The organism is Geodermatophilus sp. SYSU D00691 (assembly GCF_054050275.1).
In genome coordinates, this window is sequence record NZ_JBJGYZ010000019.1 from 56,545 (window position 1) to 101,343 (window position 44,799).

41 protein-coding genes (1 of these 41 only partly in view) are annotated in these 44,799 nt (G+C 76.9%); 18 read left to right on the plus strand and 23 right to left on the minus strand.

All coding sequences use genetic code 11. The annotated features are described in order from the left end of the window. The 8 genes from ftsW to mraZ form a co-directional block, all read right to left on the minus strand. Window positions 1-886, minus strand: partial view of a putative lipid II flippase FtsW gene (ftsW, locus tag ACI797_RS15130; protein ID WP_456859521.1) — the 5' portion only. The gene continues 635 nt to the left of window position 1, outside the view; the window shows 886 of its 1,521 coding nt (coding positions 1-886); its start codon is at window positions 884-886; its stop codon lies beyond the left edge, outside the window. A gap of 7 nt (window positions 887-893) precedes the next feature. After that, window positions 894-2,303 (minus strand): UDP-N-acetylmuramoyl-L-alanine--D-glutamate ligase, encoded by a 1,410-nt coding sequence (gene murD, locus ACI797_RS15135; protein WP_456859522.1) that lies wholly within the window; start codon window positions 2,301-2,303, stop codon window positions 894-896. Continuing rightward, window positions 2,300-3,379 (minus strand): phospho-N-acetylmuramoyl-pentapeptide-transferase, encoded by a 1,080-nt coding sequence (gene mraY / locus ACI797_RS15140; protein WP_456539275.1) that lies wholly within the window; start codon window positions 3,377-3,379, stop codon window positions 2,300-2,302. Before mraY ends, murD begins: the two co-directional genes overlap by 4 nt. A 157-nt stretch (window positions 3,380-3,536) precedes the next feature. Beyond that, window positions 3,537-5,099 (minus strand): UDP-N-acetylmuramoyl-L-alanyl-D-glutamate--2,6-diaminopimelate ligase, encoded by a 1,563-nt coding sequence (locus tag ACI797_RS15145; RefSeq protein ID WP_456859523.1) that lies wholly within the window; start codon window positions 5,097-5,099, stop codon window positions 3,537-3,539. Window positions 5,100-5,160: 61 nt separating this feature from the next. Next, window positions 5,161-6,993, minus strand: a complete 1,833-nt coding sequence (locus ACI797_RS15150) for a peptidoglycan D,D-transpeptidase FtsI family protein (protein ID WP_456859524.1) — start codon at window positions 6,991-6,993, stop codon at window positions 5,161-5,163. 2 nt (window positions 6,994-6,995) lie between these two features. Beyond that, complete coding sequence (locus tag ACI797_RS15155; protein ID WP_456859526.1) at window positions 6,996-7,568, minus strand: hypothetical protein; 573 nt, start codon at window positions 7,566-7,568, stop codon at window positions 6,996-6,998. Beyond that, complete coding sequence (gene rsmH, locus ACI797_RS15160) at window positions 7,565-8,539, minus strand: 16S rRNA (cytosine(1402)-N(4))-methyltransferase RsmH (RefSeq protein ID WP_456859527.1); 975 nt, start codon at window positions 8,537-8,539, stop codon at window positions 7,565-7,567. The genes ACI797_RS15155 and rsmH overlap by 4 nt, the downstream gene beginning before the upstream one ends. 383 nt (window positions 8,540-8,922) lie before the next feature. Then, entirely contained in the window at window positions 8,923-9,357 is a 435-nt protein-coding gene (gene mraZ / locus ACI797_RS15165) for a division/cell wall cluster transcriptional repressor MraZ (protein ID WP_456539280.1), read from the minus strand. A gap of 246 nt (window positions 9,358-9,603) precedes the next feature. Here mraZ and ACI797_RS15170 point away from each other — a divergent pair, with 246 nt between their 5' ends. The 3 genes from ACI797_RS15170 to ACI797_RS15180 are packed head-to-tail and all read left to right on the plus strand — an operon-like array spanning window position 9,604 to window position 14,379. Continuing rightward, complete coding sequence (locus ACI797_RS15170; protein ID WP_456539281.1) at window positions 9,604-10,587, plus strand: AAA family ATPase; 984 nt, start codon at window positions 9,604-9,606, stop codon at window positions 10,585-10,587. Window positions 10,588-10,591: 4 nt separating this feature from the next. Beyond that, complete coding sequence (locus ACI797_RS15175) at window positions 10,592-11,983, plus strand: DUF58 domain-containing protein (protein ID WP_456859528.1); 1,392 nt, start codon at window positions 10,592-10,594, stop codon at window positions 11,981-11,983. After that, window positions 11,980-14,379, plus strand: coding sequence for a transglutaminaseTgpA domain-containing protein (locus ACI797_RS15180; protein WP_456859529.1), 2,400 nt, complete (start codon window positions 11,980-11,982; stop codon window positions 14,377-14,379). The genes ACI797_RS15175 and ACI797_RS15180 overlap by 4 nt, the downstream gene beginning before the upstream one ends. 293 nt (window positions 14,380-14,672) lie before the next feature. On the opposite strand, the gene ACI797_RS15185 is transcribed toward ACI797_RS15180, so the two are convergent. After that, window positions 14,673-15,071, minus strand: a complete 399-nt coding sequence (locus ACI797_RS15185; protein WP_456539284.1) for a DUF3040 domain-containing protein — start codon at window positions 15,069-15,071, stop codon at window positions 14,673-14,675. A 124-nt stretch (window positions 15,072-15,195) separates the two neighbouring features. Beyond that, complete coding sequence (dinB, locus tag ACI797_RS15190) at window positions 15,196-16,524, minus strand: DNA polymerase IV (protein ID WP_456859530.1); 1,329 nt, start codon at window positions 16,522-16,524, stop codon at window positions 15,196-15,198. A 198-nt stretch (window positions 16,525-16,722) separates the two neighbouring features. On the opposite strand from dinB, the gene ACI797_RS15195 reads away from it, so the two are divergent. From ACI797_RS15195 to ACI797_RS15205, 3 genes are read left to right on the plus strand one after another with little or no spacing between them, the layout of a single operon-like run. Next, the gene (locus ACI797_RS15195) at window positions 16,723-17,007 is read left to right on the plus strand and encodes a BatC protein (RefSeq protein ID WP_456859531.1); all 285 of its coding nucleotides are present in this window, start codon (window positions 16,723-16,725) and stop codon (window positions 17,005-17,007) included. Continuing rightward, complete coding sequence (locus ACI797_RS15200; RefSeq protein WP_456859533.1) at window positions 17,004-18,284, plus strand: cupin domain-containing protein; 1,281 nt, start codon at window positions 17,004-17,006, stop codon at window positions 18,282-18,284. The genes ACI797_RS15195 and ACI797_RS15200 overlap by 4 nt, the downstream gene beginning before the upstream one ends. After that, window positions 18,281-19,204, plus strand: a complete 924-nt coding sequence (locus ACI797_RS15205) for a sucrase ferredoxin (RefSeq protein ID WP_456859534.1) — start codon at window positions 18,281-18,283, stop codon at window positions 19,202-19,204. The genes ACI797_RS15200 and ACI797_RS15205 overlap by 4 nt, the downstream gene beginning before the upstream one ends. Here the strand turns inward: ACI797_RS15205 and ACI797_RS15210 are convergent. The 6 genes from ACI797_RS15210 to ACI797_RS15235 form a co-directional block, all read right to left on the minus strand. Next, window positions 19,201-20,370, minus strand: coding sequence for an alkaline phosphatase family protein (locus ACI797_RS15210; RefSeq protein WP_456859535.1), 1,170 nt, complete (start codon window positions 20,368-20,370; stop codon window positions 19,201-19,203). The genes ACI797_RS15205 and ACI797_RS15210 overlap by 4 nt on opposite strands. Beyond that, the gene (locus tag ACI797_RS15215; protein ID WP_456859536.1) at window positions 20,367-21,116 is read right to left on the minus strand and encodes a class I SAM-dependent methyltransferase; all 750 of its coding nucleotides are present in this window, start codon (window positions 21,114-21,116) and stop codon (window positions 20,367-20,369) included. The genes ACI797_RS15210 and ACI797_RS15215 overlap by 4 nt, the downstream gene beginning before the upstream one ends. Before the next feature lie 22 nt (window positions 21,117-21,138). Further along, window positions 21,139-21,621 (minus strand): VOC family protein, encoded by a 483-nt coding sequence (locus ACI797_RS15220; protein ID WP_456859537.1) that lies wholly within the window; start codon window positions 21,619-21,621, stop codon window positions 21,139-21,141. A gap of 91 nt (window positions 21,622-21,712) precedes the next feature. Beyond that, complete coding sequence (locus ACI797_RS15225) at window positions 21,713-25,423, minus strand: DNA polymerase III subunit alpha (RefSeq protein ID WP_456859538.1); 3,711 nt, start codon at window positions 25,421-25,423, stop codon at window positions 21,713-21,715. Then, a complete protein-coding gene (locus tag ACI797_RS15230; RefSeq protein WP_456859539.1) occupies window positions 25,420-25,917 on the minus strand; it encodes an SAV_6107 family HEPN domain-containing protein in 498 nt (165 codons plus the stop codon). The genes ACI797_RS15225 and ACI797_RS15230 overlap by 4 nt, the downstream gene beginning before the upstream one ends. Further along, entirely contained in the window at window positions 25,917-26,264 is a 348-nt protein-coding gene (locus ACI797_RS15235; RefSeq protein ID WP_456859540.1) for a DUF6504 family protein, read from the minus strand. Before ACI797_RS15235 ends, ACI797_RS15230 begins: the two co-directional genes overlap by 1 nt. Window positions 26,265-26,561: 297 nt before the next feature. On the opposite strand from ACI797_RS15235, the gene ACI797_RS15240 reads away from it, so the two are divergent. The 6 genes from ACI797_RS15240 to ACI797_RS15265 all read left to right on the plus strand — a co-directional run bounded on the left by ACI797_RS15240 (window position 26,562) and on the right by ACI797_RS15265 (window position 31,871). Further along, the gene (locus ACI797_RS15240) at window positions 26,562-27,092 is read left to right on the plus strand and encodes a YbaK/EbsC family protein (protein ID WP_456859541.1); all 531 of its coding nucleotides are present in this window, start codon (window positions 26,562-26,564) and stop codon (window positions 27,090-27,092) included. Next, a complete protein-coding gene (locus tag ACI797_RS15245) occupies window positions 27,089-27,661 on the plus strand; it encodes a GNAT family N-acetyltransferase (protein WP_456859542.1) in 573 nt (190 codons plus the stop codon). Before ACI797_RS15240 ends, ACI797_RS15245 begins: the two co-directional genes overlap by 4 nt. 5 nt (window positions 27,662-27,666) lie before the next feature. Then, entirely contained in the window at window positions 27,667-29,244 is a 1,578-nt protein-coding gene (locus tag ACI797_RS15250; protein ID WP_456859543.1) for a phytoene desaturase family protein, read from the plus strand. After that, entirely contained in the window at window positions 29,241-30,017 is a 777-nt protein-coding gene (locus ACI797_RS15255; RefSeq protein WP_456859544.1) for a carotenoid biosynthesis protein, read from the plus strand. The genes ACI797_RS15250 and ACI797_RS15255 overlap by 4 nt, the downstream gene beginning before the upstream one ends. Beyond that, entirely contained in the window at window positions 30,014-31,150 is a 1,137-nt protein-coding gene (locus ACI797_RS15260; protein WP_456859545.1) for a glycosyltransferase family 2 protein, read from the plus strand. The genes ACI797_RS15255 and ACI797_RS15260 overlap by 4 nt, the downstream gene beginning before the upstream one ends. A 73-nt stretch (window positions 31,151-31,223) precedes the next feature. Next, on the plus strand, window positions 31,224-31,871 hold the full coding sequence (locus tag ACI797_RS15265; RefSeq protein ID WP_456859546.1) for a flavin reductase family protein: 648 nt from the start codon (window positions 31,224-31,226) through the stop codon (window positions 31,869-31,871). A 24-nt stretch (window positions 31,872-31,895) separates the two neighbouring features. Here the strand turns inward: ACI797_RS15265 and ACI797_RS15270 are convergent, their stop codons facing one another. Next, the gene (locus tag ACI797_RS15270) at window positions 31,896-32,873 is read right to left on the minus strand and encodes a carbohydrate kinase family protein (protein ID WP_456859547.1); all 978 of its coding nucleotides are present in this window, start codon (window positions 32,871-32,873) and stop codon (window positions 31,896-31,898) included. Window positions 32,874-32,929: 56 nt separating this feature from the next. After that, window positions 32,930-33,622, minus strand: coding sequence for a CDP-alcohol phosphatidyltransferase family protein (locus tag ACI797_RS15275; RefSeq protein WP_456859548.1), 693 nt, complete (start codon window positions 33,620-33,622; stop codon window positions 32,930-32,932). A gap of 55 nt (window positions 33,623-33,677) precedes the next feature. Between ACI797_RS15275 and ACI797_RS15280 the strand changes: the two genes are divergently transcribed. From ACI797_RS15280 to bla, 6 genes are all read left to right on the plus strand, one after another. After that, window positions 33,678-34,484 carry a lipase family alpha/beta hydrolase gene (locus ACI797_RS15280; protein ID WP_456859549.1) on the plus strand — a complete coding sequence of 269 codons (807 nt, stop codon included), beginning with the start codon at window positions 33,678-33,680 and terminating at the stop codon, window positions 34,482-34,484. A 44-nt stretch (window positions 34,485-34,528) separates the two neighbouring features. Beyond that, entirely contained in the window at window positions 34,529-36,235 is a 1,707-nt protein-coding gene (locus ACI797_RS15285; protein WP_456859550.1) for a LuxR C-terminal-related transcriptional regulator, read from the plus strand. A 36-nt stretch (window positions 36,236-36,271) separates the two neighbouring features. Continuing rightward, window positions 36,272-37,372, plus strand: coding sequence for a class I SAM-dependent methyltransferase (locus tag ACI797_RS15290; RefSeq protein WP_456859551.1), 1,101 nt, complete (start codon window positions 36,272-36,274; stop codon window positions 37,370-37,372). Beyond that, the gene (locus ACI797_RS15295; RefSeq protein ID WP_456859552.1) at window positions 37,369-38,715 is read left to right on the plus strand and encodes an FAD-dependent oxidoreductase; all 1,347 of its coding nucleotides are present in this window, start codon (window positions 37,369-37,371) and stop codon (window positions 38,713-38,715) included. Before ACI797_RS15290 ends, ACI797_RS15295 begins: the two co-directional genes overlap by 4 nt. A gap of 52 nt (window positions 38,716-38,767) precedes the next feature. Then, on the plus strand, window positions 38,768-39,406 hold the full coding sequence (locus ACI797_RS15300; RefSeq protein WP_456859553.1) for a dihydrofolate reductase family protein: 639 nt from the start codon (window positions 38,768-38,770) through the stop codon (window positions 39,404-39,406). Between the two features lie 81 nt (window positions 39,407-39,487). Then, on the plus strand, window positions 39,488-40,417 hold the full coding sequence (gene bla / locus ACI797_RS15305; RefSeq protein WP_456859554.1) for a class A beta-lactamase: 930 nt from the start codon (window positions 39,488-39,490) through the stop codon (window positions 40,415-40,417). On the opposite strand, the gene ACI797_RS15310 is transcribed toward bla, so the two are convergent. The 5 genes from ACI797_RS15310 to ACI797_RS15330 all read right to left on the minus strand — a co-directional run. Then, a complete protein-coding gene (locus ACI797_RS15310; RefSeq protein WP_456859555.1) occupies window positions 40,410-40,988 on the minus strand; it encodes a GNAT family N-acetyltransferase in 579 nt (192 codons plus the stop codon). The genes bla and ACI797_RS15310 overlap by 8 nt on opposite strands. Before the next feature lie 14 nt (window positions 40,989-41,002). Continuing rightward, the gene (locus ACI797_RS15315; RefSeq protein ID WP_456859556.1) at window positions 41,003-41,812 is read right to left on the minus strand and encodes an ABC transporter permease; all 810 of its coding nucleotides are present in this window, start codon (window positions 41,810-41,812) and stop codon (window positions 41,003-41,005) included. Beyond that, the gene (locus ACI797_RS15320; protein WP_456859557.1) at window positions 41,809-42,738 is read right to left on the minus strand and encodes an ABC transporter ATP-binding protein; all 930 of its coding nucleotides are present in this window, start codon (window positions 42,736-42,738) and stop codon (window positions 41,809-41,811) included. The genes ACI797_RS15315 and ACI797_RS15320 overlap by 4 nt, the downstream gene beginning before the upstream one ends. After that, complete coding sequence (locus tag ACI797_RS15325) at window positions 42,735-43,844, minus strand: sigma-E factor regulatory protein RseB domain-containing protein (protein ID WP_456859558.1); 1,110 nt, start codon at window positions 43,842-43,844, stop codon at window positions 42,735-42,737. The genes ACI797_RS15320 and ACI797_RS15325 overlap by 4 nt, the downstream gene beginning before the upstream one ends. A gap of 47 nt (window positions 43,845-43,891) precedes the next feature. Next, window positions 43,892-44,799, minus strand: a 908-nt coding sequence (locus ACI797_RS15330; RefSeq protein ID WP_456859559.1) for a DUF222 domain-containing protein, incomplete at its 5' end; no start/stop codon positions are given.

Sequence of the window (44,799 nt, forward strand, 5' to 3'; positions counted from 1 at the left end):
AGATGTAGTCGGAGTCGCCGTAGGGCAGCAGGCCCCACTTCATCCGGCTGTTGCCGAGGCCGACCCCCCAGAAGCCGCCGGTGGCCAGCGCGTACAGGCCTCGGACCGCCTGGTAGCCGGAGTCGGTGGGGTCGGCGAACGGGTCGAGGAACGAGGTGACGCGCGCCCACCGGTACGGCTCGCTGACCAGGTAGGCGATGCCGGCCAGGCCGACGCCGGCCAGCCCCAGCCAGACCTTCAGCCGGGCGCCGCCGGCCCACAGCAGCGCCACCAGGATGATCGCGAAGGTGATCACGCCGCCGAAGTCCGGCTCGGCCAGCAGCAGCAGGGAGACCAGCCCGAAGGCCGGCACCAGCGGCATGAGCAGCGAGCGCGTCGTCAGGTAGCGGTCGCGCTTGGCGAGCACGTTCGCACCCCACAGCGCGAAGGCCAGCTTGGCCGGCTCGGACGGCTGCAGGTGGGCGAAGCCGAGGTCGAACCACTGCCGGGCGCCGTTGAGCTTCACGCCGACGACCAGCACGAGGACCAGGGCGAGCAGCGCCCCGACCATCGCCCAGCCGGACCAGCGCCGCAGGAAGCGCACCGGCAGCCGCAGGGCGACCAGCAGCGCCACCGAGCCGATCGCCGCCCAGGTGAGCTGCTCGACCCCCGGGGTCCAGGCCGGCTTCTCGTCGAGGGCCGCCGTCACCGACGCGGCGGAGAACACCATGACCAGGCCGATCGCCAGCAGCAGCCCGGCCGCGCCGAGGACCAGGTGGCAGCTGGTCATCGGCCCGTCGAGCCACTCCGGCGGCTGCAGCCGGCGGACGCGGTACCGGCGCGCGGTGGGCGCGGTGGGCGCGGTGGGCGGCGGGGCGGACCCGGGGCGGCGCACGGTGGCGGTCATCGTGGCCTCAGCCCAGCGCGCGCACCGCGTCGGCGAAGGCGCGGCCCCGGTGCGCGTAGTCGGTGAACACGTCCATGGAGGCCGCCGCCGGCGCCAGCAGCACGGTGTCGCCGGGCCGAGCCAGCCGCGCGGCCTCGGCCACGACCTGCCGCATCGTCGCCTCCGCGTCCATCCCCTCATCGTCGCCGCTGGGGACCTCGACGACGGGCAGCCCGGGGGCGTGTCGCGCCAGCGACCGGGCGTACGCGGCCCGGTCGCGGCCCAGCAGCACCGCCCCGGCCAGCCGCGGCGCCACCTCGGCGACCAGCGGGTCGACGTCGGCACCCTTGAGCAGCCCGCCGGCGATCCACACGACGCGCGGGTAGGCGGCCAGCGAGGCGGCCGCGGCGTGCGGGTTGGTGGCCTTGCTGTCGTCGACGTAGTCCACGCCGCCGACCGTGCCCACCCGGACGTTGCGGTGGGCGCCGCCGCGGAAGCCCGCGAGCCCCCGCCCGACGGCCTCGGCCGGCACGCCGGCCGCGCGGCCGAGCGCGGCGGCCACGAGCGCGTTGACGACGTTGTGCGGGCCGCTGACCTGCAGCGCGTCGCGGGCGAGGAGCTCCTCCCCCGCCGGGTCTGCGGCGAACGCCCGGTCGACCAGGACGCCGTCGCGGACCCCCAGCTGGCCCGGCGCCGGCGCACCGAGGGTGACCGTCACCGGGTGCGGGTGGGCGGCGACGAGCCCGGCCGCCACCGGGTCGGCGGCGTCGGCGACGGCGACCGGGGCCCCGCGCAGGATGCGGGCCTTGGCGTCGCGGTAGGCGGCGAACGACCCGTGCCAGTCGACGTGGTCGTCGGCGACGTTGAGGATCGCGGCCGCGGCCGGGGCCAGCGACGACGACCAGTGCAGCTGGAAGCTGGAGAGCTCCACGGCGACGGCGTCGTAGGCGGGGGCGCCGTCCGCCCCCGTCTCGGTGACCACCTCGACCAGCGGCCGGCCGACGTTGCCGGCCGCCACCGCGTGCCGGCCGCCGGCCAGCAGCACCGCCTCGAGCATGGTCACCGTCGTCGTCTTGCCGTTGGTGCCGGTGACCGCCAGCCACGGCGCCGGTTCTCCCCCACCCACCCCGCGCGCGCGGAGGCGCCACGCCAGCTCCGGCTCGCCGATCACCTCCACGCCGCGGCGGGCGGCGTCGGCCAGCAGCGGCGCGTCGGGCCGCCAGCCGGGCGAGGTGACCACCAGGTCGGTGCCCGGCGGCACCTCGGCGAGCGCGCCCAGCCACTCCGCCCCGCCCTCGAGCAGCGGGCCGACGGCGGCGGCGTGGGCGGCGTCGGCGAGCAGCACCCGCGCGCCGCGGGTCAGCAGCACCCGGGCCGCCGCGGCCCCGGAGACCCCGAGGCCGGCGACGAGCACCGTCCGGCCGGACAGCTCCGTCATAGCCCCACGAAGGCGAGCCAGTCGGCGTAGAAGAGGCCGATGCCGAACGCGACCGCCATGCCGGTGACCAGCCAGAACCGCACGATGACGGTGTTCTCGCTCCAGCCGGCGAGCTCGAAGTGGTGGTGCAGCGGCGCCATCCGGAACACCCGGCGCCGGGTGGCGCGGAAGAACGCCACCTGGATGACCACCGACAGGGTGACCGCCACGAACAGCCCGCCGAGGACGACGAGCAGCAGCTCGGTGCGGGTGACGACGGCCAGGCCGGACAGCAGGCCGCCGAGGGCCAGCGAGCCGGTGTCGCCCATGAAGATCCGGGCCGGGCTGGTGTTCCACCACAGGAAACCGAGGCACGCACCGAGCGCGGCGGCCGCGACGAGCGTGATGTCGAGCGGGTCGCGGACGGCGTAGCAGCCGTCGATGAGCTCGTTCGTGCAGTCGTGGGTGAACTGCCAGAAGGAGATGAAGACGTAGGCGGCGAAGACCATCGCCGCGCAGCCCGAGGCCAGGCCGTCGAGGCCGTCGGTGAGGTTGACCGCGTTGGAGAACCCGGCGATGAACAGGTAGGCCAGGATCACGAAGCCGACCGCGCCCAGCTCCAGCTGCAGGATGTCCCGGACGAAGGAGACGCTGGTCGACGCCGGGGTCAGCCCGTCGCCGTCCTCGAAGTTCAGCGCCAGGACCGCGAAGCTGACGCCCACGACGAGCTGGCCGACCAGCTTGGCGGTCTTGTTCAGCCCGAGGCTGCGCCGGTGCCGGATCTTGAGGTAGTCGTCGAGGAAGCCGACGGTGCCCAGCCCGACCATGAGGTAGAGCAGCAGCCAGCCGGTGGTGGTGATCCCGCGGCCGGGCTGGCCCATGAGGAACAGGTGGGCGACCAGGTAGCCGCCGACCGTCGCCGCCACGATGACGGTGCCGCCCATGGTGGGCGTGCCCTTCTTGGACAGGTGGGTCTCCGGGCCGTCGTCCCGGATCTCCTGGCCCAGCCCGTGCTTGCGGAAGGCGCGGATGGCGAGCGGGGTCAGCAGGATCGAGAAGATCAGCCCGAAGCCGCTCGCGAAGAGGACCGACCTCACGCGCCCGCCCCGGTCGACGACAGCACGGGCGCGGCTGGGTCGGGCACGTGCACTGACTCCTCTCCCGGCCGCACCCCGGCGGCTCGAGCCCATGACGACACGGCCCCGCGGGACATGCCTACACCGTGGGCGGGGGCGGCGCCCCGGCGGGTTCGGCTCACGCCGTGGTCCCGGCGGCCAGCGGGGCGAGCGCGTCGCGCAGCACCTGGCGGTCGTCGAACGGGGTGACGACCCCGGCGACCTCCTGGCCGCTCTCGTGCCCCTTGCCGGCGACCAGCACGGTGTCGCCGGGCCGGGCCAGCCCGACGGCGGTGGCGATGGCGGTGCGCCGGTCGCCGACCTCGAGCACCTCGGCCCGCTCGGCGTCGGGCACCTCCCGGGTGCCGGCCAGCATCGCGGCGCGGATCGCGGCGGGGTCCTCCGAGCGCGGGTTGTCGTCGGTGACGACGAGGACGTCGCTGCCGGCCGCCGCGGCGGCGCCCATGCCGGCGCGCTTGCCGGGGTCGCGGTCGCCGCCGCAGCCGAGCACGGTGATCACCCGGCCGGTCGTGGAGCCGCGCAGCGCGTCCAGCGCCGTCCGGACGGCGTCGGGGGTGTGCGCGTAGTCGACCACGGCGACGAACGGCTGCCCGGCGTCGACCGGCTCCATCCGGCCCGGGACGACGGTGGTCGCGATGCCGGCCAGCGCGGTGGCCGGGTCGACGCCCACCGCGTCCAGCAGCGCCACGGCGAGGACGGCGTTGGCCACGTTGAACCGCCCCGGCAGGCGGACCCGGCCCGGCCAGCTGCGCCCGCCGGGGCCGTGCAGGGTGAAGGTGGACCCGCCGTCGGGGGCCGCGGCGATGCCGGTCGCCGTCCAGTCGGCGTCGGCCCCGGAACTCGACACGGTGACCGGGCGGGGCCGGCCGGGCCGGTCGAGGAGGCGGCGGCCGTAGGCGTCGTCGACGTCGACCACCTCGGCGTCGGCGCGGCCGTCGAAGAGCAGCGCCTTGGCGCGGAAGTACTCCTCGAGGTCGCCGTGGAAGTCGAGGTGGTCCTGGCTGAGGTTGGTGAAGCCCGCGACGGCGAACCGCAGCCCGCCGACCCGGCCCTGCACCAGCGCGTGGCTGGAGACCTCCATGACGACGGCGTCGACGCCGGACTCGGCCATGCCGGCCAGCAGCGCGTGCAGCACCGGGGCCTCGGGGGTGGTGCGCGCGCTCGGCACCGCGACGGGGACGCCGTCCCGGCCGCGGGTGCGGGTCTGCACGGTGCCGATCAGGCCGGTGGCCCGCCCGGCGGCGGCGAACCCGGCCTCGACCAGGTAGCTCGTCGTCGTCTTGCCGTTGGTGCCGGTGATGCCGACGACGGTCAGCCGGCTGCCCGGGTCGCCGTAGACGCGGGCGGCGACGGCGCCGAGCACGGCGCGCGGGTCGTCGACCACGCACACGGGCAGCCCGCTCGCGGCGGCGTCGTCGCGGCCGGCGGGGTCGGTGAGGACGGCGACGGCCCCGCGGGCGACCGCGTCGGGCACGTAGCGGACGCCGTGGGTGCGGGCGCCGGGGAGGGCGGCGTAGAGGTCGCCGGGCTGCACGTCGGTGGAGGCGAGGGTGACCCCGGTGACCGCCGTCGCGGGGTCGGGTCCGGTGACGGGCCGGCCGACGAGATCGGCCAGCTCGGCGAGCGGCAGCGGCCGGGTACCCGCAGGTCGGGGCACCGACCCGGGGGCGGTCGGGATCACGGGGCTCCAATCTACCGGCGCGGGCGTCCACGGCCCGGCAACCGACCGGGGCGCGCGCGCCTCAGGGGCCGGTGAGCTGGAAGTCCGGCCGCGGCGTCCCCGACGGCACGATGCCGCCGGCGGTGAGCGCCTGCCGCATGATGTCGGCGAAGACCGGGGCGGCGACCTGGCCGCCCTCCTCGGAGCTGGTGGGGCGCTCGAGGTCGACGGCGACGACGTACTGGGGGTCGTCGGCCGGCGCGAAGCCGACGAACGTCGTCACGTACCCGCCGCCGGCGTAGCCGCCGGTGTCGGGGTTGGCGCGCTGGGCGGTGCCGGTCTTGCCGGCCACCCGGAAGCCCTCGACCGCCGCCAGGGGCGCGGTGCCGCCCTCGCCGACGACGGCCTCGAGCATGTAGGCCATGTCCTCGGCGGTGGCCTCGCTGATGACGCGGGTCCCCTCGGGCGCCGTCTCCCGGGTCACGGTGCCGTCGGCCGCGGTGACCGACTCGACGACCCGGGGCGGGATCCGCACGCCGCCGTTGGCGATGGCCTGGTACACCGACGCCATCTGCAGCGTGGTGACCGAGACGCCCTGCCCGATCGGCACGTTGGCCGCGCGGCTCGCCGTCCAGTCGGCGGAGTCCTGCAGGATGCCGTCGCTCTCGCCGGGGAGCTCGATGCCGGTGGCGCTGCCGACGCCGAAGGCCCGCAGGTAGCGCTCGAGGGTCTCGTCGCCCACCTCGCGGGCCAGCATGATCGTGCCGACGTTGCTGGACTTGGCCAGGATGCCGGTGACCGTCCAGTCGATCGGCTCGTGGTCGTGCGCGTCGGTGACCACCCGGTCGCCGGCCTGGATGTGGCCGTCGACGGTGAGCACCGTGTCCGGGGTGGCCACGCCCTCCTCCAGCGCCGCGGCGAGGGTCACCGCCTTCATCACCGAGCCGGGCTCGAAGACGTCGGACACCACGGGGTTGCCCAGCAGGTCCGGGTCGGTCTGCGAGTACTCGCCCGGGTCGTAGCCGGGGCAGGAGGCCATCGCGACCACCTGGCCGGTGTGCACGTCGAGGACGACGGCCGAGGCGCGGGTCGTGGCGCCGTCGGCGCACGCCTCGGCGAGCCGCTGCTCGGTCACGTACTGCAGGTCCTGGTCGAGGGTGAGGGTGACCGTGCTGCCGTCGACGGCCGCGGTGGACTCGTCGATCCCCGACGGGATCGGGTTGCCGCCGGTGCCCACCTCGACCCGGCGCTCGCCGTCGGTGCCGGCCAGGTCGTCCTGGTAGCGCCGCTCCACCCCGGCCAGCCCCTCGCCGTCGCGGCCGACGAAGCCGACCACCTGGCCGCCGACGAACCCGGCCGGGTACAGCCGCAGCGGGTCGTCCTCGAAGAAGATGCCGCCGAGCTCCAGCTCGGCGATCTCGTCGGTCACCTCGGGCAGGACCTGCCGGGCGAGGACGACGTAGCGGCTGTCCCCCGACAGCTCCTCGGTCAGCTCGGAGACCGGGACGTCGAGCAGCGTGGTCAGCGCCAGCGCGGTGCGCTCGGGGTCGGCGACCACCGTGGGGTCGGCGACCACCCGCGAGGCGTCGACGGTGTAGGCGAACGGGTTGCCGTGGCGGTCGACGATCTCGCCGCGCAGCGCGGCGATGGGATAGGTGCGCAGCCGGTCCTGCTGGGCGGCGGTGGCGTAGTCGCCGCCGTCGACGCCCTGGAGGAAGACCAGGCGGACCAGCACCAGCGTGAGCAGCAGGACGAGGGCGACCAGGCCCCACCGGTTACGGCGGCCGCGCTGCTCGATCGTCAGGCCGCCGGAGCTGCGCCGGCTGCCCGGCGCGCGGCGCGGGGTGAACGGGCTGGTCCCGCGCGGCGACGGCGGGCGGCCGGCCGGGCGCGGCGGCCGCAGGGTGCTCGACACGGTCAGTCCACCCCCGCCGCGTCGTCGTCCGAGGGGTCCGGCGCGGGTTCCGGCTCGCCGCGGACGGTGGAGCTGCCGTCGGGCTCGACCACCAGGTAGGCGGGCGGGCCGGCGGGCACCAGGCCCTCCTCCGCCGCCTCGCGGGCCAGCTCGGCGGGCGTGTTCCCCTGCACCACCTGCCGCTCGAGGCGCTGGACGTCCTCCTGCCGCTGCGCGTTCTCGGTGCGCAGCTGGGTGGCCTTGAGCGAGTCGACCGCGATCGCGGTGTTGAGGAACAGCAGGCCCAGCGTCGTGACGAGCAGCATGGCCACGACCAGCAGCACGAACGGCGCCCGCCGCCGAGGCGTCGTCCGGGGGCGGCGGGCGGCCTCGCCGGCCGGCACCAGCCAGAGGTCCGGCCGCGTCGGGGTGCTGCGGGTGGCGCGGCCGGCGGCCCCGGTGGCGCTGGAGGGGCGGAGGTTCCCGGTGCGGACCACGCCGGTGCGGTGGGTCCGGGTGCGCGGCGCCGTCGTCCTCGGGGTCGTCGTCCTCGGGGTGCCGGACGGCGTCGCCGGGCGGCGGGCGGGCGTGGTCACGCGGCCCGCCGGGTGCGCTCGGCCGCGCGGACGCGGGCGGAGGCGGCGCGCGGGTTGGCCGCGGCCTCGGCGTCGGACGGCGCCTCGCCGCCGCGGGTCAGCAGCCGCAGCACCGGGCGGTGCTCGGGCAGCGGCACCGGCATGCCCGGCGGGGTGGAGTCGGTGGCGCCGGCGGCGAGCGTCTGCTTGACGATCCGGTCCTCGAGGGAGTGGAACGTGATCACGGCGATCCGCCCGCCGACGGCCAGCGCGTCCAGCGCCGCCGGCAGGGCGCGGCGCAGGGCGCCCAGCTCGTCGTTGACCTCGATCCGCAGCGCCTGGAAGGTGCGCTTGGCCGGGTGCCCGCCGGTGCGGCGGGTGGCCGCCGGGATCGACTCGCGGACCAGCTCGGCCAGCCGCCCGGTGCCGGTGAACGGCTCGCGGTCCCGCTCGCGGACGATCGCGGCGGCGATCCGGGAGGCGAAGCGCTCCTCGCCGTACTCGCGCAGCACCCGCGCCAGCTCGCTGGCCGGGTAGGTGTTGACGACGTCGGCGGCCGAGCGGGGCGCGGTGGGGTCCATGCGCATGTCGAGGGGGGCGTCGGCGGCGTAGCTGAAGCCGCGCTCGGGGCGGTCCAGCTGCAGCGAGGAGACGCCGAGGTCGAACAGCACCGCCTGCACCTCGGTCAGGCCGAGCCGGTCGAGGACGTCGGGCAGCTCGTCGAAGACGGCGGGGACGACGGTGGCCCGGTCGGCGACGCCCGAGGCCGCCAGCCGGCGCCCGGCCTCCGCCCGCGCCTCGGGGTCGCGGTCGAGCCCCACCAGCCGCAGCCCGGGGTGGGCGGTGAGCAGGGCCAGCGAGTGACCGGCCAGGCCGAGGGTGGCGTCGACGAGCACGGCGCCGTCGGCGGCGCAGGCGGGGCCGAGCAGCTCGACGACCCGGTCGAGCAGGACGGGCACGTGCACCGGCGGCGCGTGCTCCTGGCTGCTCATCGTCGACTGCCTCTCGAACGGGTCGGACGGCGTCCCCCGATGGTGACGGAGGGACGCGGCGGACTGTGGGAGCCCGGCGGCGAGGCGCGCGGATCGGCGCAGGGGTGCGGCCGAGGTGGGGCGGAGTGGGGGAAGTGGAGCCGAGTGGGGTGGCGTCCCGAGCCGGAGGGGGGAGCCCGTCCCCCGCGGGGCCCGCCTGGCGCCGGGGAAGTGCGTCAGGTGGGGCCCCGCGGGGACGGGGTGGTCCGCCGTGCCCTGCGGGCTCCGGGCGCGTGGACCGAGCCGCGGGGAAGGCGGTTCGGGCCGGTCCTGATCGAGCGGCGGGGAAGGCGGCTCGAGCGGGTGCGTCGGGGTCCGGGCGGTGGCGGACGAGGTCTCGGGGGTCACGACAGCGTCGGCATCCCCTCGCTCTCCATGTCGGCGAAGGCGGCCTCCTGCTCGGCCACGTAGGCCTCCCAGGTGGCGGCGTCCCAGATCTCGAAGCGGGTGTCGACGCCGACCACGACCACGTCGCGGTCGAGGTGGGCGTACTCGCGCAGGTTGGCCGGGATGGTGATGCGGCCGGTCTTGTCCGGCTCGACCTCGACCATCGAGCCGAAGCTCATGCGGGCGCGCATGCGGGCGGCCGCGGTGTCGGCGGGGGCCATCTGCTGCAGCGCGGCGCTCTGCTCGGCGACGCGGGACATCGTGAGGCCGTAGAGGCAGTGCTCCTGGCCCTTCTTGATCACCATGCCCTCGGCCACCTGCTCGCGGAAGCGGACGGGAAGCGCGAGCCGGCCTTTCTCGTCGAGCCGCAGCGGATAGCTGCCGACGAACACCGGATCACCCCCGTCACTGGTCCTCCCCCGGTTGCGCGGCTCCCCCTGGACCGGGAACTGCTCCCCACCGGGCGACACAGTAACCCACTAGCCCCCACTGGACACCACTCGACGCCGTGTCGTGACCTTCTCCGCCCCGTCCTCCCGCCGCAGGTCAGTGCCGCCAGGAGGCCGGTGGGGGGCCGGTGGGGCGCGGTGGGGCGCTCGACCCCCTCCGGACGCCCCGGGCCACGTACCTTGGTGCGCGTGACGGAGGCGACACGGACCGCCGACGGAACGGCCGGGTCCTCGGTCGACGTCGCAGCGGAGGGCGCGCGGATCGCGGCCAACATCGGCCGGGTCATCGAGGGCAAGCCGGACGTCGTCCGTCTCGCGCTGGTGGTCCTGCTCGCCGAGGGGCACCTGCTCATCGAGGACGTGCCGGGCGTGGGCAAGACGACCCTGGCCAAGGCCCTCGCCGCGTCGATCGACGCCAGCGTCCGCCGCATCCAGTTCACCCCGGACCTGCTGCCGAGCGACGTGACCGGCGTCAGCGTCTACGACCAGGAGACGCGCGAGTTCGAGTTCAAGCCGGGCGCTATCTTCGCCAACCTGGTGGTCGCCGACGAGATCAACCGGGCCTCGCCCAAGACCCAGTCGGCGCTGCTCGAGTGCATGGAGGAGCGCCAGGTCACCGTCGACGGCGTCAGCTACGAGCTGGCCCGCCCGTTCCTGGTCATGGCCACCCAGAACCCGATCGAGATGGAGGGCACCTACCCCCTCCCCGAGGCGCAGCGCGACCGGTTCACCGCGCGGGTGTCCATGGGCTACCCCGACCGCGAGGCGGAGCTGGCCATGCTCGACGAGCGGGCCACCGCCGACCCGCTGGCCTCGCTGCCCCCCGTGGCCGACGCCGCGACGGTCCAGGCGCTCATCGGCGCCGTGGGCGGGCTGCACGTCTCCGAGGCGGTCCGTCGCTACGTCGTCGCCCTGGTCGACGCCTCCCGCCGCTCGCCCGACCTGCGCCTGGGCGCCTCGCCGCGCGCCGGGCTCCAGCTGCTGCGCGCCGCCCGCGCCGCCGCCGCGCTCTCCGGCCGCGACCACGTGCTGCCCGACGACGTCCAGGCGCTGGCCGCGCCGGTGCTGGCGCACCGGCTGCTGCTCACCGCCGACGCCACCCTGGCGCGCCGCAGCGCCGAGCAGGTCGTCGCCGACCTGCTGGCGACGGTGCCGGTCCCCCGCGGACGCTGACGCGGTGCGGGGGCGGGTCGGGACGGCGCTGTCGTCCCTGACGCTGCGCGGGCGGTGCCTCATCGCGGCCGGCGGCACCCTGCTCGCGCTCGGCGCGCTGCTCGGCGAGCGGGCGCTGGTGCAGCTGTCGGTCTTCGTGCTCACGCTGCCGTTGCTGTCGGCGGCCGCCGTGGCGCGCGAGCGGTTCCGGCTGGCCTCGCGGCGCACCGTCACCCCCGCGCGGGTGCCGCGCGGGGAGGACGCCGACGTGCTGCTGGAGGTCACCAACGCCGACAGCCGCACCGGCGGGCTGTGGCTGCTGTCCGAGCAGCTGCCCGCGGAGCTCGGCCCCTCCCCCGGGTTCGTGGTGGAGCGGCTGGCCGGTGGGGAGTCGGCGGCGCTGACCTACCGGGTGCGCGGCACCCGCCGCGGCCGGCACACGCTCGGCCCGCTGCGATTGCGGCTGGTCGACCCGTTCGGCCTGGTCCTGCGCACGGCCACCGGCGCGGACACGGTGCCCCTGGTCGTCGTGCCGCGGGTCCGGGCGCTCGGGCCGGGTGGTCCGGCCGGCGGGCACGGCGGGGGAGGCGAGGGCGACCGGCGGTCGATCGCCGTCCACGGCGACGACGACGTCAGCGTGCGCGAGTACCGGCACGGCGACGACCTGCGCAAGGTGCACTGGCGGACCACCGCCCGCACCGGCGAGCTCATGGTGCGCCTGGAGGAGCGGCCGTGGCGGGCGCAGGCCACGCTGCTGCTCGACACGCGCACCCGCGCCCACCTGGTGGCCAACCGCGACGCCGCCGCCCGCGGGGCCGCCGAGGTCGCCGGGCCGCCGGGTGACGACTGCCCGCCGCCGGACAGCCTCGAGTGGCTGGTCGAGGCAGCGGCCAGCATCGGCGTCACGCTGGGCCGGCGGGGCGCGACGCTGCGGCTGGTGACCGAGGCCGGGGAGCTGTCGACGACGGGCGGCCGGGGCGGGCTGGCGCCCGCGGAGCTGCTCGACGCGCTGGCCGGCCTGCGCCCGTCGAAGGTCTCGGGCCTGGCCACCGGGGTGGAGCAGCTGGCCCGGGCCGCCGGTGACGGCCCGGTGGTCTGCCTGCTCGGCGCGGTGGGGTCCGACGACGTCGCCGACCTGGTCCGCGCGCGCTCGGGGCCGTCCACCGACTTCGCCGTCCTCGCCGACATCGGCAGCTGGGCCGACGCCGGGCTCATGCGGGGCCGCCGCTCCCCCGCGGCCACCGCGCGGGCCGAGCTCGACCAGCAGCGCGACGACGCCGCCACGCTGCTGCGCGCCGCCGGCTGGCGGGTCGCGATCGCGCGGGCCGACGTCGCGGTCGAGCAGGTGTGGGCGGAGCTGACCGGCCCCGACGCCGGCGCCGTCCCGGTGGTCGGCGGCGTGGGGGTGCCGGCGTGAACCGGCGGGACGTCACCTCGGCAGTGGCCGCGGCCGCCGCGACGCTGCTCGGCGCCTTCGCGCTCACGCCGGTGTTCGCCGGCCGGGCCTGGCTCGGCCCGGTGCTGGCCACCGTCGTCGTCGTCCTCGCCGGTGGGCTGCTGCTGCGCAGCGCGGGACCGGCGCTGTGGGCGCGGGTCTCGGGCGACCGGCCGGTGCCGCCGCGCCTCGGTGCGCTGGCCGTGCCGCTGGTGCCGATCGGCCAGATCGCACTCATCGTCTGCCTGCTCGTCTCGCTCTACGCGCCGGCGGAGGCCCTGTTCGGCGTCGTCCCCACGCCGGCCGCCGTCGCCGACCTGCTGCGGGTGCTCGCCGACGGCTCCGCCGAGCTGCGCGAGCAGGCCACCCCGGCGCTGCCGCTGCGCGGCCTGCTGGCGCTGACCGTCGTCCTGGTCGGCCTGGTGGCGATCGCGGTCGACCTGGTCGCCGTCGCCGGGCGGCAGCCCGCGCTGGCCGGCCTCGGGCTGCTGGTCCTCTACTGCGTGCCGGTGGCCACGATCACCGGCGGGATCGGGCTCACCGCCGTCGCCGCCCCGGCCGCCGGTCTGGCGCTGCTGCTGTGGGCCGACCAGAGCCGGCGGCTGGCCCGCGGCGGACGATCGGGCCGCCGGGCGCCGCTGGGCACCGGCACGCTGCTGGCCCTGCGCACCGGGGTGCTCGCCCTGGTGGCGGGGCTGGTGCTCGGCGCCGTGGTGCCGACCCTCGCCGAGAACTCCTTCACCACCGGGCTGGGCGGCGGCGCCGGGGACAGCAGCGCCACGGGCACCTCGCTCGACCCGGTCGCCGCGATGCAGGGGCAGCTGACCCTGCCCGAGGCGATCGACCTGCTGCGGGTCGACGCCACCGTCGACGACCCCGGCTACCTGCGGGCGGTGTCGCTGGACTTCTACGACGGGCAGGACGGCTGGACGCTGTCCAACCTCGACGGCGAGACCTCCATCGCCGACGACGACCAGCTGGCCCCGGTGCCCGACCGCGAGCAGAGCCGGCCGGTCTCGGCGACGATCACCGCGCTCGGCCACGCCGACCGCTTCCTGCCGGTGCTCACCTCGCCGCAGGAGGTCGACGTCACCGGCGACGGCGACGACGACTGGCGCTTCGACCCCACCACCGGCACGGTCTTCGGCCGCGACGTGACCACCGCCGGCGTGACCTACGACGTGCGCGCCGCCCAGCCGCAGCCGGGCGTGGACGCGCTGGAGACCTCCCCGGCGCTGGCCGGCTCCTCGACGCTCCAGGCGCGCTACACCGAGCTGCCGCAGCTCGACCCGACGGTGGTGGACCTGGTCCGGGAGCTGACCGCCGACGCGGCGACGCCCTACGCGCGGGTGCGGGCGATCCACTCGTTCCTCACCGACCGGGCCAACGGCTTCGTCTACAGCCTGTCGACCGCGCCCGGGACGACCGGCGACGACCTCGCCGACTTCCTGCGGCTGCGGCGCGGCTACTGCGAGCAGTACGCCGGCGCGATGGCGGTCATGGTCCGCGCGGCCGGCGTGCCCGCCCGCGTGGCGCTGGGCTACACGCCGGGCGACCGGCAGCCCGACGGGACGCGGCTGGTCACCAGCGACGACGCGCACGCCTGGGTCGAGGTCTTCTTCGCCGACCTGGGCTGGGTGCCGTTCGACCCGACGCCGATCGCCACCGAGCGCCGGGTCGAGCTCCCGTGGGCACCGCGCGGCGACGCCCCCGAGGAGGGCGAGCCGGCCGCCGAGCCCTCGGCGCCGACCGCCTCGGCCACCGCCGGTGCCACCGTCGAGATCGACCGCGACGACCAGTTCGTGCCGCTCGACCTGCCGCAGGAGCAGACGGTGCCGTGGCTGCGCCCGGTCCTGCTCGGTGCGGGCGGGGCGGTGCTGGTCCTCGCGCTGCTGGCCGGTCCGGCGCTCGCGCGGGCCGTGCAGCGGCGCCGGCGGCTGGCCGACGGCAGCGCCGCCGCGCTGTGGGACGAGCTGGCCGCCTCCGCGCGCGACCTCGGGGTGGGCCTGCACGCCGCGCGCACGCCGCGGCAGACCGCCCGGCAGCTGGCCGCGGTGGTCACCGGGACCGCCGGAACGGGGGCCGCGGTGCGCCGGCCGGACTCCGCCGACGAGGCCGCCGCCGTCGACGCGCTGCGCCGGCTGGCGCTGGCCGAGGAGGCGGCGAGCTACGCGCGGCCGGGTGCGGCGGCCGATCCCGGGCTGGCCGGGGCGCTGCGCACCGCCCGGCGGGGGCTGGTGCGGGCGACGCCGCGCCGGGCCCGGCTGGTGGCCCTGCTGTGGCCGGCGTCGCTGATGACCGGCGCCGGGCGGCGGGCCGTCGAGACGCTGGGCCGCCGGCTCACGGCGCTGCTCCGCCGCCGACCCCGCCCCGCCTGAGGCCGCCCGCCGGTACCAGCGGCGGCGACCCGCGCGGTGGGGTCGCCACCCGCGCCGCGGGTGAGGCGAGGCTGGGATCAGCTGAGCTGATCGTGGCGCCTCCTCCCCCACGGTGGGATGTGAGGGAGGAGCCGTTGCGGTGAGGGAGGACGGCGCCCGTGACCCGCGCGGTGTGGTCGCGACCCGCGCCGCACACCGTGGGGGTGGCGAGCACACGCCGCGGATGAGCGGCTCGGGAGATGCGAACGGCCGCCGTCCCGGGGGGACGGCGGCCGGTCGGCGTCGTGCGGGGGCTACTGGTCGTAGCGGCGGCGGAAGCGCTCCTCGAGGCGGTTCTTCAACGGCTGCTTGCGCGGACGGCCCTTGCGGCCGGTCGCACCGCGCGGACCCGCGGCACCCGGAGCGCCGGCCTCGACGGCACCGGTGGCGGACTTGTAGTTGAGGACGCCGAGCGCGGCACCGCCGAACATCACGAGGAAGCCGGCGACCCCCAGCCACACCGAACCGGCGACGGCGCCGCCGATCAGGCCGGCCAGGCCGACGAGCACCAGCAGCGCACCCAGCTGCAGCTTGCGGCGCGCCTTGACGCGGCGGTCACCGCTGCGGACCGAGGAGGCGAACTTCGGATCGTCGTCGACGAGGGCGCGCTCGATCTGCTCCAGCAATCTCTGTTCGTGCTCGGAGAGCGGCACGTCGACCTCCAGTGGGCCCAAGCCAAGACCGCCGGCACGTCCGGCCGGCGTGCCCCCGAGGATACGAGCCGATCGCAGGGTGCGAAAGGCGAGTCTGCGGCGACCCGCCGGGTTCCTGCGGAGATCACTCCCCCGGGTGCCCCCCGGCCGTCGCCGGAGCGGCCGGCGGGCCCTGGTCGGTGGCCGCCGTCCCGCGCCGGGCCCGCTCGGGACGCGGGATCGCCCGGCTCGCGGCGAGGCCGCCCTCCCCCTCCCCGCGGGCCCACCGGTCGCGGTGCAGCAGCGTGGCGGGGCGCACCACCCCGGCCCCGAACCGGCGGGCGGCCCGGTCGGCGGCCAGCTCGGCCTCGCGCCGGCCGTGCTCGCGGGCCCCGAGCTCGAGCTGCCGCGGTGCGGAGTCGGCGTCGACCAGCCGCTCCGCGCGCACCCCCACCAGCCGGATGCGCGCGCGGTCCAGGCCGAGGGCGTCGAAGAGGGCGCGCGCGGTGTCGTAGAGCTCCTGCCCGACGTCGGTCGGGACGGCGAGGGTGCGGCTGCGGGTGATCGTGGCGAAGTCGGCGAAGCGCACCTTGATGCTCACCGTGCGGGCCAGCGCCCCGTGCGAGCGCAGCCGCCCGGCGGTGCGCTCGGCCAGCCGCAGCAGCTCCCGGTGGATCACCGCCGGGTCGTCGACGTCGGTGGCGAAGGTCTCCTCCGCCCCGGTGGAGCGCTCCGGCTCGTCGGGGACGACGCGGCGGGGGTCGCGGCCCCACGCCAGCTCGTGCAGGTGCGACCCGGCCGCCGGGCCGACCGCCCGCTGCAGGGTGCGCGCCGGCACGTGCGCGAGGTCGCCGACGGTGCGCAGCCCGAGCCGCAGCAGCTGCTCCTCGGTCTTCGGGCCCACGCCCCACAGCGCGCCGACCGGCAGCGGGTGCAGGAAGTCCATGACCTCGGCCGGGCGGACGACGAGCAGCCCGTCGGGCTTGGCGGAGGTGGAGGCCAGCTTGGCCACGAACTTCGTGGGCGCCACCCCGACCGAGCAGGTGATCCCCTGCTCGTCGTAGACGCGGGCGCGGATGTACTCGCCGATCTCGGCCGCGTCGCCCAGCCGCCGGCCGGCGCCGGCGACGTCGAGGAACGCCTCGTCCAGCGAGAGCGGCTCGACCAGCGGGGTGATCGACCGGAACAGCGCCATGACCGACCGCGACACCTCGGCGTAGAGGGCCATGTCACCGGGCAGGACGGTGGCCGTCGGGCACAGCCGCAGCGCCCGGGCCGTGGGCATGGCGGCGTGCACGCCGAAGCGCCGCGCCTCGTAGGTGGCCGAGGTGACCACCCCCCGGTTGCCCGCACCCCCGACGATGACCGGCGTGCCGGCGAGCTCCGGGTGCCGCCGCACCTCGACGCTGGCGAAGAAGGCGTCCATGTCGACGTGCAGGACGGTGCACCCCTCGGCGCGGCCCGGCGACGGCATGACGACCCCTCCTCCCAGCTCGAACACGTGTTCGATACCCGGGCAGCGTAGCGGGCAACCGGGGCACCGCCCGGACGGCGCGCGCGGGGCGTTCCGTGGTGCACGACCTTTCAGGTGTGCGCCGTGATCGACTGCGGTAGGAAGAGCGCCGGAGGGGTGCCCACCCGAGGTCGCCCCGAGTCAGGAGCGGAGGAGCCAGTGGCGCTCGACGACGACGACATGACCAGCACGGAGGGTCCGGCCGACGGCGGTGCCTCCGGCACCCCCGGGGTGCACGACGGCGGCGCTGACGGCGGTGCCGATGGCGGTGCCGATGGCGGGGCCGATGGCGGCGCCGACGGCGGGGCTGACGGCGGCGCCGACGGTGGGGCCGACGGTGGGGCCAACGGCGGTGCCGACGGCGGTGCCGACGGCGGGGCTGACGGCGGTGCCGACGGCGGTGCCGACGGCGGGGCCGACGGTGGGGCCGACGGCGGCGCGTGAGCGAGGACCTCACCACGCGGGGCCGGACGGGACCGTCGTCCCGTCCGGCCCTGTGGCGGTGCACGCACACCGATCCCGAGGACTTCGCCCGCGACCACTGGGCCCGCCGGCCGCTCCTGGCCCGCGCCGAAGAGACCGGTGAGTCCTTCGCCGACCTGCTGACCCTCGACGCGGTCGACGAGCTGCTCACCCGCCGCGGGTTGCGCACCCCGTTCCTCCGGATCGCCAAGGACGGCGCCGTCGTCGACCCCAAGCGGTTCACCGGCTCCGGCGGCGCCGGCGCCGAGGTGGCCGACCAGGTCACCTCCGACGCGGTGCTGCGGCTGTTCGCCGAGGGCAGCACCGTCGTCCTGCAGGGCCTGCACCGGCTGTGGCCGCCGCTGATCGAGTTCGCCGACCAGCTGGCCGCCGACCTCGGCCACCCCACGCAGGTCAACGCCTACGTCACGCCGCCGTCCTCGCGCGGCTTCAGCCCGCACTACGACGTCCACGACGTCTTCGTGCTGCAGTTCGCCGGCGAGAAGCACTGGCGCATCCACGAGCCGGTGCTCACCGACCCGCTGCGCACCCAGCCCTGGCAGGACCGCTCGGCCGCCGTGGCCGCCGCCGCCGAGCGCGAGCCCGTCGTCGACACCGTGCTGCGGCCGGGCGACGCCCTGTACCTGCCCCGCGGCTACCTCCACTCCGCCGAGGCGCTCGGCGCGATCAGCGGCCACCTCACCATCGGCGTGCACCCCGTGACCCGCTGGGCCGCCGCGGAGTCGACGCTCGACCTGGTCCGCACGCTCGCCGCCGACGACCCCGAGCTGCGCCGCTCGCTGCCGCTGGGGCTGGACCTGGCCGCACCGGCCTCCGTGGCCGACGACGTCGCCGCGGTGATCGCCGGCCTGCGCGACTGGCTCGGCCGGGTCGACCCCGAGGAGGTCGCCGACCGGCTGCGGGCGCGGACCTGGGCGCAGGTCCGGCCCGAACCGGTCGCCCCCCTGGCCCAGTCCGCGGCGGCCGCGGCGCTCGGCACCGACACCGTGCTGCGGTTGCGGCGCCGGCTGCGGGTGCAGCTGCGCCCCGTCACCGACGACCGCGTGACGCTGGTCGCCGGCCGGCGCACCCACGAGCTGCCCGCCGCCACCGCCCCCGCCCTGGCCGAGCTGCTGGCCGTCGGGGAGCTCAAGGTCGGCGACCTGCCCGGCCTCCCCGCCGACGACCAGGTGACGCTCGCCCGCCGCCTGGTCACCGAGGGGGTCGCCACCGTGCCGGACCCAGCCGGGACGGCGTGACCGCCTCCCCCGGCAGGACGCGCCCGGCGGGGCGGCTCGACCCGTCGCGCTGCTCGGTGCAGGCCCTGGCGCGCGGCGACCTCATGGTGGCCACCGCCTCGCTGGCCCAGCGCTGGGTGCTCGTCGAGCAGCCCGGGCCGTGGGGGCGCGACGCGCTGGCCCAGTCGCGGTTCGACCCGGCCGTGGCACCACTGCTGGCCCGCCGGTCCCGCGCGGAGAACGTGCGCCTGCTCCTGGTCCGCCGCCCCGGCGACCGGCTGACCGACTCCGGCCGGCGGTGGGCCTACGTCGACTCCCGCCCCGGCCGGGAGGGCCTGTGGTGGTCGGTCCGGTCCAGCGACGCCGACCTGCTCGAGGCGCCGTGGGACGGCTCGGTCGGCGAGCCGGCGCGCGGCCCGGTCTACCTGGTCTGCACCCACGGCGGGCACGACGCCTGCTGCGCCGTGCGCGGGCGGCCGCTGGCCCGCAGCCTGCCGGCGCCCGGCCCGGCCGACGTCTGGGAGTGCAGCCACCTCGGCGGCGACCGGTTCGCCGCGAACGTCGTCGTCCTCCCCCACGGCTACTACTACGGGCAGGTGCCCGGGGACGGCGCCGAGCTGGTCGCGGCGCACGCCGCCGGGCGGGTGGCGCTGCCCTGGCTGCGGGGCCGCGCCGGGTTCGCGGTCCCGGCGCAGGCGGCGCAGCACCTCGTGCGCGAGGAGCGGGGGCTGCTGGGCGTCGACGACCTGCGACCGCTGGGCGTCCGGCACCTCACGCCGGCCGGCGCGGAGGTCGAGCGGTTCACCGTGACGCTGGCCGGCCCCGACGGCCCGCTCGCGGCCACGGTGGAGAGCCGCCCGTCGGAGCACGCGGCGCTGCTGACCTGCTCGGCGCGGCACCCGGCGCACGTGCGCACCTGGCGGCTGGAGGCGCTGGTCTAGAGCGCGGCGCCGCGGGCGAGCAGCAGCGGGATCGCGAGCTCGGTCGCGGTGAGCGACCCGTGGTAGGCCGCCAGCCGGCTGGGCCCCGGCTCGAACCGGCTCGAGGTGATCGCCCAGCTGCCGCGGGCCAGGGCGACGACGTCGCCGACCCGCGCGGCCACGACCGCGTCGACCGGGCCGAAGACGCCGCTGGCGATGGCCTCGTCGCGGCCGGTCACCCAGGCGCGGGGGCCGAGGACGCCGCGCCAGCGGTCGAGCAGGTCGGCGTCCGCGCCGGGCAGGGCGTGCACGTAGCGGGCGCGCGGCTCACCGGCCAGCACGCGGACGCCGTCGAGCAGCTCGGGCTCGTCGTCGACGTCCAGGCGGGTGTCGGCCGGGACGTCGAGCATCCCGTGGTCGGCGGTGACCAGCAGCGCCGCGTCGTCGGGCAGGCCGGCGACCAGCTGCTCCACCACCCGGTCGACGATCGCCAGCTGCGCGCGCCAGCTGTCGGAGTCGACGCCGCGGACGTGGCCGGTGAGGTCGAGCTCGGGGATGTAGGCGTAGACCAGCGCCCGCGGCGCCGCGCGCAGGGCCTGCAGGGCGACCGCCGTGAGGTCGCCCGGGCTGACCACGCCCGCGTAGTCGGCGCCCCGGTAGGCGGCCTCGGACAACCCAGAGCCGCGGTAGGCGTAGGGGCCGACGGCGGTGACCGCGACACCGGCGTCCCAGGCCTGCTCGAACACCGTGCGCCGGGCCTGCCAGGCCAGCGGGTCGGGGTCGTCGGTCCACTGGGTGTGGTTGAGCAGCCGGTTCTCGCCGGGCACGTCGGTGACGAACCCCAGCACGCCGTGGCTGCCGGGCGGCAGGCCGGTGCCCAGGGTGGTGAGGCTGACCGGGGTCGTGCTCGGGCAGGGCGCCTGCAGGTCGCCGACCGGGGCGGCGAGCGCGGCCAGGGTCGGGGCGAGGCCCGCGTGCGCGCGCACCAGGTCGGCGCCGAGCCCGTCGACGAGCAGCACGAGGACCCGGCGGGCGCCGCCGAGCACCGCGGTGAGGCCGAGCGGGTCGGCGGGCAGGTCGCCGCGCTCGACCGGCACGCCGACCGCCACCGCGGCGCCGGGCAGGACGTCGGCGAGGGTGGCCGTGCCGTAGCGCGGGCGGACCAGGTCCTGCGGGAGAGCGCTCACGGCCGGGTGGCGAGCACGTGCAGGCCGGTGGCGACGTCGCGGTAGGGCGAGGTCTCGGCCAGCGCCAGCTCCAGCGCCCGCACGTTCGCCGGGTCGGCGCCGGAGGCCGCGTCGAGCAGGTCGGCGACCACCGAGACCCCGCGCCACGTCGTCGCCCGCAGCCCCGCCCCCTCGACCAGGGCGAGCAGCTCGTCGGGGCCGAACCGGCGCCGGGCCGGCCGGGCGCGGGTGGGGGCGGGATCGCGGTCCTCCACCAGGGCCAGGGCCTCGACCGGGTGCCCGGAGAGGGCGCGGGCCAGGACGGCGCCGGCGCGGTTGACCGTCGCCACGCTCACCTGGCCGCCGGGCCGCAGCACACCGGCGATCTCGCGCAGCGTGACCGCCGGATCGTCGACCACCTCGAGCACGGAGTGGCACAGCGCGAGGTCGAACCCGCCCGCGCCCCCGGCCGCCGGCAGCACCTCGTGCAGCAGGTCGCCGTCCCCCTGCATGGCCCGGACCCGGGCACCGACGCCGGCCGTGCCGGCGCGGCGGCCCAGGGTGGCCAGGGCGTCGGCGCTGGGGTCGACGACGGTGACCTCGTGGCCGAGCTGGGCCAGCGGGACGGCGAACATGCCGCTGCCGCCGCCGACGTCGAGGACGCGCAGCGGCGTGCCGGCGCGGACGACCGGGTCGAGGGCGGCCCAGACGGCCGCGGTGCGGGCGGACAGCTGCTCCGCGGCGGGCGAGGCAGGGGCAGGCGGCACCCGGCCGAGCCTAGTGGCGCCGCTACGCGCGCACCGCGTCGGCGGCACGCTCCAGCTCGGCGATGTCGATCTTCTTCATCGTGAACATCGCCTGGACGGCGCGCTGCCGGCGCTCGGGATCGGGGTCGTTCTGCAGCTCGATCAGGCGGATCGGCACGACCTGCCAGGAGACGCCGAAGCGGTCCTTGAGCCAGCCGCAGGGCGCCTCCTCGCCGCCGTCGGTCAGGCGGGTCCAGTAGTGGTCGACCTCGTCCTGGTCGGCGCACAGGATCTGGAAGGAGATGGACTCGTCGAAGGACCAGCCCTGGGGGCCGCCGTTGAGGCCCACGTACTCGGTGTCGCCGAGGCGGAAGCTCACGGTCAGGGCCTGGCCCTCGCGCTGGGGGTCCTCGGCGCCGTAGCGGACGGTGCCGAGCAGCTCGGCGTCGGGCCAGACCGACGTGTAGAACTGCGCCGCCTCCTCGGCCTCGGTGTCGAACCACAGGCAGATCACGGTCCTGGGCATGGTCGCGTCCTCTCGTGCGGGGTCCGTCCCCAGTGAGAACCGCCGGGCCGCCCGGAACTCATCGCTCGGCCGGCCCACCCCGCGGTGACGCTCAGTGGCCCGAGCTGCCGGGGCTGGAGTGCCAGAGCTTGCGCGGTGCGGCGGCGCGGCGGGCGGCGACCTTGGTGTCCTCACCGGCCGGCTTGATGTCGGCGTAGGGCGACATGCGGAAGCCGGTGGGGTGCACCAGCACCGGGCGCACCATGACCGGCCGCGACCCGTGGGACGCCGCGGCCCCGGCGATGGCCTGCTCGGTGTACCGGCCGGGAGCGGCCATCTGCTCGGCGACCGCCGCCAGCCCGCCGGCCTCCCAGGCCTCGTGCAGCGCCGGCAGCTCCCACGCCCCGGTGGCCCGCAGCGACACCCCGCGCGGTCCGGTGCGGCGGACCACGCCGCGGATGACCAGCAGCCACGAGTGGAACACCGTCGCGGCGTAGGGGCCCTGCACGTCCTCGAAGAAGGTGGAGTCGGTGCAGCCGGTGCCGTCGTCGAGGGTCACGAACACCACCCGCCGCGCGGAGCGGATCGGCGGCGTCTGGGTGGCCACCTTGACGCCGGCGACCAGCACCTCGGACTCGCTGCGGCAGGTGAGCACCTCGCTCGCCGGGACGGCGCCCAGCTCGGCCAGGAAGCGCCGGTAGAAGTCGACCACGTGCCGGCTGGCGTCCAGGCCCAGCACCTCGAGCTCGGCGCGCACCAGCTCGGCGTCGGTGAACTCGGGCAGCCCGCTGCTGTCGGCCCAGTCGGGGGTGGCCTCTTCCTCCGGCAGCTCCAGCCCCATGAGGTCGAGGCTGAGCTGCCCGCGGGCCGTGGCCCGGGCGCCGCTGCGGGTCCACCGGTCCAGCTCGCCGATCTGCAGCAGCAGGTCGCGCCGGTTGACCTGCCGACGGCGCCGGGTGGGCCGGCCGGCCTCGCGGTCGCGCAGCCCGAAGCCGTAGAGGGAGTCGAACCCGCCGGCCAGCACCAGCCGCTCCACCACCGGCCGGGACACCGCGGCCCGCTGCCAGAAGTCGGCCAGCGACCGGTACGGCTGACCGTCGACGATCCGCCCGACCTCCTCGTCGGAGATGCCCTTGACGTCGGCCAGCGCCAGCCGGAGGCCGTAGCGGGACGGGTCGGGCATCGACGCCGGCATCCACTCCGGCAGCGGCCGGGGCTCACCCTCGTCCTCAGGGTCGGGGTCCAGCCGTTCCACCCGGTAGGTGTCGGCGGAGGCGTTGACGTCGAGGCCCAGCACGCGGATGCCGAAGTTGCGGGCGTCGTCGAGGATGAGCCGCTTCGGGTACATGCCCGGGTCGTGGGTGAGCACCCCGGCGAGGAAGGCCGCCGGGTGGTGCGTCTTGAGCCACGCCGACTGGTAGGTGGGCAGGGCGAACGCCGCGGCGTGCGCCTTGCAGAAGCCGAACGAGCCGAAGGCGGCCAGCACCTCCCACACCCGCTCGGCGACCTCGACCGGGTAGCCGGCGTCGAGCACGGCGGGCATGAACCAGGCGCGCACCTCCGGGTGGGCGTCCTTCTCCCCCAGCGCCCGGCGCACCTCGTCGGCCTCGGCCAGGGTCACGCCGGTCATCCGGGAGACGATCTGCAGCACCTGCTCGTGGAAGACCACCACCCCGGCGGTCTCCTCGAGGCAGAACTCCAGGTCGGGGTGCGGGTACTCGGTCTCCCGCCAGCCGTTCCGGGCCATGAGGAACGGCGTCACCATGTCGCTCTTCACCGGCCCGGGCCGGAACAGCGAGATGTCGATGACGATGTCCTCGAAGGTCTGCGGCCCGAACTTGCCGACCAGCTCCCGCTGCCCCGGCGACTCGATCTGGAACATGCCGAGCGTGCGGGTGCTGCGGATCAGCTCGAACGTCGTCGGGTCGTCGCGCGGGATGGCGTCGATGTCCACGGTCTCGCCGTCGACCCGCTCGATCTCGTCGAGGGCGTGCGCGATCGCCGACTGCATGCGGATGCCCAGCAGGTCGAGCTTGAGCAGCCCGAGCTCCTCGACGTCGTCCTTGTCGAACTGGCTCATCGGGTAGCCGAGGAAGCTGTTCTCCACCGGCGTGCGGTCGAGCAGCGTGGCGTCGGAGAGCAGCACGCCGCACGGGTGCAGGGCGATGTGCCGGGGCAGGCCGTCGAGCCGGGCGACCAGGTCGAACATCAGGTCGAGGTCGCCGGTCCCGCCGCCCCGCTTCGACCCCATCCGGCTGGCCCGCAGCTCGGGCAGGTCGCGCAGCGCGGCGTGCACCTGGTTGGCCCGGATGTGCGGGAACGCCTTGGCGATCGCGTCGACCTCGGCGATCGGCATGCCCAGCGCGGCGCCGACGTCGCGGACGGCGTGCCGCACCCGGTAGGTGTCCATCATCGAGATGCAGCTGACCCGGTGGGCGCCGAAGCGGTCGATCACCGCGTCGTAGACCTCCATCCGGCGGGCCGACTCCACGTCGATGTCGATGTCGGGCAGCTGGTGGCGCAGCGGGGAGAGGAAGCGCTCCATCAGCAGGCCGTAGCGGATCGGGTCGACGTCGGAGATGCCGAGCAGGTAGGTGACCAGGCTGCCGGCGCCGGAGCCGCGGGCGGCCGCGCGGACCCTCAAGCTCTTGATGAGGTCGACCACGTCGGCGACGGTGAGGAAGTAGGAGGGGTAGCCGAGGGAGTCGATGACCGCCAGCTCCTCCTCCAGCCGCACGCGGACCCGCTCGGTCAGCGCCATCCCGCGGCGGCCCAGGCCGGCCTCGCACCGCGCGCGCAGCACCTGCGAGGGGCCCATCCCCCGCTCGGCGGCGGTGGTGACGACGTCGAGCTCGGGATAGCGCACGGTGCCGATGCCGAGGTCGTCGCGGACGTCGACGGCGCACTGCTCGGCCAGCCGCGCGGTGCCCTCGAGCAGCCGCAGCGCGGCGTCGCGGTCGGGGCCGACGAGGTCCTCGGCGACCTCGGCCATCTCCTTGCCCGACTTCAGGTAGCCCTCGGCGGTGCGCCGGTCGACGTGCCGCAGGTCCAGCGGCACCAGCCGCCGGGCGGCGTCGAGGACGTCGGCGGTGGGCGCGTCGAGGGCGTCGACGTAGCGGACGGCGTTGCTGAGCACCACCGGCACCTGCTGCTCGGCGGCGAACCGCAGCATCGCCCGCGCCCGCGCCCGGTCGCCGCGGCCGCGGTGGTGGACCAGCTCGACCGCCAGCCGCCCGGGCCCGAACACCGCGCGCCAGGCGGCCAGGACGGCGGCGGCCTCGTCGGCCCGGCCCTCGGCCAGCGCCCGCCCCACCGGCGACTGCGGCCCGAGCAGCGCGACCAGGCCCGGGGCGTGCTCGGCGGCGACCGCCAGCGAGCTCACCGGCTCGCCCCGGGTGCCGCGCAGGTGGGTGGCGCTGGTCAGCCGGCACAGCGAGCGCCACCCCTCGCCGTCGCGGGCGAGGAAGGTGACCCGCGGCAGCCGCGGGTCGACGCTGGACCCGCCGCGCGCGGGCACCCGGCGGGCGGCCGACGGCCCGCTCAGCCGCGACGCCTCCCCCAGCGGCCGGGCCAGGGGCCGCGGGACGGCGGAGTCGACGGCCGGCGCCATCGCGAGGTCCACCCCGAAGATCGGCCGCACGCCGGCCGACCGGCAGGCGAGCGCGAACTTCACCGCGCCGTAGAGGCCGTCGCGGTCGGTGAGCGCGAGCGCGCCCATGCCGTGCTCGGCGGCCCGGGCGACGAGGTCGGCGGGATGGTTCGCGCCGTACCGCATCGAGTAGCCCGAGGCGACGTGGAGGTGGACGAAGGGGTCGGCGTTCACTTCCTCGAGCCGGACCCGCCGACCACCCGGGGACGGGGGGCGGCCGGCCGGACCGGCTCGGGGACGAGGGTGCCGAGGGTGTGCTCGACCACGGTGAGGAAGGCGCCGACGTCGCGGACCAGGTCGTCGGCCTCGCGCTCGGTGACCGCCCGGGAGAGCCCGGCCTCGGCCGCGGCCCGCTTGGCGGCGCCGGCGGCGAAGAAGGTGGCCCACTCCCCCAGCTCGGGCGCGACCTGGCCGAGCAGCACCCAGGCGCTGCGCGGCCGGCGGCGGCCGGCCTCCGGGCGGGTGCGGGCGGCGAGCACGGCGGCGGCCCCGCGCAGCGCGCCCAGGTGCGCGGTGGCGTACCGACGGCGGGGGTCGTCGGTGCACTCCGCGGCCTCGGCCAGGGCGCGGCGCGCCTGGTCGAGCAGCCCTGCGGCCGCCGGGGGCAGGGGCGGTGGCAGGGGCAGCTGGTCGGCGGACTCGAACGACATGGCTCGTGCGGCGCCCATCAGTCGTGCACCCGCACGAGCCACCAGCGGTTGCCGGCGGCGTCCCAGGACAGGTCGTAGACGCCGGCGAAGCTCATCCGCGACCGGCCGGCCCGCACCGCCTCGACCCGCCACACCTCGCGGGAGGCGACCAGCTCGGCCGAGGCGCCGGAGGAGGACCCGGAGGCGGCGGCGTGCTGCCGCCACCACGGGGCGGTCTCCACCCAGGAGTCGAGCAGCTCGCCCACGACGTAGCGCGACTGCCCGCGCCAGAACTGCGCCGGGCCGAGCGGGCCGCGCTCGACCTGCACCTCCTCGCCGAGCCGGGTTCGATCCCCGACCCCGGCCCCGCCGAGCACCCGGCTCATCGCACACTCCCCTGCTCTGCCTCGCCGCCGGTCCACCGCCCGGGCGGGGAAGGACCCGAGAGCGGCGGATGCGGCTGCGCTCGGACCCACCTGGTGTTCGAACAACTGTTCGAACACCAGGAAGTACACCGGACGGGCACGGGCCCGTCAAGTCGAGCGCCTCCCGGCGCGCCGCCCCTCTCGACCCCGATGGAAGCAGCCACCACCGACGGTTTCCGCGGTCGGCGGGGACCCGGGAGGAGGACCCGGGGGCGGATCGGGGCGCGCGGGTTCCGGGGCCGGTGGCAGGATTCCCCCATGACCCGTCCCGCGCACCCACGGGTCGCCGAGATGGCCGAGCTGCTGGCCGCCTCCGGCGCCTCCGGCCGGGTGCGCGAGCTGCCGGGCAGCGCCCGCACCGCCGCCGAGGCCGCCGCGCAGCTGGGGGTGCCGGTCGGCGCCATCGCCAGCAGCCTCGTGTTCGACGTCGACGGGGCGCCGCTGCTGGTCCTCACCAGCGGCGGCCACCGCGTCGACGAGATCCAGGTGGCCGGCCTGCTCGGCGTCCCGAACGTGCGGCGGGCCTCGCCCGACTTCGTCCGCCGGCACACCGGCCAGCCGATCGGCGGCGTGGCCCCGATCGGCCACCCCGACCCGATCGGCACGCTGGTCGACGTCGAGCTCGCCCGCTACGACCAGGTGTGGGCCTCGGCCGGGCACCCGACGGCGGTCTTCCCCACCAGCTACGACGAGCTGCTCCGGCTCACCGCGGGCACCGCCGCCGAGGTCGGTGGCGCCCTCGAGCCGGGCACCGGCCCCGACGTCCAGGAGGCGGTGGAGGCACCGTGACCGGCACCCGGCCCGCCGTGCGGGTCACCGAGCTGCCCGTGCGGTGGATCCGCGACCACATGCACGAGGCGCTGACCATCTACGGGCTGGCGATGGGCTACGACCCCTCGGTCGTGGCCGGGCGCTACGGCTACGCCATGCAGCACACCGAGCGCGCGGGCTTCCGCGCGGTGGGCGCCTTCGCCGAGACGCCGGACGGCGAGGAGCTGGTCGGCTTCGGCTACGGCTACCTGGTCGCCCCCGGGCAGTGGTGGCACGACCAGGTGCGCGCGGCGCTGGACCGGCGGACGGCGAAGCGCTGGCTGCCCGGCGCGTTCGAGGTCTGCGAGCTGCACGTGCACCCCGACCACCAGAGCCGCGGCCTGGGCCGGCAGCTGCTGCACGCGCTGCTGGCCGACCTGTCCTACCCGGCCGCGCTGCTGTCGACCCCGGACGCCGACACCAAGGCCTTCCGGCTGTACCACGCCGACGGCTTCGTCGACCTCGCCCGGGGCCACCACTTCCCCGGCGACTCCCGCCCGTTCGCGATCCTCGGCGCCCGCCTGCCGCTGCGCCCCGCCGCGACCTGACCGGCGTGCCGCAGACCTCCACCGTCGACGCCGTCGTCGTCGGCTCGGGCCACAACGGCCTGGTCGCCGCCTGCTACCTCGCCCGCGCCGGCCTGTCGGTGGAGGTCGTCGAGCGCGACGACGTCCTCGGCGGGGCGGTCTCGACCGTCGAGCGCTGGCCCGGCGTGCGGGTGGACCGCGGCTCCAGCGCCCACGTGATCGTCCGGCACAGCGGGATCGTCGAGGAGCTCGACCTCGCCGCCCACGGCCTGGAGTACGTCGACTGCGACCCGTGGGGCTTCGCCCCCGGCGACCCGCCGCTGGTCTTCTCCCGGGACCTCGACGCCACCTGCGCCTCGATCGCGGCCGCCTGCGGGCCGGACGACGCCGCGGCCTACCGGCGCTTCGTCGAGGTCTGGGGCCCGCGCAGCCGGGCGGTGGTCGCCTCCTTCGGCCGCCGCCCGGCGGCGGGCAACCTGCTCCGCGCCTTCTGGCCGCTCGGCGCGCCCCGGGACGGCCGGCCCCGGACGCCCGGCGGCGACCTGGCCGTCGACTTCCTGGGCTCCGGCGACGCGCTGCTCGACCGGTGGTTCACCAGCGAGCGGCTCAAGGCGGCGCTGGCCTGGTTCGGCGCGCAGTCCGGCCCGGCGGTGTCGGAGCCGGGGACGGCGGCCATGGTCGGCTGGGTCGCGCTGCTGCACGACGTCCCGCCCGGGCACCCGGTGGGCGGGTCCGGGGGGCTGACGCAGGCGCTGCGGCGCCGGCTGGAGGCCGACGGCGGCCGGGTCTCGCTCGGCGACGCGGCCACCCGCCTGCTGGTCGCCGACGGCCGGGTCACCGGGGTGGAGACGGCGTCCGGACGGCGGATCGCGGCCGGCACCGTCGTCGCCGCGTGCCACGTCCTGGCCACCCGCGCGCTGGCCGGCGACGCCGCTCCCCCGGCGCTGGCCCACGCCGACCCGCCGCTGGGCAACGGCTTCGGCCTCGTCGTCCGCTGCCTCACCGACGCCCCGCCGTCCTACCCCGGGGCGGGACCCGAGGCGCTGGCCGGGCTGCAGCTGCTGTGCACCGACCGCGCCGAGCTCGCCGCCGCGCACGGCGACTGGCGGGCCGGCCGGCTGCCGCGCGTGCCCGTGCCGCTGGCCATGTCGTTCTCCGCGAGCGACCCGACGCTGGCCCCGGCCGGGCGGCACGTGGTCACGCTCTGGGGCCAGTGGTACCCGTACGACCTGGCCGACGGCGGCGACTGGACGGCGCTCGCCGACGCCGAGGCCGACCGCCTGATCGCCGCCGTCGACCGGTTCGCACCGGGTTTCGCCGCCTCGGTCCTCGACCGCTACGTGCAGACGCCGCTGCGGCTGGAACAGGAGCTGGGCCTGGTGCGTGGCAACGTCATGCACGTCGAGATGGGCCTGGCCAGCATGTTCGCCCTCCGGCCCACGCCGGCGCTGGCCGGCTACCGGGTGCCCGGGCTGGCCGGCCTGTACCTGGCCGGGGCGTCGACCCACCCCGGCGGCGGCGTCTCCGGCAACTCCGGGCGCACCGCCGCCCGCCTGGTGCTGGCCGACCGGCGCCGGCGCCGCCTGCCGCGGTGGCGCCGGTGACGACGGCGACCGCGCCCGGGGTGGCCGCGCGGCACCTGCCGCTCGCCCTGGCCGGCCTGCTGGTGCTCACGGCGATCGCCTACCCGCTCACCGACGGCGGCGCCCGCGACGCGGTGAGCTGGGCGATCGTGCTGCTCGGCTCGGCGGTGTCGGTGACCCACGCCGGGATCTCGCGCGGGTGGCGCACGGGGCTGGGCGTCGCGGCGCTCGTCGTCGCCACGGCGCTGGTCTTCGAGGCCGTCGGGCTGGCCACCGGCTTCCCCTACGGCAGCTACACCTACGGCGACGTGCTCGGGCCGCGGCTGCTCGGCGTGCCGTTCCTGGTACCGCTGGCCTGGCTGATGATGGCCTGGCCGAGCTGGGTGCTGGCGGCCCGCCTGGCGCGCCGGCCGGCGGTCCGCGTCCCGGTCGCGGCGGGCGTCTTCGCCGCCTGGGACGTCGTCCTGGACCCGCAGATGGTGCAGGCCGGCTACTGGACGTGGGCGCACCCCTCTCCCGGCCTGCCGGGCATCGACACCGTGCCGCTGACCAACCTGGGCGGCTGGCTGCTCGCCGGCCTGGTGCTCATGGCCCTGCTCGACGCGCTCGTGCGCCGCACCGCGACCCCACCGCGGATCGGGGACGCCGCCCCCCTGCTCTCGCTCGGCTGGATGACCCTCGGCGGCGCGCTGGCGCACGCCGGCTGGCTCGGCCTGCCGGGCTCGGCGGCGTGGGGTGCGGCGCTCGCCGTCCCGGTCCTGGTCGCGCTCGCCGTGCAGCGGCGCCGCGCGTGAGCGGCGCCGCCGTGCGGCTGCTGGCCGGCGCCTCGGTGGCCGGGGCGCTGCACGCCGCCGTCAACACCGCCCTGCTCCGCCGCCCGCCGGCGGCACCGCCCCCGGTGCGGCGGCCGGTGACCGTCGTCCTGCCGGTGCGCGACGAGGAGCGGCAGGTGGCCGCCTGCCTGGCCGGGGTGCTCGACCAGCGGGGCGTGCCCGACCTCCGCGTGGTGGTCGTCGACGACGGCTCCACCGACGGCACCGCCGCTGCGGTCCGGGCGGTCGGCGACCCGCGGGTGCGGCTGGTCGCGGCCGGCGAACCGCCGCCCGGCTGGCTCGGCAAGCCGCACGCCTGCGCCGTCGGCGCGGCCACCGCCGGGGTCGACGACGTCCTGGTGTTCCTCGACGCCGACGTGCGGCTGTGGCCCGACGCGGTCGCCGCCGCCGTGGCGGTGCTCGACGAGCACGACCTCGACCTGGTCTCGCCGTGGCCGCGGCCGCTGGCCGGCACCGCGGCCGAGCGGCTGGTGCAGCCGCTGTCGCCCTGGCTGTGGGCCACCACGCTGCCGCTGCGGCTGGCCGAGCGGTCGCCGCGACCGTCGCTGGCCGCCGCCAACGGGCAGTTCCTGGTGGTGCGCGGACACGCCTACCGGGCGGCCGGCGGCCACGCCGCGGTGGCCGGCGAGGTGCTCGAGGACATCGCGCTGCTGCGGGCGGTCAAGCGGGCCGGCGGGCGGGGCGTGCCGGTCGACGGCTCGCGGCTGGCCGCCTGCCGCATGTACGAGGGGTGGGCGCAGCTGGGCGAGGGCTACGCCAAGTCGCTGTGGGCGACGGTCGGCGGCTCGCCCGCGGCGAGCGCGGCCGCGGCCGCCGCGCTGACCGCCGTCGGCGTCGTCCCGGCGCTGGCCGCGCTGCGCGGCTCGCGGGCCGGGCTCGTGGGCTACGCCGCGGGCGTGGCCGGCCGAGCCGTGGTCGCCGCCCGCACCGGCGGCCGGGTGTGGCCCGACTCCCTGGCCCACCCGCTGTCCCTGCTGCTGCTCGACGTGCTCATGGCCCGGTCCGTGGCCGGCCACCGGACGGGGACGCTGAGCTGGCGCGGGCGGACCCTGCCCGCGCCGGCCGCACCCCGGCTGACGACGATGGGGACGTGAGCGAGCTGGCGAGATCACGCATGAGCGGAGCACCTGGGGGCACGGGGCCGACGAGCGCCGGCGAGGAGGCCGCGTGACCTCGCCCGCTCGCGTCCTGTTCGACCCCGCCGAGATGAGGGGGCGCGACTTCTACCGGATCCTGAACTCCGTCGTCGTCCCCCGGCCGATCGCCTGGGTGTGCACCCGCTCGGCCGACGGGGTGGAGAATCTCGCGCCGCACTCCTTCTACACGGTCTCCTGCGTCAAGCCGCCGATCGTGCAGTTCACCTCGGTGGGCCGGAAGGACTCGCTGAACAACGCGGAGGCGACCGGCGAGTTCACCATCAGCCTCACGCCGCGGTCGCTGTTCGAGCAGGTCAACGCGACGGCGACGGACTTCCCGCCGGACCAGAGCGAGGCCGAGCACACCGGTGTCCGGCTCGAGCCGAGCGACCGGGTGGCCGCCCCGCGGGTGGCCGACTCGCCGGTGAGCATCGAGTGCACGCTGCACTCCACGATCAAGCTGGGCGACTGCTGGGTGGTCTTCGGGCGCGTGGTCGCGGTGACGGCCTACGAGTCGGCGGTCCGCGACGGCCGGCCGCGGATCGAGCACCTCGACCCGGTGGCCCGCCTGGGCGGCAACGAGTGGACGACGCTGGGCGAGGTCCTGGAGATCCCGCGGATCCCCTACCGCGACTGGTCGGAGGACCCGGGCATCGGCGAGCGCCTCCGCGGCGGCTGAGGGAGCTCCCCGACGGGCGTCGCCTCAGGCGGGGAGGTGGACGGCGACCTCGTCGGCGGCGTCGAAGCCGAACGCCTCGGCGAACCGGGCCAGGAAGGCCCGCCGGTCGAGCGCGTACTCCTGCGTGCCGATGACCTCGACGGCCTCGGTGGCGATGGCCGAGCCGAGCTGGGCCGACCGCTCGGCCGACAGGCCCCAGGTGCGCCCGGCGATGAAGCCCGCGCGCAGCGCGTCGCCGCCGCCGGTGGGCTCCACCGGCTTGGTCTCGGGCACGGCCGCCACGGCGATGGGCTCCTCGCCCGCGCGGCGGACCAGCACGCCCTGGGCGGCGCGGGTGGTGACCCAGCAGCCGACGCGGTCGAGGACCTCCTCGAGCGTCCAGCCGGTCTTCTGCAGCAGCAGCGCGGACTCGTACTCGTTGGTGAAGAGGAGCTCGGCGCCCTCGACGAGCGAGCGGATCATCGCGCCGTCGGCCCAGGCGAGCTGCTGGCTGGGGTCGGCCGCGAACGCGTAGCCGCGCTCCCGGCACTCCTCGGTGTGCCGCACCATCGCGCGCGGGTCGTTCGGGCCGACGACGACGATGTCCGGCGCGCCGACCCGGTGCGCGACCGGCGCCAGCTCGATGTCGGCGGCCTCGGACATGGCCCCCGAGTAGAACGAGGCGATCTGGTTGTTCTTGACGTCGGTCGTGCAGACGAAGCGCGCGGTGTGCTTCATCTCCGACCAGTGCACGCTCTTGGTGTCGACGCCGTGCCGGAACAGCCAGGCCTCGTAGTCGGCGAAGTCGCTGCCGACGGCGCCCACGAGCACGGGGTTGAGCCCCAGCAGCCCCATGCCGTACGCCATGTTCGCGCCGGCGCCGCCGCGGTGCTGCACGAGGTCGTCGACGAGGAACGAGAGCGACACGTTCTCCATCTGGCCCTCGACGAACTGCTCGCTGAAGCTGCCCGGGAAGGTCATCAGGTGGTCGGTGGCGATCGAGCCGGTGACTACGACGGGCACGGGAGGGCTCCTCGGGGTCGACCGGCGCAGGAGGACGGCGCGGAACGCCGAACAGCCTACGGCCCGGGGTCCCGGTGCGCCGGTCGGTCCCCCAGCGCCCGGCGCAGCGACAGCCCGAGCTGGCCCACGGCCACCGCGCCCAGCAGGACGCCGACCGCCGTCCCCACCGTGACCACCGTGCCGGCGTGCGGACCGGCGCCGGCCAGCGCCAGGATCCCGGCGCCGCCCAGCGTGAACCCGGTCAGCGCCACCCGCGTGGGCCGCTCGAACACCGAGATCGCGCCCGTCTCGGCCACCCCGGCCTGCCCGGCGCGGGCGCGCAGGTAGTCGGGCAGCCAGCACAGCGCCCCGAAGGCCGCGGCCAGCCAGCCGGGGGCGCCGGCCGCCCAGAGACCGGCGGCGTAGGCGGCCTCGGTCAGCCGGTCGACGGCGGAGTCGAGGACGAACCCGCGCCGCGACGCGCGGCCGGTCGCGATGGCCAGGGCGCCGTCCAGGCTGTCGAGCAGCCCGGACAGCCCGACGAGCAGACCGGCGCCCACCAGCCAGCCGCCGCCGGGGACGGCGAGCGCCGCGCCCCCGACCGCGACCAGCAGCCCCAGCGCGGTCGCGAGCAGCGGCGGCACCCCGGCCAGCGGGCGGGCCAGTGCGTACGCCGTCGACAGCCAGCCGCGGACCAGCGCGCTGGCGGCGGGGTCGGTCCCGCCGTGCCACCGCGCCCACGCGGTCAGGTACTCCTCGCGGCTCAGCACAGGCGGCAGTCCACCAGCCCGTGTCGAGTACGGCGAGAGCGGGGACAGTGGGAGCGTGCTCGCCGGCCTCTCCCCCGCCCGCCGACGCGTCGTCCTGGGGCTGCTGGCCGTGGTCGCCGCGGCGCTCGTCGCCCTCGCCGTCGTCCTGCTGGTGCCCGGCGACCCCGGGCGCTCGTCGGAGGCGGTCTCGCAGGACGAGGTGGGGCCGGTGCTGCTGGTCCCCGGGTACGGCGGCTCGACCGCCTCGCTGCAGGAGCTGGCCGGGCGGCTGACCGCCGCCGGGCGGGACGCCGTCGTCGTCCCGCTGCCCGGTAACGGGACCGGTGATCTCGCCGGGTCGGCCGACGCGCTGGCGGCGGCCGCCGAGCAGGCGCTCGACCGCACCGGCGCCGACAGCGTCGACGTCGTCGGCTACTCGGCCGGCGGGGTCGTCGCCCGGCTGTGGGTGGCCGACGGCGGTGCGGACGTCGTGCGGCGGGTGGTGACGCTGGGTTCGCCGCACCACGGCACGGCGCTGGCCGACCTCGCCGGGCAGGTGGCGCCGGAGCAGTGCCCCGAGGGGTGCCGGCAGCTGGCGCCGGGCAGCGACCTGCTCGCCCGGCTCAACGCCGGGGACGAGACCCCCGCCGGCCCGAGCTGGGTCTCGATCTGGACGACGCAGGACGAGACGGTGACGCCGCCCGACTCCGCCCGGCTGGACGGCGCGCTGAACCTGACCGTGCAGTCGGTGTGCGCCGACGCGCGGGTCGGGCACGGCGGGCTGCCCCGGACGCCGCTGGTGATGGCGATGGTCGAGGCCGTCCTCGCGCCCGGCGACCCGGTCCCGCTGACCGCCGACGACTGCAGCCGCCTCGGGGGCTGACCGCCGCTAGGCTGGGCCGCCCCCGGACCGTGGGGAGGCCAGCCGTGAGCGACCCCGGACCCCTGCTGGCGGCAGCGCGCACCGCGCACGCGCAGCAGCGCTGGGACCAGGCGCACGCGGCGTTCGGCGCCGCCCGGGCCGAGGGCGGGCTGACCGCCGACGACCTCGCCGCGCTCGCCGACTGCGCCTGGTGGCTCGGCCGGGTCGACGAGTCGATCGCCGTCGGGGAGGAGGCTTTCCGGGCGGCGGTGCGCGAGCAGCGTCCGCGCGCGGCCGCGATGGCCGCGATCGGGGTGGCGGTCAACCTGGTCATGCGCGCCGACGAGGTCCCCGGGTCGGGCTGGCTGCAGCGGGCCGCGGCGCTGCTCGCCGGCGAGCCCGAGTGCGTCGAGCAGGGCTACCTCGCCTACCTGCTCGAGGTGGAGGGTGCGCTCGACCAGCCCGACCAGGAGCCGGTGCTGGCCGCAGCGCGGCGGGTCGTCGAGCGCGGACGCCGGTTCGCCGAGCCGACCCTGGTGGCGGCGGGCCTGCTCGGCGAGGGGCGGGTGCTGGTGCGCCGCGGCGCGGTGCCCGCCGGGCTGGCGTGCTTCGACCAGGCCATGAGCTACGTCCTCGCCGGCGAGGTGCTGCCCGAGTTCGCCGGCAACATCTACTGCCACCTGATGTCGGCGACCTACGAGCTGGGCGATCTGCGCCGGGCGTGGTCCTGGGTGCGGGCGACCGCCGCCTGGCTGGAGACGCTGCCCGCGGCGGTGCTGTTCACCGGCATCTGCCGGGTGCACCGGTCGCAGGTGCTGCAGTCCGCCGGGGCGTGGGCGCAGAGCGAGGCGGAGGCGGCCCGGGCCTGCGCGGACCTGGCCGACATCGCCTGCCTCACCGCCGCCGAGGCGCACTACCAGCTGGGTGAGCTGGCCCGGCTCCGCGGCCGCTGGGCCGACGCCGAGGAGTCCTACCGCCGCGCGCACGAGCTCGGCCGGACCCCGCAGCCGGGACTGGCCCTCCTCCGCCTGCGCCGGGGCCGGCCCGACGCCGCCGACGCGTCGATCCGGGCGGCGCTGCTCGCGCAGACGGCGAACCCGCTGGTCCGCGCCCGCCTGCGGGTGGCGCACGCGGAGATCGCCCTGGCCGCCGGGGACACCACCGCCGCGGAGGAGGCGGTGACCGAGGTGGAGGAGGTCGCCCGCCGGTACGCGAGCCCGTTGTTCTCCGCGGCCGCCCGGCAGTGGCGCGGGGCGCTGCTGCTGGCGACCGGGCGGCCGCACGAGGCCCTCCCCCTGCTGGCCGCGGCGTGCGCCGGCTGGCGGGAGCTGGAGGCGGTGCACGACTGCGCGCGGGTCCGCGTCCAGCTGGCGGCGGCCTACCGCGCCCTCGGCGACGCCGACGGCGCCGAGCTGGAGCTGACCGCCGCCGCCGAGGTCTTCGACCGGCTGGGCGCGGCGCCCGACGCCACCGTGGTCGCCGAGCTGCGCGGGGTCCCCGCGCTGCCCGGGGGGCTGACGTCCCGGGAGGCCGAGGTCCTCGCCCTCGTGGCGGAGGGCCGGACCAACGCCCAGATCGCCGACGCGCTGGTCATCAGCCGCAAGACCGTCGCGCGGCACCTGTCCAACATCTTCACCAAGCTGGCCGTCACCACCCGGACCGCCGCCTCGGCGTGGGCCCACGCCCACTCCCTCGCCGGGACGAACGACCCATCCGGCGCCGGCGCGGGATGGACCGTTCGCCCGATGCCGGGCACCCCGCCGCGTTCCTAGCGTCGCCCCGTCGACCGACGACGGAGGAGGCGCGAGATGGCTGCGGACACGTGGACGACCGGCGCGGAGCCGGACACCGCTGCGGTCGAGGTCTTCGCGGAACGGCTGCTGGGCACGTTCACCGAGAGCGTGGTGACGCTCCTGGTGGACGTCGCCTTCCGCACCGGGTTGCTGGAGGCCGTCGCCGCCGGGGCGAGCACCAGCGAGGAGGTGGCCGAGCGGGCGGGGCTGGTCGAGCGCTACGTCCGCGAGTGCCTCGGCGGGCTGGCGACGGCGGGCATCGTCGAGTACTCCCCCGCGACGCGCACCTACTCGCTGCCGCCGGCCCGCGCGGCCTGCCTGACCGGCCCGGGAGCGCAGAACATGGCGTCGCTGAGCCGCATCACCGCGCTGCTCGGCCGGCACGTGGGTGAGGTCGCCGAGGCCTTCCGCACCGGCGGCGGCGTGCCGTACGCGCGGTTCCGGCCGGAGCTCACCGACGTGATGGACGAGGCCTCGCGCGGCCTGTTCGACGGCGTCCTGCTCGACGGGGTCCTGCCGCTCACCGGGGACCTGCCCCGCCGCCTCGCGGCCGGCGCGCGGGCGGCGGACGTGGGGTGCGGGACCGGGCACGCGGTGAACGTGCTGGCGCGGGCGTACCCGCGGTCGCAGTTCACCGGCTTCGACATCGCCGCCGACGCCGTCGAGCGCGCCCGCGCCGAGGCCGCCGGGTGGGGGCTGGCCAACGCCGCCTTCGAGGTCCGCGACGCGACCCGGCTGCCGGTCGACCCGCCCTTCGCCGGGGTGTTCGCCTTCGACGCCGTGCACGACCAGGCCGATCCCGCCGGCGTGCTGGCCCGGGTGCACGACGCCCTCGAACCCGGCGGGGTGTTCGCGATGGTCGACATCAAGGCGGCCAGCGACCTCGAGGGCAACCTCGGCAACCCGCTGGCGCCCTGGCTGTACGGCGTGAGCACGCTGCACTGCCTGACCGTCTCCCTGGCCGAGGGCGGCGCCGGGCTCGGTGCGGTGTGGGGCGAGCAGGTGGCCCGCCGGATGCTGGCGGAGGCGGGGTTCGTCGACGTCGTCGTCCACGACCTGCCCGACGACCCGGTCGACGTGCTCTACGTCGCCCGGAAGCGGGCGGGCGCGCGATGAGCACGGCGGTGGTGATCGGCGCGAGCATGGCGGGGCTGTGCACCGCCCGCGTGGCCGCGGAACGCTTCGACCGGGTCGTGGTGGTCGACCGCGACCGCCTGCCCGCTGCGGCTGAAGCCCGCCCCCGGGTGCCGCAGGGGCGGCAGCCGCACCTCCTGCTGGCCGAGGGCGCCCGGCTCCTGGAGGCGTGGTTCCCCGGCGTCGGCGCCGAGCTGCGCGACGCCGGCGCGGTCGACCTCGACCTGTGCGCCGACTTCTCGTGGCATCAGGCGGGCGGGGTGCTGCGCCGTCCGGTCTCTGCGCTGCGCAGCCCCTCGATGTCCCGGCCGCTGCTGGAGCGGCTCGTGCGCGCGCACGTCGAGCAGCTGCCGGGGGCCGTCGTCCGGGACGGCGAGGCGGTCATCGGGCTGACGGTCGACGAGCCCGGCACCAGGGTCACGGGGGTCCGGCTGGCGGACGGCGGCAGCCTCTCGGCGGACCTCGTCGTGGACGCGACCGGACGGTCGGCGCACAGCGTGGCCTGGCTGGTGGACCTGGGCTTTCCCCCACCGCGCACGACGGTGGTCCGGGTGGACACCCGCTACGTCTCGCGCACGTACCGCCGGTCCGATGCGCCGGAGCGGGACTGGAAGGCGGCGGCGGTCGTCGACACCCCCGCGGCGCGGCGGCTGGGGATGGCGCTGCCGGTCGAGGGCGGGCGCTGGATCGTGCTCCTCGCCGGCTTCGGCGACGAGTCGCCTCCCGTGGAGGAGGCGGCACGCCTCGCCTACGCGCGCAGCCTGCCCTCCCCCGTCATCGCCGACGTCATGGCGTCCTCGGAGCCACTGGGAGAGCCCGCCACCCACCGTTTCGTGGACAACCAGCGGCGGCACGTGGAGCGGCTGCGCCGGTTCCCTCTGGGCTGGGTGCTCGCGGGGGACGCCGTGTGCAGCTTCGACCCCGTCTACGGCCAGGGCATGACCTCGGCCGCGCTGCAGGCCCAGGCCCTGGGCCGGTGTCTCGACCGGTCGGGGGCCGTCAACCGCGCCTTCGCCCGCCGGTACTTCGCCGCGGCGGGCAGGGCCGTCGCCGCGCCGTGGTCGATCGCGGTCGGGGGCGACTTCGTCTTCCCCGACACCCGGGGGGCCAAGCCGCTCGGGACGGACGCGCTCAACAGGTACCTGACCAGGGCGACGCGTGCCGCCCACCACGACGACGCGGTCGTGCTGCGCCTGCAAGAGGTCCAGGCCCTGGTCCGCCGTCCCGGGTCGCTCCTGGCACCCGGGTTCGCCGTGCGGGTGCTGCGGCGCGGAGGGCGCGCGGTGGCGATGTCGACGAGTCCGGCGGAGGCGGCCCGCCGATGACTTCGGCGGGCCGGCCCGGTCTGCCCCTCGACGCCGACCCGAGGAGGCCTCCGTGCCGAAGCTGCGCGCGCACTGCCTGTCCGTGTCCCTCGACGGGTACGCGGCCGGCCCGGACCAGGGCCTGGACCACCCGCTCGGCGTCGGCGGGGAGGACCTGCACGCCTGGCTCGTCGCCACCGCGACGTTCCACCGGATGCAGGGCGCCGAGGGCGGCACCACCGGCCTCGACGACGACTTCGCCCGCCGCGGCGACGAGGGCATCGGCGCGACGATCATGGGCCGCAACATGTTCGGCCCCGTCCGCGGGCCGTGGGGGGACAGCGACTGGGCGGGCTGGTGGGGCCCGGAGCCGCCGTACCACCACCCGGTGTTCGTGCTCACCCACCACGCGCGCGACCCGGTCGAGATGGCCGGCGGAACGACGTTCTCCTTCGTGACCGACGGCATCGGGTCGGCGCTGGAGCAGGCGTTCGCGGCGGCCGGCGGCCAGGACGTCCGCCTCGCCGGCGGGGCGGCCACGGTCCGCGAGTACCTGCGCGCCGGCCTGGTCGACGAGCTGCACGTGGCCGTCGCCCCGCTGCTGCTCGGCACCGGCGAGCGGCTGCTCGGCGACGGCGTCGCCACCGACCTCGTCGTCGCCGAGCACGTGGCGACCGGAGCCGCCACGCACGTCCGGCTCGTCCGGCCCTGACCGGCGCGGCCTGTCGGCTTGCCCTCGCGGCGGGTCCTGCGGTCTCGTGGGCACCCGGTGCGGAGGGACGGGAGGTCGGGCGTGCGCCGATGCGGCCGCCGCGCGCTGGTGTGCCTGGCCCTCCTCGCCACCGCGGCCTGCTCGTCGACCGCGGACGCCGACCGGGCGGCGCCCGGCACCGGCGCCGCCGCGACCAGCGAGGCGCCGGCCACCACCCCGCCGCCGGACGTGGCGGCGGAGCTCGCCGCCCTCGAGGAGCAGTTCGACGCCCGCCTCGGCGTCTACGCGCTGGACTCGGGCTCGGGCGCGACCATCGCCCACCGCGCCGACGAGCGCTTCGCGTACGCCAGCACCATCAAGGCCCTCGCCTGCGGCGCGCTGCTGGCGCAGACCTCGCCGGCCGACCTGCAGCGCGGCGTGCCGATCCAGCAGACCGACGTGTCGTCGGCCTGGTCACCGGTGACGAGCACCCGGGTCGGCGGCAGCATGACCCTCGCCGAGCTCTGCGACGCCGCCGTCCGGTACAGCGACAACACCGCGCTCAACCTGGTCCTGCGCGAGCTCGGCGGCCCGGCCGGGCTCGACGCGGCCCTGGAGCGCGTCGGGGACGAGGTCACGAACGTCGCGCGGACCGAACCCGAGCTCAACAGCGCGGTGCCCGGCGACGAGCGGGACACCACCACCCCGCGCGCGCTGGCCACGACGCTGCAGGCGTACACCCTCGACGACGACCTCCTCGACGAGGCGGACCGCGCGCTGCTGCTCGACTGGCTCCACCGGAACACCACCGGAGACGCACTGATCCGGGCCGGCGTCCCGGCCGACTGGGAGGTCGGCGACAAGACCGGCAACGGCGCCTACGGCACCCGCAACGACGTCGCCGTGCTCACCCCGCCCGGCCGCGCCCCGATCGTGCTCGCCGTCATGTCGAGCCGGGACGCCCAGGACGCCGAGCACGACGACGCCCTCGTCGCAGCGGCCGCCCGCGTCGTGGCCGGTGCGCTCAGCTGAGGTCGCGGCGCATCAGGACCCGCGGGAACCCGCCCGCCACGGCGTCGGTGTCGGCGGCCTTGGTGAACCCGGCCTTCTCGAACAGGCTGCGGGTGCCGACGAAGGCCATGGTCGTGTCGACCTTCCGGTCCCCGTTGTCGGCCGGGTACCCCTCGACCGCCGGGGCGCCCTGGGAGGCGGCGTAGTCGACCGCCCCGCGGACGAGCGCGTGCGCGATGCCCTTGCCGCGGTGGCCCGGGCGCACGCGGATGCACCAGAGGGACCACACGGGCAGGTCGTCGACGTGCGGGATCTTGGTGGAGCGCTGGAAGGGCAGGTCGGCGCGCGGCGCGACCGCGGCCCAGCCGACGACCTCGTCCCCGTCGTAGGCGAGCACCCCGGGCGCGACCGGGCGGCCGGTCAGCTCGCGGACGTACTCGCGGCGGGCCGGCCCGACGAGCTCCCGGTTGGTCTTCGAGTCGACGCGGTGGCTGAGGCACCAGCAGACGTTGGAGGCCGGGTTCTTCGGCCCGAGCATCGTCGCGACGTCGTCGAACCGCGAGCTCGTCGCCGGCGCGATCTCGATCCCCACCCGGTGCACGCTAGTCAGCTGGTGACGTCCTTGGTGGCGAAGTTCGCCCACGCCCCGGCCAGCAGCACGCCCACGTACACGCCCTGCAGCGCCAGGCCGCGGACGATCTCCCGCCACAGGACGGGGTCGCGGAAGAAGTCGACGAACGACAGCCAGTAGCGCGTGGGCAGGTACGGCGCGATGGGCGAGGCGGCGTCGAGGGTGAAAAGCAGCGACGAGGCGACCAGGACGGCGAGGGCGCCCATCGTCGCGCCCAGCGGCGAGTCGGTGAACGTGGAGAAGAACAGCGCGAACGCGGCCACGCCGAGCATCGACACCGCCACGTAGCCGATCGCCATCAGCGTGCGCAGGGTCAGCTCCTCGGAGCTCAGCGAGGTCCCCGACACCGACGTGCCGCCGGTCGGCTGCGCGTCGAAGAGCGTGCTGCCGAGCAGGTAGCCGACGGTGGCCACGACCACCACCGTGACCAGCACGAACGCGAGGACGGCGACGAGCTTGGCCACCAGCAGCCGGGTGCGGCCCGCGGGCCGGGCCAGCAGGTAGCGCAGGGTGCCCGCCTGGGCCTCGCCGGCGATCGAGTCCCCGGCGACCACCGCCACCGCGATGGGCAGGAACAGCGGCAGCACGATGGCCAGCGCGGCCAGGGTGAACAGCTGCCCGTTGGCCAGGACGGCGGACAGGAACGGCGGCCCCTCCCCGGGCCGCGGCGCGAGGTCGGTCAGGACCAGCAGCAGCGCCACGGCGGTCGGCAGCGCGTTGAGGACGGCGATCGTCGCCCAGGTGCGCGGCCGGCGGAACAGCTTGCGCAGCTCGACGACGATCACCGGAGGGACCCCGGCCGCTCCACCCGGTCGGTGCTCGTGCCGGCCGCGGCCAGCACCACCTCCTCGAGCGTCGGGCGCTGCAGGGCCAGGCCGGTCACCGGCACGCCGGCCTGCACCAGGAGCGCGTTCACCTCGGCCGGGTCGTCGCCCTTCACCACCACCCGCCGGCCGTCGACTGCGGTGACCCGGCCGTCCAGCGCGGCCTGCACGTGCTCGGGTGCCGGGCTCTCCACGACCGTGGCGCCGGTCGGCGCGGTGAGCACCGCCAGCTGCTCCTGGAGCACCAGCCGGCCGCGGTCGAGCACGCCGACCCGGGTCGCCATCTGCTCGACCTCGGCGAGCAGGTGGCTGGAGAGGAAGATCGTCGTCCCGCCGCGGTGCAGGTCGAGCAGCAGCGACCGGATCTCGGCGATGCCCTGCGGATCCAGCCCGTTGGTCGGCTCGTCGAGCACCAGCAGCTCCGGACGGCGCAGCAGCGCGCCGGCCAGCCCCAGCCGCTGCCGCATCCCCAGCGAGTACGCCTTGACCGGGCGCCGTCCCACCCCGGCCAGGCCCACCTGCTCGAGCACCTCGTCGATCCGGGCGCGCCGGGTGCGCCGGCGGCCGCCGGGCCCCGAGGCGTCGAGCAGCGACAGGTTCTCCCGACCGGACAGGTGCCCGTAGTGGGCGGGGCCCTCGATCAGCGCGCCCACCCGCGGCAGCACCCGCCGGCCGGCCCGCGGCATCCGCGCGCCCAGCAGCTCCACCTCGCCGCTGGTCGGCAGCACGAGGCCGAGCAGCATCCGCACCGTCGTCGTCTTGCCCGAGCCATTGGCGCCGAGGAAGCCGTAGACGTCGCCCTCGCGGACGTCGAGGTCGATCCCGTCCACCGCGTGCAGCCGGCCGTACCGCTTGACCAGCCCGCGGGTGACGATCACGGCGCTCACGGGCGGCTCCGCAGCTGGGGGAGCTCGCGCGCCGCGGCCTCGAGCGCCTCGAGGGTGACCGTGCCGGTGAGCACGTACGACTGCTGCCCCGGCGAGCCGACGAGCATGATGCCCACCGGCCCGGCGGCCAGGCGGACGCCGAGCTCGTCGGACACCGCGGACGGCGTGGTGGCGGCGACGCGGCGCAGGTCCTGCGCGAGCCGGAAGGGCACCGGGACGACGGCGAGCAGCGTGACGCCGCGGCCGTACAGCCCGATGGCCTCCGGTGCACCGGCGACCGTGCGGCGCGGCAGCCCGGCCAGCGCGCCGGGCAGCGCGACCGTGCGCAGCCGCTGGTCGGCGAGGGTCAGCACGTCCTCCTCGTAGTCGCGGCCGAAGTACGCGCCGCCGGGCGGGGTGAAGGCGACCACCTCCGCCGACGGCCGGCCCAGCTCCAGGTCGAGGAAGCGGGTGTCCAGCGCCGGGTTGGTCGCGTCCTCGGCGTACAGCTGCACCTGCAGCGGAAGGCCGGTAGCCGCGTCGACCCACAGGTCGATCCGCGCCACCGACGACGCCTCGTCGGCGGGCACCAGGCGCAGGCCGAGGGCGTCGCGGCCGGCGATCCGGGTGGCGCCGGTGCGGCTGAGCTCCTCGTCGGTGGCCTCGGAGAGGAGGCGGCGGGCCAGCGTGGGCGGCAGCAGGTCGGGCGGCTGGGGCAGCTCGAGCGGCGCCACGCCCGAGCGGGTGGCGCGGTTGGCCTCGTACTCCCACGTCCACGAGCCGCCCTCGTCGCGGTGCACGCCCGTCTCGCCGGTCGGGGTGACGACGTCGACGCGGTGCGAGGTGGCGCTGCGCCACCAGACGCGCATCGTCGTCCGGTCGCTGAACAGGTCGGCCAGGGCCGGCAGCTCGTCGCTCACCGGCAGGGCCAGCCCGCCGGCCGACTCGGCGTACCCGGAGAAGCCGAGGTCGGCGGTGGCCAGGGCGGCGGCACGCAGGTCGGCGGCGGAGACGTCGGCGTCGTCGGCCGGCAGCGCCCCGACGACCGACGGCAGCGCGGCGAGGACGGCGACCAGCGCGAGCACGAGCGCCCAGCGCCCCGCGGCACCGCGCCGCCGAGATAACACTCTGGTAACGGTACGAGGAATGCCTGTGCCCGGCCTGTGCGGACCGCTCAGCCGGCGCGGGCGAGGTGGGGGTCGTCGGCGGGTGGCCGGATCACCAGGATCTCGGTGCCGTCGGGCCGGTAGGTGTGCCACCGGCCGGCGTCGTCGCGGTGGATGCGGAAGCCGTGGTGGACCTGGGTGTGGTGCCGTTCGCAGAGCAGCCCGGAGTTGTCCAGGCTGGTCTCGCCGCCGAGCGCCCAGGCCAGCAGGTGGTGGACCTCGCACCAGTGGTGCGGGGCGTCGCAGCCGGCGAACACACACGTCGTGTCGCGGGCGATCACCGCCTGGCGCAGCGCCGGGGTGACCAGCCGCCGGGTGCGGCCCAGGTCGAGCGGTTCCCCGTGCGGGCCGAGCACGATCCGGGTGAGGTCGGCGTCGCAGGCCGCCCACCGGGCCCGCGCGGCGGAGAGGACCGCGCCGAAGCCGGTGCGGGCGGCGCCCCGGCCGGTCGCCGGGTCGAGCAGGTCCTCCAGGTGGACGGTGACCGCGACCTGCGGCTTGACCGTGCGCAGCAGCGGCAGCGTGCCGCAGCCGAGGTGGAGGTCGGCCAGCTGCACCGCGGCGTCGGCCTGCCGCCGCGCCAGGCTCCGCTCATCCCCGGCGGGCCGGTGGGCCTGGTCGAGGGCGGTGATGGCGGCCTGGAACCTGTCCCCGCCGACCGCGTCGAGCTCGCCGCGGAAGAACAGCCGGCCGTCGGCGCGGCGGGTGAAGGTCAGCGACCGCTGCTCGGTCGGGTCGGGTTCGGGGCCGTCGGTGTCGAGCCGCTCGAGGAAGGCGCGCACGGCCTTGTCCAGGTCGGTGTGCGGCGCCGCGGCGGCCAGCCGGGCCAGGATGGCGGCGGTCTCGGCCAGGTCGATGCCCTGGGCCGCGGCCAGCGCGACCGCCCGCGGCTCGCCGATCGCGGCGATCGTCGACA

What these genes read in the sequence shown, in the direction of transcription:
- murD (WP_456859522.1), bottom strand. Translation starts at nt 2,303, where the DNA reads ATGACGGAGCTGTCCGGCCGGACGGTGCTCGTCGCCGGCCTCGGGGTC.
- rsmH (WP_456859527.1), bottom strand. Translation starts at nt 8,539, where the DNA reads ATGAGCAGCCAGGAGCACGCGCCGCCGGTGCACGTGCCCGTCCTGCTC.
- dinB (WP_456859530.1), bottom strand. Translation starts at nt 16,524, where the DNA reads ATGCCGTCGCCGGGCCGCGCCGAGGGGTGCACCGTCCTGCACGTCGAC.
- ACI797_RS15220 (WP_456859537.1), bottom strand. Translation starts at nt 21,621, where the DNA reads ATGCCCAGGACCGTGATCTGCCTGTGGTTCGACACCGAGGCCGAGGAG.
- ACI797_RS15230 (WP_456859539.1), bottom strand. Translation starts at nt 25,917, where the DNA reads ATGGGCGCCGCACGAGCCATGTCGTTCGAGTCCGCCGACCAGCTGCCC.
- ACI797_RS15235 (WP_456859540.1), bottom strand. Translation starts at nt 26,264, where the DNA reads ATGAGCCGGGTGCTCGGCGGGGCCGGGGTCGGGGATCGAACCCGGCTC.
- ACI797_RS15240 (WP_456859541.1), top strand. Translation starts at nt 26,562, where the DNA reads ATGACCCGTCCCGCGCACCCACGGGTCGCCGAGATGGCCGAGCTGCTG.
- ACI797_RS15290 (WP_456859551.1), top strand. Translation starts at nt 36,272, where the DNA reads ATGGCTGCGGACACGTGGACGACCGGCGCGGAGCCGGACACCGCTGCG.
- ACI797_RS15295 (WP_456859552.1), top strand. Translation starts at nt 37,369, where the DNA reads ATGAGCACGGCGGTGGTGATCGGCGCGAGCATGGCGGGGCTGTGCACC.